The 56,531-nt window shown below is 57.4% G+C and carries 54 protein-coding genes and 2 pseudogenes; 20 read left to right on the forward strand and 36 right to left on the reverse strand.

Translation table 11 applies throughout. From position 1 onward, the window contains the following. The first annotated feature begins 424 nt into the window (after positions 1–424). Positions 425–1,363 (forward strand): hypothetical protein, encoded by a 939-nt coding sequence (locus QMZ18_RS31440; protein ID WP_282610387.1) that lies wholly within the window; start codon positions 425–427, stop codon positions 1,361–1,363. A gap of 37 nt (positions 1,364–1,400) precedes the next feature. Here QMZ18_RS31440 and QMZ18_RS31445 read toward each other — a convergent pair whose 3' ends face one another. Together QMZ18_RS31445 and QMZ18_RS31450 are read right to left on the reverse strand one after the other, a co-directional pair. Continuing rightward, positions 1,401–1,724, reverse strand: a complete 324-nt coding sequence (locus tag QMZ18_RS31445; protein ID WP_282610388.1) for a plastocyanin/azurin family copper-binding protein — start codon at positions 1,722–1,724, stop codon at positions 1,401–1,403. A 520-nt stretch (positions 1,725–2,244) separates the two neighbouring features. Beyond that, complete coding sequence (locus QMZ18_RS31450; protein ID WP_282610389.1) at positions 2,245–3,108, reverse strand: AraC family transcriptional regulator; 864 nt, start codon at positions 3,106–3,108, stop codon at positions 2,245–2,247. Positions 3,109–3,212: 104 nt separating this feature from the next. Between QMZ18_RS31450 and QMZ18_RS31455 the strand changes: the two genes are divergently transcribed. Then, on the forward strand, positions 3,213–4,079 hold the full coding sequence (locus tag QMZ18_RS31455; protein WP_282610390.1) for a DMT family transporter: 867 nt from the start codon (positions 3,213–3,215) through the stop codon (positions 4,077–4,079). A gap of 104 nt (positions 4,080–4,183) precedes the next feature. Further along, a complete protein-coding gene (locus QMZ18_RS31460) occupies positions 4,184–4,687 on the forward strand; it encodes a GNAT family N-acetyltransferase (RefSeq protein WP_282610391.1) in 504 nt (167 codons plus the stop codon). Here QMZ18_RS31460 and QMZ18_RS31465 read toward each other — a convergent pair. The 4 genes from QMZ18_RS31465 to QMZ18_RS31480 all read right to left on the reverse strand — a co-directional run bounded on the left by QMZ18_RS31465 (position 4,632) and on the right by QMZ18_RS31480 (position 8,342). Continuing rightward, the gene (locus QMZ18_RS31465; protein WP_282610392.1) at positions 4,632–5,510 is read right to left on the reverse strand and encodes a collagen-binding domain-containing protein; all 879 of its coding nucleotides are present in this window, start codon (positions 5,508–5,510) and stop codon (positions 4,632–4,634) included. The genes QMZ18_RS31460 and QMZ18_RS31465 overlap by 56 nt on opposite strands. A gap of 610 nt (positions 5,511–6,120) precedes the next feature. Further along, positions 6,121–6,618 carry a fasciclin domain-containing protein gene (locus QMZ18_RS31470; RefSeq protein WP_282610393.1) on the reverse strand — a complete coding sequence of 166 codons (498 nt, stop codon included), beginning with the start codon at positions 6,616–6,618 and terminating at the stop codon, positions 6,121–6,123. Between the two features lie 196 nt (positions 6,619–6,814). Beyond that, positions 6,815–7,621, reverse strand: a complete 807-nt coding sequence (locus tag QMZ18_RS31475) for a VOC family protein (RefSeq protein WP_282610394.1) — start codon at positions 7,619–7,621, stop codon at positions 6,815–6,817. 40 nt (positions 7,622–7,661) lie between these two features. Next, on the reverse strand, positions 7,662–8,342 hold the full coding sequence (locus QMZ18_RS31480; RefSeq protein WP_282610395.1) for a helix-turn-helix transcriptional regulator: 681 nt from the start codon (positions 8,340–8,342) through the stop codon (positions 7,662–7,664). 87 nt (positions 8,343–8,429) lie between these two features. On the opposite strand from QMZ18_RS31480, the gene QMZ18_RS31485 reads away from it, so the two are divergent. Further along, the gene (locus QMZ18_RS31485) at positions 8,430–9,071 is read left to right on the forward strand and encodes a LysE family translocator (protein ID WP_282610396.1); all 642 of its coding nucleotides are present in this window, start codon (positions 8,430–8,432) and stop codon (positions 9,069–9,071) included. Positions 9,072–9,206: 135 nt separating this feature from the next. On the opposite strand, the gene QMZ18_RS31490 is transcribed toward QMZ18_RS31485, so the two are convergent. After that, positions 9,207–9,635, reverse strand: a complete 429-nt coding sequence (locus tag QMZ18_RS31490) for a nuclear transport factor 2 family protein (RefSeq protein WP_282610397.1) — start codon at positions 9,633–9,635, stop codon at positions 9,207–9,209. A gap of 246 nt (positions 9,636–9,881) precedes the next feature. On the opposite strand from QMZ18_RS31490, the gene QMZ18_RS31495 reads away from it, so the two are divergent. Beyond that, positions 9,882–11,561 (forward strand): amidohydrolase, encoded by a 1,680-nt coding sequence (locus tag QMZ18_RS31495; RefSeq protein ID WP_282610398.1) that lies wholly within the window; start codon positions 9,882–9,884, stop codon positions 11,559–11,561. Positions 11,562–11,640: 79 nt separating this feature from the next. Here QMZ18_RS31495 and chrA read toward each other — a convergent pair whose 3' ends face one another. The 5 genes from chrA to QMZ18_RS31520 all read right to left on the reverse strand — a co-directional run bounded on the left by chrA (position 11,641) and on the right by QMZ18_RS31520 (position 16,536). After that, positions 11,641–13,029, reverse strand: a complete 1,389-nt coding sequence (gene chrA / locus QMZ18_RS31500) for a chromate efflux transporter (protein WP_282610399.1) — start codon at positions 13,027–13,029, stop codon at positions 11,641–11,643. Beyond that, the gene (locus QMZ18_RS31505) at positions 13,026–13,853 is read right to left on the reverse strand and encodes a sulfurtransferase/chromate resistance protein (protein ID WP_282610400.1); all 828 of its coding nucleotides are present in this window, start codon (positions 13,851–13,853) and stop codon (positions 13,026–13,028) included. Before QMZ18_RS31505 ends, chrA begins: the two co-directional genes overlap by 4 nt. 265 nt (positions 13,854–14,118) lie before the next feature. Further along, positions 14,119–14,598 (reverse strand): hypothetical protein, encoded by a 480-nt coding sequence (locus tag QMZ18_RS31510; RefSeq protein WP_282610401.1) that lies wholly within the window; start codon positions 14,596–14,598, stop codon positions 14,119–14,121. A 6-nt stretch (positions 14,599–14,604) separates the two neighbouring features. After that, a complete protein-coding gene (locus QMZ18_RS31515) occupies positions 14,605–15,537 on the reverse strand; it encodes a hypothetical protein (RefSeq protein WP_282610402.1) in 933 nt (310 codons plus the stop codon). Between the two features lie 3 nt (positions 15,538–15,540). After that, entirely contained in the window at positions 15,541–16,536 is a 996-nt protein-coding gene (locus QMZ18_RS31520; RefSeq protein ID WP_282610403.1) for a hypothetical protein, read from the reverse strand. 402 nt (positions 16,537–16,938) lie between these two features. On the opposite strand from QMZ18_RS31520, the gene QMZ18_RS31525 reads away from it, so the two are divergent. Further along, positions 16,939–18,123, forward strand: a complete 1,185-nt coding sequence (locus tag QMZ18_RS31525; protein ID WP_282610404.1) for a serine hydrolase — start codon at positions 16,939–16,941, stop codon at positions 18,121–18,123. Positions 18,124–18,516: 393 nt separating this feature from the next. On the opposite strand, the gene cobO is transcribed toward QMZ18_RS31525, so the two are convergent. The 4 genes from cobO to cobU form a co-directional block, all read right to left on the reverse strand. Beyond that, positions 18,517–19,158, reverse strand: a complete 642-nt coding sequence (gene cobO, locus QMZ18_RS31530) for a cob(I)yrinic acid a,c-diamide adenosyltransferase (RefSeq protein WP_322097519.1) — start codon at positions 19,156–19,158, stop codon at positions 18,517–18,519. A gap of 23 nt (positions 19,159–19,181) precedes the next feature. Then, on the reverse strand, positions 19,182–22,997 hold the full coding sequence (gene cobN, locus QMZ18_RS31535) for a cobaltochelatase subunit CobN (protein ID WP_282610406.1): 3,816 nt from the start codon (positions 22,995–22,997) through the stop codon (positions 19,182–19,184). Positions 22,998–23,079: 82 nt separating this feature from the next. Continuing rightward, positions 23,080–24,183, reverse strand: coding sequence for a cobalamin biosynthesis protein CobW (gene cobW, locus QMZ18_RS31540; protein WP_282610407.1), 1,104 nt, complete (start codon positions 24,181–24,183; stop codon positions 23,080–23,082). A gap of 47 nt (positions 24,184–24,230) precedes the next feature. Continuing rightward, complete coding sequence (gene cobU, locus QMZ18_RS31545) at positions 24,231–24,782, reverse strand: bifunctional adenosylcobinamide kinase/adenosylcobinamide-phosphate guanylyltransferase (RefSeq protein ID WP_282610408.1); 552 nt, start codon at positions 24,780–24,782, stop codon at positions 24,231–24,233. Between the two features lie 482 nt (positions 24,783–25,264). Between cobU and QMZ18_RS31550 the strand changes: the two genes are divergently transcribed. After that, positions 25,265–25,960 (forward strand): hypothetical protein, encoded by a 696-nt coding sequence (locus QMZ18_RS31550; protein ID WP_282610409.1) that lies wholly within the window; start codon positions 25,265–25,267, stop codon positions 25,958–25,960. A gap of 152 nt (positions 25,961–26,112) precedes the next feature. Here the strand turns inward: QMZ18_RS31550 and QMZ18_RS31555 are convergent, their stop codons facing one another. Beyond that, positions 26,113–27,285, reverse strand: coding sequence for a hypothetical protein (locus tag QMZ18_RS31555; RefSeq protein WP_282610410.1), 1,173 nt, complete (start codon positions 27,283–27,285; stop codon positions 26,113–26,115). A gap of 353 nt (positions 27,286–27,638) precedes the next feature. Continuing rightward, positions 27,639–28,331, reverse strand: a complete 693-nt coding sequence (locus tag QMZ18_RS31560; RefSeq protein ID WP_282610411.1) for a glutathione S-transferase family protein — start codon at positions 28,329–28,331, stop codon at positions 27,639–27,641. Between the two features lie 412 nt (positions 28,332–28,743). On the opposite strand from QMZ18_RS31560, the gene QMZ18_RS31565 reads away from it, so the two are divergent. The 7 genes from QMZ18_RS31565 (at position 28,744) to QMZ18_RS31595 (ending at position 34,988) form a co-directional block, all read left to right on the forward strand. Beyond that, complete coding sequence (locus QMZ18_RS31565; RefSeq protein ID WP_282610412.1) at positions 28,744–30,087, forward strand: hypothetical protein; 1,344 nt, start codon at positions 28,744–28,746, stop codon at positions 30,085–30,087. A gap of 584 nt (positions 30,088–30,671) precedes the next feature. After that, complete coding sequence (locus QMZ18_RS31570; protein ID WP_282610413.1) at positions 30,672–31,283, forward strand: VPLPA-CTERM sorting domain-containing protein; 612 nt, start codon at positions 30,672–30,674, stop codon at positions 31,281–31,283. Between the two features lie 141 nt (positions 31,284–31,424). Next, the gene (locus tag QMZ18_RS31575) at positions 31,425–31,847 is read left to right on the forward strand and encodes a DUF1636 domain-containing protein (protein WP_282610414.1); all 423 of its coding nucleotides are present in this window, start codon (positions 31,425–31,427) and stop codon (positions 31,845–31,847) included. Between the two features lie 59 nt (positions 31,848–31,906). Beyond that, complete coding sequence (locus QMZ18_RS31580; protein WP_282610415.1) at positions 31,907–32,446, forward strand: GNAT family N-acetyltransferase; 540 nt, start codon at positions 31,907–31,909, stop codon at positions 32,444–32,446. Positions 32,447–32,779: 333 nt separating this feature from the next. Further along, the gene (locus tag QMZ18_RS31585; protein ID WP_282610416.1) at positions 32,780–33,439 is read left to right on the forward strand and encodes a PEP-CTERM sorting domain-containing protein; all 660 of its coding nucleotides are present in this window, start codon (positions 32,780–32,782) and stop codon (positions 33,437–33,439) included. Between the two features lie 201 nt (positions 33,440–33,640). Further along, on the forward strand, positions 33,641–33,802 hold the full coding sequence (locus QMZ18_RS31590) for a GNAT family N-acetyltransferase (protein ID WP_282610417.1): 162 nt from the start codon (positions 33,641–33,643) through the stop codon (positions 33,800–33,802). A gap of 79 nt (positions 33,803–33,881) precedes the next feature. Beyond that, positions 33,882–34,988 carry an SAM-dependent methyltransferase gene (locus QMZ18_RS31595; protein WP_282610419.1) on the forward strand — a complete coding sequence of 369 codons (1,107 nt, stop codon included), beginning with the start codon at positions 33,882–33,884 and terminating at the stop codon, positions 34,986–34,988. 119 nt (positions 34,989–35,107) lie between these two features. Here QMZ18_RS31595 and QMZ18_RS31600 read toward each other — a convergent pair whose 3' ends face one another. The 5 genes and pseudogenes from QMZ18_RS31600 to QMZ18_RS37135 all read right to left on the reverse strand — a co-directional run bounded on the left by QMZ18_RS31600 (position 35,108) and on the right by QMZ18_RS37135 (position 36,761). Continuing rightward, positions 35,108–35,497, reverse strand: a complete 390-nt coding sequence (locus QMZ18_RS31600; protein ID WP_282610420.1) for a tautomerase family protein — start codon at positions 35,495–35,497, stop codon at positions 35,108–35,110. After that, positions 35,460–35,780: a hypothetical protein gene (locus QMZ18_RS31605; RefSeq protein ID WP_282610421.1), complete on the reverse strand. Its 321-nt coding sequence runs from the start codon at positions 35,778–35,780 to the stop codon at positions 35,460–35,462. The genes QMZ18_RS31600 and QMZ18_RS31605 overlap by 38 nt, the downstream gene beginning before the upstream one ends. Positions 35,781–35,872: 92 nt before the next feature. After that, the gene (locus QMZ18_RS36980) at positions 35,873–36,109 is read right to left on the reverse strand and encodes a helix-turn-helix transcriptional regulator (protein ID WP_322097521.1); all 237 of its coding nucleotides are present in this window, start codon (positions 36,107–36,109) and stop codon (positions 35,873–35,875) included. Between the two features lie 156 nt (positions 36,110–36,265). Continuing rightward, positions 36,266–36,463: pseudogene (locus tag QMZ18_RS36985) on the reverse strand (Ada metal-binding domain-containing protein); the annotation flags it as partial. Positions 36,464–36,512: 49 nt separating this feature from the next. Then, positions 36,513–36,761, reverse strand: a complete 249-nt coding sequence (locus QMZ18_RS37135) for a helix-turn-helix domain-containing protein (RefSeq protein WP_367575965.1) — start codon at positions 36,759–36,761, stop codon at positions 36,513–36,515. Positions 36,762–36,927: 166 nt separating this feature from the next. Here QMZ18_RS37135 and QMZ18_RS31615 point away from each other — a divergent pair, with 166 nt between their 5' ends. Both QMZ18_RS31615 and QMZ18_RS31620 read left to right on the forward strand, forming a co-directional pair. Next, a complete protein-coding gene (locus QMZ18_RS31615; protein ID WP_282610423.1) occupies positions 36,928–37,848 on the forward strand; it encodes a DMT family transporter in 921 nt (306 codons plus the stop codon). Between the two features lie 3 nt (positions 37,849–37,851). Then, positions 37,852–38,817 carry a threonine/serine dehydratase gene (locus tag QMZ18_RS31620; protein WP_282610424.1) on the forward strand — a complete coding sequence of 322 codons (966 nt, stop codon included), beginning with the start codon at positions 37,852–37,854 and terminating at the stop codon, positions 38,815–38,817. 35 nt (positions 38,818–38,852) lie between these two features. On the opposite strand, the pseudogene QMZ18_RS31630 reads toward QMZ18_RS31620, so the two are convergent. The 5 genes and pseudogenes from QMZ18_RS31630 to QMZ18_RS31650 all read right to left on the reverse strand — a co-directional run bounded on the left by QMZ18_RS31630 (position 38,853) and on the right by QMZ18_RS31650 (position 45,815). After that, positions 38,853–39,817 (reverse strand): annotated as a pseudogene (locus QMZ18_RS31630) (arginase family protein). Between the two features lie 151 nt (positions 39,818–39,968). After that, entirely contained in the window at positions 39,969–42,377 is a 2,409-nt protein-coding gene (locus tag QMZ18_RS31635) for a molybdopterin-dependent oxidoreductase (RefSeq protein WP_282610427.1), read from the reverse strand. Positions 42,378–42,584: 207 nt separating this feature from the next. Further along, the gene (locus QMZ18_RS31640) at positions 42,585–43,052 is read right to left on the reverse strand and encodes a DM13 domain-containing protein (protein ID WP_322097497.1); all 468 of its coding nucleotides are present in this window, start codon (positions 43,050–43,052) and stop codon (positions 42,585–42,587) included. Positions 43,053–43,175: 123 nt separating this feature from the next. After that, positions 43,176–44,006: a transposase gene (locus QMZ18_RS31645; RefSeq protein WP_282610428.1), complete on the reverse strand. Its 831-nt coding sequence runs from the start codon at positions 44,004–44,006 to the stop codon at positions 43,176–43,178. 93 nt (positions 44,007–44,099) lie between these two features. After that, entirely contained in the window at positions 44,100–45,815 is a 1,716-nt protein-coding gene (locus QMZ18_RS31650; protein ID WP_282610429.1) for a hypothetical protein, read from the reverse strand. Between the two features lie 503 nt (positions 45,816–46,318). On the opposite strand from QMZ18_RS31650, the gene QMZ18_RS31655 reads away from it, so the two are divergent. From QMZ18_RS31655 to bluB, 4 genes are all read left to right on the forward strand, one after another. Next, positions 46,319–47,065, forward strand: coding sequence for a GH25 family lysozyme (locus QMZ18_RS31655; RefSeq protein WP_282610430.1), 747 nt, complete (start codon positions 46,319–46,321; stop codon positions 47,063–47,065). Between the two features lie 206 nt (positions 47,066–47,271). Beyond that, on the forward strand, positions 47,272–47,943 hold the full coding sequence (locus QMZ18_RS31660) for a hypothetical protein (protein WP_282610431.1): 672 nt from the start codon (positions 47,272–47,274) through the stop codon (positions 47,941–47,943). A gap of 115 nt (positions 47,944–48,058) precedes the next feature. Further along, positions 48,059–48,526 carry a hypothetical protein gene (locus tag QMZ18_RS31665; RefSeq protein ID WP_282610432.1) on the forward strand — a complete coding sequence of 156 codons (468 nt, stop codon included), beginning with the start codon at positions 48,059–48,061 and terminating at the stop codon, positions 48,524–48,526. Between the two features lie 444 nt (positions 48,527–48,970). Next, the gene (bluB, locus tag QMZ18_RS31670; RefSeq protein WP_282610433.1) at positions 48,971–49,633 is read left to right on the forward strand and encodes a 5,6-dimethylbenzimidazole synthase; all 663 of its coding nucleotides are present in this window, start codon (positions 48,971–48,973) and stop codon (positions 49,631–49,633) included. Between the two features lie 68 nt (positions 49,634–49,701). On the opposite strand, the gene QMZ18_RS31675 is transcribed toward bluB, so the two are convergent. The 8 genes from QMZ18_RS31675 to QMZ18_RS31710 all read right to left on the reverse strand — a co-directional run bounded on the left by QMZ18_RS31675 (position 49,702) and on the right by QMZ18_RS31710 (position 56,457). Further along, positions 49,702–50,403, reverse strand: a complete 702-nt coding sequence (locus QMZ18_RS31675) for a PEP-CTERM sorting domain-containing protein (protein WP_282610434.1) — start codon at positions 50,401–50,403, stop codon at positions 49,702–49,704. A 95-nt stretch (positions 50,404–50,498) separates the two neighbouring features. Beyond that, positions 50,499–51,137, reverse strand: coding sequence for a PEP-CTERM sorting domain-containing protein (locus tag QMZ18_RS31680; RefSeq protein WP_282610435.1), 639 nt, complete (start codon positions 51,135–51,137; stop codon positions 50,499–50,501). Positions 51,138–51,270: 133 nt separating this feature from the next. Further along, positions 51,271–51,435: a hypothetical protein gene (locus tag QMZ18_RS31685; RefSeq protein ID WP_282610436.1), complete on the reverse strand. Its 165-nt coding sequence runs from the start codon at positions 51,433–51,435 to the stop codon at positions 51,271–51,273. Between the two features lie 133 nt (positions 51,436–51,568). Then, positions 51,569–52,111 carry a PEP-CTERM sorting domain-containing protein gene (locus QMZ18_RS31690; RefSeq protein WP_282610437.1) on the reverse strand — a complete coding sequence of 181 codons (543 nt, stop codon included), beginning with the start codon at positions 52,109–52,111 and terminating at the stop codon, positions 51,569–51,571. A gap of 580 nt (positions 52,112–52,691) precedes the next feature. Next, the gene (locus QMZ18_RS31695; RefSeq protein WP_282610438.1) at positions 52,692–53,774 is read right to left on the reverse strand and encodes a peptidoglycan-binding protein; all 1,083 of its coding nucleotides are present in this window, start codon (positions 53,772–53,774) and stop codon (positions 52,692–52,694) included. Between the two features lie 223 nt (positions 53,775–53,997). Further along, positions 53,998–55,176 carry an alpha/beta fold hydrolase gene (locus QMZ18_RS31700; RefSeq protein WP_282610439.1) on the reverse strand — a complete coding sequence of 393 codons (1,179 nt, stop codon included), beginning with the start codon at positions 55,174–55,176 and terminating at the stop codon, positions 53,998–54,000. Between the two features lie 38 nt (positions 55,177–55,214). After that, positions 55,215–55,478 (reverse strand): hypothetical protein, encoded by a 264-nt coding sequence (locus QMZ18_RS31705; RefSeq protein ID WP_282610440.1) that lies wholly within the window; start codon positions 55,476–55,478, stop codon positions 55,215–55,217. A gap of 115 nt (positions 55,479–55,593) precedes the next feature. Next, positions 55,594–56,457: a nitrilase-related carbon-nitrogen hydrolase gene (locus QMZ18_RS31710; protein WP_282610441.1), complete on the reverse strand. Its 864-nt coding sequence runs from the start codon at positions 56,455–56,457 to the stop codon at positions 55,594–55,596. Positions 56,458–56,531 lie beyond the last annotated feature (74 nt).

A 56,531-nucleotide genomic window follows, 5' to 3' on the forward strand; every position in this document is an offset into this window, starting at 1 on the left:
TAAAATTTCATATTAAACAACTTAGGGTGCGTATTTCTGGATCATCTTCGTTCAAGCAGACTTCGCGAATTCGGCTCAACCTGTGTTAGCTATTTTCTTTGGAAAAGAATTGAATCCAACTAAAATTTACTAATCCCTATCGAATCCTACTGGAATTTGGCAGATTTGAAGCACTATGCGTGAAACAAGAGCGACATATGTCGGTTTTTTTTACATTGTTTGTGTACGCCCTATGAAATTGTCAAATAATTGACATAATTCATTTTTCGCCCGGCACGAGTACGGATCAGCCTTAAGCGACTGTCGGAATTTTATACAGTCTTCACGAAATCGGTCAGATCTCCTTTCGTAAAGCATTGGAAAAACGTGCTAAAAGAGTGTTGGCCTGTAAATTGCTTAACAGAACGTTAAGACTGATCGTGGCATGATGGCAAAATTCGGTATTTTTTATACCATGCGACGAGTGGTAATACTGCTAAGGGTCGTTTTTTTGGGAGCAGTCGTGCGCTTTGCAGTGAGGAAGCTTTCTATGATCGCTACCTGCGGCACCGCAGCCCTGTCGCTTGCCTGTTTTGCGGCAAACGCTGATCCGATTACGTCACAATGGCTAAGTCAAGACCTCCACCTCGCAGACAGCCAATCTGGTTCTGCCTCCGCCCAAGCTGAAAAGGCTGACGGACAAACGGCACTAGAAAAAACCGTGAGAATTGATCCCACGGATCTGGTTACATCAGCACCACCGAAAAAAAGTCGAGCAAAAAAATCAATTTCCTTCGGCCGCCAGGCTGCGAGCCCCGCGAGCGCGGAAGAAGCAGGCGAGGTTCCGGAAATTCCCTGGGAGATGATTGAGCTTTCACTCCTGCGTCAAAATCAAACGTCCTCGGCACGGGTGGAACCCGACATTGTTGTCGGTGGCGAGTATCAGCAGCTCATTATCGACTCCCTGCCTGATCTGGCGCTGGACATAGTGTATTTGCAGGGAATAGACGATATTCCCATTTTGAATTTCCTTCGAACGCAGTCAGATTCCGTTGCAATCGAAATAGCGACCTTTACAAGCGATCTCGCGGACCCTGATCAGTCCTTCGCAATGGCAAGTAACGGGAACCTGGAATCCGATGAAGCCGTCAGCGATTCCGGCCTCGCTGGAGACGGTGTAAAACCGCCGTCTCTGCTTAAGAAGCTGTTCTTCTGGGGATTAGGCTTGCTTGTCCTCTACACCGTATTGGAAACAGTGTTTTCCAGGCTGAAACGCCAGGGTCAGGGACCTGTTGACGCCAGATCCAGAGGCGAGCCGAAAGCCGAGCGCCCTCGGCGAAGGCGAACTTTCGGCAGATCAAGAACACGGCACAGATCAGCGTAAGCCGGCCTGCTACACCAGCACTTCAAGCCATCGTCACTTAGTCCACGACAACTATCATTTTCATTCTGGAATGAATACCGCAGCGAACGACAAAGCGGCCATTCTGATCAAAAACAACAGCTGACTCTCCACCAGGCTGTTGAATTCCGCTGTTGTACCTCAGTTCCTCAACCAGGATGTTATGCTTTATGCTGTCTGTGTTCTTGAACAACACGGTATCGCCGACCGCGACGGCCAACTCTTTACTGTCAAAGGTCTTATCGGTTTGGGTAACCATATGGTTCGTCGACGCATAGGCTGCGAGGCAACCAATCGCTGCGAAGAAACTCCCGATAAAGATAAACGGCCTGACGGTTTTCATAGAGTCTTTCCGGAGCCCCACAAAAGAAATAGCTCTATTGATCGCGACCGGTTACATCGTGACGGAGTCCGGTCAATTCCACAAAACAGCCCGTTTGCGATGCTCACGCGTCGAATTTGATAGCGCGTCACCGATCCACAAAGTGCGGAAGCAAGCTCCTACAGATTAGGTATGGAGGACGTTTCACGCACTTGACAGAGTCCTTTTGGAACACTCAAACACTTCACATCCTGCGGTAACGATGAACACACACGCATTGGACGAAACAATTGAGCCAGTATTTTCTGAACATAGTGTTAATCCCCCTCTCAAATTCTGAGCAACCCACGTTCAAATGCGTGCGATCTGGTTTATTTTTTGTGCAGGATTCGTCCTGAAAAGGTCATACAGAACAATTTAGTCAAGGCCCCGCCTCGCCGTTAAGTTGAGTAAGGTATCAAATTTCTGTATAGCGGCTCAACTGGATTTAGAGTTCCAAAAGGACCTTTGTTCAATCCTTTAGTGCATATACACTGCATATTTAGCAGCGGTTACGCTGTCGAAACTGCCCCGGCGTCATTCCCGTCTCTGCTTTGAATTGGGATGTCAGGTGACTTTGAGAACTGTATCCGCAATCAAGTGCGACTTCAGCCAAATCCTGCCCTGCTATAATCAAGTCGATCGCGCGCTCGACCCGGGCCTGACGTAACATTCGTCCAGGTGTCAGCCCTGTAGAAGCTTTAAAGCAACGCGCGAAATGCCGGGGACTGATGTCCAGTTCTGCAGCGAAGCCGGCAATGGAGTGCGCCGCAGCGGGTTCACTGCGCATTAAGTCTTCAACACGCGAAAGCTGACCTGCGGTTAATCCGGCACCTGCCTCCTCTTGCAACGCTCCACCGAGCACGCGCGCCAGCAGGGATAGAATGGCATGTTCAAGTACGAGACGATCCGCCCCTGCATCCCAATCGAGCGCCAGAATCAAGTTCCGGACCGTCGCCTGGAGAATCTGATCCCGGCCAAAGATCACCGGTTCCAGCGACGCCACGCGCTGGCCCATCAGGGCCTCCAATTCGGCCTGTTCGAAGTAGACATGAAACATCGAGACGTAGGAATCATTCGTCCAGACAGTTTCGTAATCCTTAGGCAGCACACAGATAGCGTCGGGAGCACCCCGCCTCGGATCGCTCGTCGCTCTACGACCGGATCCGTTCAAACGGCGAACGCCTCGCCCGCCCTTCAGATAGACGCTCAGCGTGTGATGATTGGGCGCACCATATTCGAAATAGCCATTCCCCAGACGCTCCCACTGTGCGAGCGACTTGGTACCTGCCAGATTACTCGCACTGCGCAGAAGCCGCGCATTCCCCGAAAGGGCCTTGGGAATCTTCAGATCCAATAATGGCATGGCGCCAAGTTAACCGCAGGTCCGTTGCCTGGCAATCTTGTCCGAATCCTGAAATACAGGCAGTCAGTCTCGGGCTAATTTGCTCGGACCCATGGAGATGATGTGTGCCGATTGTTCTTTTGAGTGTTGTCGTCGTGACTTGGGGCGTTTCCTGGTATGGGATCACGCTGCAGATCGGCGAAGCTGCCGAAACCGTGTCGATCTCGTACAGGTTCGCGCTCGCCTCCGCGATTCTTTTTCTTTGGCTGATCGTCACTAAGCGCTGGAAGCCCATTCCGTTGACCGCGCATCTGCGGATCGCCACTCTCGGCTTCTGCCTGTTCAATATGAACTACCTGCTGTTCTATATCGCGACCGGCTATATCGCCAGCGGGGTCTCATCAGTGGTCTTTTCCACCGCCGCGATTTTCGGTTCCCTCAATCAGTGGATTTTCTTCGGGAAGTCCCCAGAGCGGCGCGTGCTGGCAGGTGCGGTCTGCGGCGTCGCAGGGCTCGCTTTCCTCTTTTCGCAAGGCCTGCGCGAAGTGAACGGCATGGAAACAGTTGTGGGTTTGGCCCTGGCAGTGACCGCCACCTACTTCTTTTCACTCGGCAATCTGGTATCCGTCCGTTTAAGCGCGGACTACGACCTGTCGAATATCGTCGCGCGTGCGATGGCCTATGGTGCCGCGCTATGCGCGCTCTACGCGCTGGTATTCGGCCAAAGTTTTGCGGTTCCCATGACCGCCAGTTATCTGCTTGGTTTGGCCTATCTGTCTGTCATCGCATCGGTGATCGCCTTTCTAGCGTACCTCACGCTGCTCAATCGGGTTGGTCCGGCCAGAGCCGCCTACGCCACTGTGCTTTTCCCGCTTGTCGCCCTCGCCATCTCCAGCGGACTGGAAGGTTACGAATGGACGCTCCTCTCGTTCATCGGTATCTCACTCGCCCTCTTCGGTGCCGCGCTGGTTTTCTTGAAACGCCCTGGTTGAGGCCTTCGCAGGAGACTTCGATGGAGCGGGAACAGATAGCTCGGGCTTATCCGAAGCGCCTTCGACCTATGGCATGGCTTTCAATCTCTGTATTAGACTGACTCATGATTACCGTCAGAGAAAAACCCGAAGATTTTGACGACTGGCCGGAACTCCTCGACCTTCTGCAGGAGTCTTATGCCTATATGGATAGCCGAATAGACCCACCGTCGTCGTTGCATCGGCTTGATGCTCGGTCTTTGGCGGAAAAATCAAGAGATGAGATCCTGATCTTGGCTCTGGAAGACAAGGAGCTCGCGGGCTGCTGCTTCGTGAAACCGGCCGGGGACGTTCTCTACGTCGGGAAGCTGGCCATCAACCCGGCGCGCCAGGGCCAGGGTATCGGGCGTAAGCTGATCGATTTCTCTACACGCGTGGCACAACAGAAGGGCTGTGAGGCACTGGAGCTGGAAACACGTATCGAGTTGGTCGAAAACCATCGCGCTTTTTCCGCCATGGGCTTTCGTAAAACCGCGGAGACGGCGCACAGGGGCTACAATCGTCCGACCAGCATCACGATGCGGATGGAGCTCTCCGCCAACGCCGATCGGCCCAAACCAACGACATAAGCCCCAAGAGAAAAAGCACCGATGCCGGTGGTTCTGGAACAGCGGTCGCTTCAAATCCGGCAATTGGGCCGTCGCCGCTAATCCCGGAGATCCGAGTCTGCGGACCTACGATCAAGTTGTTCGTCAGGAAACGGGCTTCGTCGAACGACGCCCCTGCGCCGATCAACAGAGTACGGTCCGCTGCCAGCAAGGTTCCGGCGAAAAGCCCACGATTCAGATTCACTGCGCCAAGACCGAGCACGTTCACCAGCAGGTCGCTCGCCAGCAGGTCATCCCCCAACAGAATACCGCTGTTCGCTGCAAAGCTGAAACTGCCGGCAACATTCAATATCACTTCGTCGCCGGCGGCACCGGTGAGGGTCAGAAATTCGCCGCTTTCCAGTGTCAGGTCGCCGATGGAGAAGACAGCGCGGCCGCGCGCATCCAAGGTCCGGCTATCGGAAATGTCGCCAAGCGATATGCCGGACAGGGAAGCAGCCTCTTGAGAAGCGGCCCGAACGTCTTCGCTAATGCCCACATCAAAGTTTCTTGTGACCGACCCTGTCGTTACTCCCCCACCGGCCAACAACGCCGGCGTCGTGACACTACCCTCAATCAAGATTTGCGGGCCCAGGGTAACGGATTGTTGTCCGCCGACGTTCCCGGTAATCACCGACTGCGGTCCGATATTCACGCTGCCGCCGGCCGCGAGACCCGAAGTCGCCAGAACCGTAAAATCGGCCGCACGCCCCAGATCTATGGGGCCAGCGTGAGCCCCAAAAGGGAAAAACACAGCGGAAGCCACCAAAAGACCCGTAAGGTGAGTTAACCGTCTACCTGACATTTGCTGCACATCCTGTCGTCGATAACCTACACAAAAGCCGAGCCTACCTAATGGCATGCCAGCGCATTCAGATACGTTTGATCTCCTTTCGAAAGATCACGCCAGGCGCGATCGGGGCGAAGCTCCACCGCCGTATCTTTTGGAGTCCAAAGAAAATTAACTAACGCCAATTCGCCTTGTCTCATATAGATCTAAATAGAGGGGATATTTTTGCCGGCAAGAGCCAATAAGGCCTACAAATAGACACGATTAATTGAGCGTTATTTCGATAAAAAAGCCGAATAATTCCGAACTTAGCCAAACAGACCTTTAATTTCCTGATATCATTAGATCTGTTGATTCGATTACAGGTAGCGCCGAGACAACTGCGATACATTGATTGGAGCTTGCAGCTGTGCTCCAGGGAAAATGTGGCGAAAGCGCTGAGCTGAATCCGGTATCGGGCTGATCGAGAATAACAGGGCTTTCGCAAGGCCTGCGAGCCTGCCCGACAGGGGTATCCAATCGGCCATATCCTGCACACACCTGTTTGAACGATGATCTGAGTTCCAAACACAGAAGAGCCCCGCCGGTCTGGCGAGGCACTCCCTGGACAGGTCTTCGCCTGGAGCTATTTTGGAAGCAGCACCGTATCGATGACGTGAATAACGCCGTTCGTCGCATCGACATCCGCCGCAACCACTGTCGCATCATTCACTTTGACGCCATCGGTGGCGTCAACATCGAGCTCTCCGCCCTGCACCGAAGCGACTTCGGCCTTCTTGCCGGCGATGTCGGACGACATGATCTTCCCGGGCACAACGTGATAGGTCAAAATCGCCGCCAGCTGATCCTTGTTTTCCGGCTTCAGCAAGTTGTCGACGGTACCAGCCGGCAGTTTTGCGAAGGCTTCATCGGTTGGCGCGAAGACCGTAAAGGGGCCTTTGCTTTTCAGCGTATCGACCAAATCAGCGGCTTGGGCGGCGGCAACCAACGTATTGAATTGACCGGCATCAACGGCCGTATCGACAATATCCTTTTTGGCACTGGTTTCCTGATGACTCGCGCAAGCAGTCAACGCGAACGGGATAATCAAGACAAAGGTTTTCAGCATGCTGATAACACGCATTTTTAGCACTCCCCGATAATGTTTAGGTAATGCTTTGCTTTACGAGGGAGCTTTCTTCTTGGATCACTGTTTTTTACTTTTGTAGCCGATCGCGTTGACTGGCAATCCGGTTCGGCACGCACGAGGACAGCATTGCCGGCATCGGCCTTCTGATTCAGAGTCTATTGGTTACAAATGTAACTGTATTGGTGCCTGGCTATTCAGGATTACGGCAGACGGCCTGTAGCTTGTTCCCGACCGCATCGCGCAGATAAGCGGCATAGTAGTGTTGCGAATACTGCGGCCTAAGGCCCGGCGCACCGTCACAGACTCCGCCGTGCGCAAGCCCCGCCGCATGAAAACGATTGACCGCAGCCCGGCTCGGCGCCGCGAAAGCGGTGTGCGTGCCGTTGCCCCAGGTTGCGGGCCGACCATCGAAGGCCGGCTGCAGGTAAAGGACCGGCAGATCAAATCCGGTCAAGCCGAAGGCAGTGGACTCATCGTCGCCTTCTTCAGGCAGTTCTGCGATTCCCAACGCCGTGAGGATGGCCGAATAGAACGCCCGCTCGCGTTCAAGATCGGCGTGGCCGATCGTGATATGCGAGACGACATCGCCCGTCGATCCTGCCCGGCGCCCGGCCGTGTAACAAACCGCCTGTAGCTTGTTGCCGTCTGGGTCACGTACGTAGGCACCATAGTAGTCCTGGTCATAGTCGGGCCTGATTCCCGGCGCGCCTTCGTCGTAACCACCCGCGGCCATCGCAGCCGTATGAAACTGGTCGACTGTTTCCTTATCTGGCGCGTTGAAGGCAATATGAAAACCGTTGCTCCAGGTCGCCGGCAAACCGTCGAACGGCCTGCAGACGAAGAGGTGCGGATAACGCTGGTCGGCCGGGGCGAACATCAGGTAGCTGTCGTTGGGGTCTCCCGCGATCAGAGTCTGACAAAGGCTCGCCATCACGGCGTCATAGAAACGCTCGGAGCGCTTGAGGTCATTGCTGCCGAGTGTGAAATGGCTGAACACAGTTGGTTTCTCCCTGCAGGTTAATCGGTAAAAGGTCTCTTCAGATTGAGTACCACTCAACGAACGCCTTCTCGCCTGGTGGCGTGAACGACACAACGCGCGACTTGTCTTTTCGCTGAGCCCAGCCGTTTGCCAGCGCAAGGCTCAGAACGGCCGCACCGATACCACCGCCCAGATGGTGCCGCCGTTCGCTCCAATCGATGCATCGGCGGCAGAGTGGGCGCCTGCTTTTTGCGAGCTGCGTCAGATCGATTCCGCGGTCTGCAAGAACGCCATACCCTCTTTCCGTCAGATCCACCCTGTCATCCAACGACTTCAAAACACCCGCCTTGCTCCACCGCGCAAAAAGGTCAACGGCCAAATGTCCGGCGAGATGGTCATAGCAGGAACGCGCATGACGCATCGCTTCGTCCCTGGGTCCGGGACGCGTGCGCATGTGACCGACCCGTGCCGCGACGGTAACAAGCGCTTCAACGGCATGAGCGACATCCGGGTCGGCCAAACGGTAAAACCGGTGCCGCCCCTGCTTTTCGCACAAGGTCAGGCCTGCGGCATCCAACTTCGAAAGGTGCCCGCTCGCCGTCGCGGGCGTCACACCCGCTTCGCGCGCCAATTCGGTCGCCGTAAGTGCCATGCCGGACATCAGCGCCAACAGCATGTTCGCGCGCGCGGGCTCGCCGAAGCTGGCAGCGACTAACGCAATATCCGGTCCTTCTTTCATAATTCGCTCGTGACCAAAGTATTTAGCTCCACCACTGTGCTAACCTGCAGCTTGACGGTCAACCTTGAGGCCCAGGAGATATCCTATATGGACCCCTATTCACTTTACCTTCCCGGAATTCTGCTCGCCTACACCGCGTTTCTGCTCTCGATCATGAGCCCGGGGCCAAACATCCTCGCCATCATGGGAACTTCGATGAGCAGCGGACGCTCCTCGGGTCTTGCCCTTGCACTAGGCGTTTCCAGCGGCTCGCTCTGCTGGGCCCTCCTCACGGCGACCGGGCTTTCCGCGATCCTCGCCTCCTATGCCATCGCCTTGACGGCGATCAAAATCGCAGGCGGACTCTATCTTCTCTGGCTAGCCTACAAATCCTTTCGGGCCGCCGGGTCGCGCCATGACATCGAAGCGAAGACGCTGGAGGGAAAGAGCCTGACACCGCGCGGATACTTCCTACGTGGTCTGACGATCCAGATGACCAATCCGAAGGCCGCACTCGCCTGGATCGCGATCATCTCCCTCGGCCTGCAAGCCAATGCTCCGCTCTGGGTTGCAGCCGCCATTGTGATCGGTACGACCTTTTTCTCGGTCACGATCCACTGTATCTACGCGGTCGCTTTTTCGACCAAACCGATGGTGCGGATTTACAGCCGGGCGCGGCGCTGGATCCAGGGCTTTCTGGGCGCGTTCTTTGCCTTTGCCGGCCTCAAGCTCCTGACGACACGGACCTAGAGAGGCTTCACATGATTGGAGTAGATTCACCGAAACGACAGTTCGTCTAGAGCAATTCCGTCTAACCCGGATCTACTCTCGAAGCGGTCCCGTAATTTTCGAATCGCAACCGGTCTTCTACCCAAAGGTCTAAGTTCAGGCTGCGATCCGGCGGCGCAGGCCGCGGAGTACGGCCCCGATCACGGGGATTTTTTCATAAATCTGGCTCGCCGCGTCGTAGTGATCGACGTGCGCAGACACCTTGCCGTCTTCGCGGAACTCAATGACGCTCATACCTTCTATCTGCCAGACATCCGATTTACCGCGCGGCGTCAGTCTGAACTCCCAGTTCAGGTAAACGCGGTTGCCGGAAATGGCATGATCGAACACCTTGAAGCTGTGACCGTCGACATCTTCGAACATTTTTTCGAACACGCGCCGAACAGCTGCGACGCCATGTGCGTCGTTGAAGGGATCGCGAAATCGGGCATCTGAGGCGAAGATCTCGTCGAATTTGCCGAGGTCATCCGGGGTCAGATTTTCGAAGAAGGCAATATAGTCGGCAACGGCAGTTTCCGAGACCATTCGCGCGAATCTCCAATATTGCGTGTTCGACGACACGCGGAACCAGGTGACAGATACTATACGCTTCGAACAGGCCGCGTGGATCTGTCATTTGGGAATGACGCAAACTTGCCAAGAGAACGACAGCTCCATAACACCGCAGCGATTTTGAAGAGTTGCAAATCTGATTGTTGGACAAAAGCGAGAAAGCTCCTCAACCTGCCGGTCGTACCAAATCGAAACAATAGCGCAGCGAGACCGCTTTCCATGAGCACAGCCAGAATCTTATCCGCTGCCGCACTGCTTTTGACATCTACCCTGACTTCAGGCCCCGTCGTGGCCGGAGACGCCATGGTGCTGACCAACGCCCGGATCTATACGGTCGATGCCGAACGCTCGCGGGCCGAAGCAATGGCCATCGACGAGAGCGGTGTTATTCTTGCCGTCGGTTCCAATGAAGAGATTGTGGGCACCTACGGCACCGGCATTGATCTTAAGGACCGCATGGTTCTGCCTGGATTTCAAGACGCCCACCTGCACGCAGTCGAGGCTGGAATTACCGCGAATTTCTGCCTCCTGCCTCAGTTCGGATCCAAGGCGGACTACGAGCAAGCTCTGACCGACTGCGCGGATGAACTGTCGGACCGGTCGTGGGTGATCGGTGCGGGGGTCAATATGGCGGCTCTCTTGGACTCGCTTGAGGATCCTCTGGGATTGATCGACTCCATTATCGAGGACCGCCCTGCCGTCATCCTGGACGACCTCGGTCACGGCGCCTGGGCCAATACACAGGCTTTGGCGGCGGCCGGTTTCGATTCCCTGACGCAGGATCCTCGTGGCGGTATCCTGGTCCGGATGGAAGACGGCTCTCTAACGGGCGTTGTACTCGAAAGTGCATCTCAAACGCTGATGGATGTATCTCAACCTCCCACGCCCGAAAACCTCGATTTCGCACTCAAAAGCCTTTCCGGCGCTATGGAAATTCTGGCGGCGAACGGCATTACCAGCGTGAGCGATGCCGGCGGATACTGGCCGCGCGGGCATGAGACGGTATGGGAGCGTGCGGAAGCAGAGGAGATCCTGACGGTCCGCGCAAGCAACGCGCTTTATCTCTACCCCAACTTTCCTCTCGACCGGCAGATCAAGGAACTCAAGAAGCGTTATTCAAACGATCCGGCGCGGCTCGTCCGCTTCAACCAGGTCAAAATCTACCTCGACGGAATTCTATCCCAGGCCACGGGTCTGCTCTACGCTCCCTACGAGGCGTCTTTAGGGCTGGCGCCTGAGGAAAACCGGGGTTTTGCTTACTTCACCCATGAAGATCTTTTCCGCTATGCCACGGAACTTTCCGCCGCCGGTTTCCAGCTTCATTTTCACGCCACGGGTGACCGCGGCACCGGGCTGGCACTGGATACGATCGAACAGGCGGACGCCACGTCCGGTCCGCACAGGATCACGCATCTTTACATGATCGCGCCAAAGGACCGACCCCGTTTCAGGGACCTCGGCGTGGTTGCGGATTTTCAATTGGCCCCGAGCTCGGTCGGTTCCTCTTACCGAGAGTCGATCGCCGAATTCATTGGCGGACGTGCCGGCGATCTCATGCCGCTGCGGGCCCTCCATGACGCTGGCGCATTGATTACCCTGAGCAGCGACTGGGACGCCGACGAACTCTCTCCTTTGGTCAAACTACAAACCGTGTTGACCCGCGACCGCGAGGGCGCGCCGAACCTCGCGGCGGCCATCGAGATGATGACCATCAACCCGGCCCGACTACTTCGTCATGCAGATCGGACCGGGTCAATCGAGCCAGGTAAGTTCGCTGACCTCGTCATCCTGGACCGCGACCTCTTTGAAGTCTCTCCCGCCGAAATGTCGGAGGTGCAGATCGAGGCGACGCTATTGCAGGGCGAAGCCGTCTTCGACCCCACCGGTCTGCTAGAGTAGATCCGGATCAGACGGAATCACTCCGGGTGATCCGTCAATCCGGCAAACCTACCCTAACCCTATGAAACAGAGCGATTTCCTACAAACCGGCGCCGACCTTCAACAGCAACCCGGCGAGCGAGCAGAGCGAAAGAGTCTTGAGCACACCGAGCTTGAAGCGAAACAAAGCAACGCTTGCTATGAGAGCAATCACCAAGGCCGGTGCGTCGAGGCTTTGAAGAACCGGAAGGTCGAGCGACAGTCGACCCAGCTCGAGCGGCTGCATCTCCTTGAAGATCACCCGCAAGCCAAACCAGAGGGCAAGATTTGCGATCACACCGACCACAGCTGCCGTGATAGCCGCCAGCGCCCCGGCAAGAGCCCGTTTTTCCTGAAGCTGCTCGATCGCAGGCGCGCCAAGAAAGACGAAGGCAAAACAGGGCGCAAAGGTAACCCAGAGAGTGAGCAGCGAGGCCACTAGCCCGCCGGCGAGCCCCGACAGGCCTGAACCCGCCCCATATCCCGCCAAAAAGCCGACGAACTGCAGCACCAGGATCAACGGCCCCGGTGTGGTCTCCGCCAGTCCCAGCCCGGTCAGCATCTCGGCCGCCGACAGCCAGGCGTAACCCTCAACCGCCTCCTGGGCCACATAGGTCAAGACAGCATAGGCGCCGCCGAAGGTCACGACGGCCATCTTCGAAAAGAACCAGGCAACATCGCTATAGACACCCGCCAGAGGCAGCAATGCCGCGACTGGAACCAGCCAGACGGCAAGCGCGATCAGGCCGGCCCGCTTCGCGCTTTTCGCCAAGCCCTTGGCATAGCCGGGATCGGCCGCCATGACGGCATCGAGGATCGCCGGCGGCCCCTCCTTGGCATCACCATGGGACGCTCCGGAAAACAACGCCGGTGCACAGGCACCGACCAAAGCCGCCAGAAGGACCACCGCCGGGAAAGGCACTGAGAAGACAAAGAGCGCCGCGAAAGCCGCCGCCGCCAACACCCAGGGAACGCGGCCTTTCAGCGCCCGCCGTGCAACCCGCAGCAATGCCTCGAAAACAATGATCAGGACCGCGCACTTCAGGCCAAAGAACAACGCGGCCACCGCCGGCACGTCGCCCGCGATTACGAAGATCGCGGAGAGAGCCAGCATCACCAAAGCGCCGGGCACGATGAACAGCATTCCGGCGATCAATCCACCCTTCGCGCCGTGCAACAACCAGCCAAGATAGGTGGCCAGTTGCTGGGCCTCCGGACCGGGCAAAAGCGAGCAGAAGTTCAGGGCATGAAGAAAACGGCGGTCGCTGATCCATCGCCGCTCGTCGACCACCTCACGATGCAGCAGGGCAATCTGCCCGGCCGGCCCGCCGAAGGAAAGGCAGCCGATGCGCAACCAGACCTTCGTCGCCTCCGACTGACTTGGCAGCTGAGCCGATGCGCATTGGGGTGAAGCCTTCAAGCCGGCTTCACCGAGAGTTTGTTCGCTCATTGTGTACCTGCCGCAGACTTGGGCGCCGGCCAGTCGTGGGTTTCCTCCGTGGCGTCGCGACACCAGCGATAAAGCGCATCGTAGAGGACCATGGAGGCCGAAAGCTGTTCGGCGTCGTCACGGTACATCCGCGACAAGCCCAGGGAGGCTGCCAGGAGCCCAGCCGCTTCAGGCGCGAGTTCGGGACGTGCCGTATCCGCACCGCGTACAATCGCGGCCAGGCGCGAAAGAGTTTCGGATTGAAGGCCGAACTCCTTCAGCATGGTGTCGAAAGAGCAGTCTTCGCCCCGATGGCTCCAGAAGGCGCCCTCGATATCGAACGGCGCAGCGCCGAACTTTTCGGCGACCTGCTCCACCTCGGCAGGCGACACGAAGAGGAAGCTTGCATCGGGATCGACAAACCGCCGGATCAGCCAGGGGCAGGCAATACGGTCGATCTTCGGCCGGGCGCGGGTGACCCAGCGAGTCCGGCCTTTGCTGTCGCGTTCCGGAAGCTTTTCCTGCGCGATCGCGAGCTGCCCGGACTCAGCCCAGGCTTCGAAACCAAGTGCCAGGTTCTCAGCCTCAATGCCTTCGTTGCGCATCAGGGAGACGACACCCTGGCTGAGTTTTTTGCCCCGGTGGCAGACGATGATCACCTTCCGCCCTGCGTAGAGACCCATCCACTGGTCGAGATCCTGATAATTGCGCCGGCGGGAGCCGGGAATCAGCCGCGGGTCGAGCGCAAAGTCCTCGTCGATACGAATATCGACAATGGCCGGCGTGCTGGGCAGACCGATCAGGCGGGAAAGTTGATTTACGGTGATTTCAGTTGGAGACGTCACAACACGCCCTCCCTTCAAATTAAGGTTAAGGACGCGACTCTTGGGCTGACGCCTCACGGGGTGATCGCTAACCCCATGGCTATTGGGTAGCAACGAGGCGCCGGGCTGTCAACGGAGAACGCGAGGGATCTTCGAAGTTTCACACTTTGAACAAGCCTGTCGAACTCAATATTCCGGCGGCTAATCAATTGTTTCAGTGAAGAAATACAAACCTATGCCGATGTACGCCTACAGCAGTTTCACTTCCCCTTCGCTCCTAAAAGGTTCAATTCCTCTTACGCGCGCGGCGTAATTCCGGTAGGGGCGTAAACTTATAATCTTCAGGATTCATTTTCGAATCATAGGACGGCCCCATGGCTGAATATACTAACACCCTAGCTTCCATGCTGTTGCCATCGATTCGAAAGAAAGACGGTTCGCCGCGTTCAACCATGTCGACAAGATTCTTGAAAACCAGCCGGCCACCGTCTGGAAACCCTAAGACCATATCTTTATCCGCCAGCAATACCTCCGCTAACTCCGGATCAAAGTCGATTGCATAGACTGTCCCGGGCTCTGGCACCAACTCAACAGTTTGGCCAGGCACGGGTCGCTCAACATTGATTTCCGTACTGGAAACAGGAGGAGCGGCATAGTCTTGCGCAGCTAAATGCGGGGAGACGGCGAAGGAGAACAGCAACCCAGCGAGCATGAAGGTCCGGGCACCGAAGTTCAATACGGTTCGAAACAGAATTGGGCTATTCATAGCCATTCATCGCCGCGCGAGCATTGGCGCGATCTCCTTGATGAGTTGCAAGGTGTTGCCAATTGGGGTTGCTGGAGCCTTCTCAAACCCCAGCGCGGGCGTCATGGCCGCAACGAATTTTGCGAGATCTTCCTGGCCTGTTTGACGCAACAAAATAAGCGCATCTGCGTGCCCTCTGTAGACCGTCCCCAGGCTAACGAAATAGCGATAGATCGGCAGCAGAATCCGGATAAAAAAGAACACCAGCAATAGTGTCCCGAAGCGCGTGATATTGGTCTGTAGAATCTGAATCGTCTCTGGCGTTAGTGGGCCGGTCTCGCCATCAACAGATTTGGGTTGCTTGAGTAAAGCCTCAACATAAGCGAGATCAGCCAAAGACTCGCTTATCTCTTCGTTCAAAATAGTCTTTTCAGTGTCATCCCTAACCCAATTCTGGAATTCCTTCAGGATTTTAAGGTCCGCGGCGAGCGTTTCTCGGGCCACAGTCAATTCCTCAGGCGTCTCGAAAGACTCGAGCTTCGAGATAAAACCCGTTTGATCGTAAATCAGAAGCTTGCCTTGCACTAACTTGTATCGCCCCTTGGCTGCGTTAAGACGGCGTTCGACCTGCATCAGTTCGAGCGGCAACTTCTCTCCCACTTCAAACTGAAATTGATAAGGCCTTTGAACTTTTTGCAGGAAACCGATTTCAGACTCCAAACTTTGATTCCTCAACTCGGCACTTAGTAGATCGCCCGATTTTTTGCCGGAAATATCTCTGGCTGCGATGCCCGAGGCATACACGAAAACGAACGCCCCAAATCCAAGCAGGGCAAAGATCACCAAAAGGATGGAACCGGCCATTGAGAAGAGCAGCAGGGCTCGGCGTGTAAAGCGTGCAACGTAGGAACTGGAAATATCCCAGCCCGGCACCTCTCTCTGCTCCTCCGGCATTGACATCTTTTAACTCTTCTTCACTGCCGCGGTCTTGATCAACTCCTTGACCATCTCCGCACTTTGATCTTCGGGAGCGCCCGTGTCTTTGTCGAACGTCACCGTCGGCGTCAAAATGGATACTAACTTTTCAATATCTCGTCCCCCCGACGCGCGAACCAGTAGAAGGGCATCGGCGCGCGCATTGTAGTAAGCTGCAAGCCGGGCGTTATAACGGAAAATCGGCTGTAGTACCGCGATGAAAAAAAACACGACCAGCAGCGTTCCAAATCGAGTGATATTGGTCTGGATGAGATGGCCGGACGCCCCCGACGTTTGCGCTTTCTCGCTGGAACTGCCTCCGGTGATGTGATCGACGAACGATACGTCTTTACTGACCTCATTCTGCGCCAGAGCTCTTTTATGATGTCTTTGCAAGGTTTTGAGCTCACGCGTGGCAGTGTCGATTGCATGTTCGGCAACCATCACATCCGTTTTGAGTCCAATACCCATTTGTAATCGTTCGTCGAGGAATTGTTTGAAAAATAACATTCGACTGGCGAGGCGTTCCTTGTGCAAAATGGCGATACCCAGTTCCTCAGGATGCGCAATCCGCCCAGTAGGCAGTCCCTCTCCTTTTTCAGTGTAGCGTTGAAGCCGCCACTCGGTGATTGCCAAGCTTTGCTGCGCTTCAATCAAATCGGTCTCAACCTGGGCGACGTCAAGTATTGTTCGCCGGCCGAATCCGAACTGTTCTATGTAGCGGTCTCTTTTTTCCTCGAGTAGAATCACTTCCTCGTCCAGCGCGATCAGGGAGGTCTCCAGTCTTCTTCCGTAATCGAAACCGGCTTCAATATCTCTGTCGGCAATCGCAGGCGCTCTTAGGAATACGTACGCGCCAACACCCAATAAGATTGCGACGGCTAACAGGATCAAAGCGGCTGTGGCGCGCAGAAACAGCGCCCGCCGCTCAAAGCTTCGGATGAAATCGTCAGTAATGCCGCCAGCGCCTTGAGTCGATTCCATTCGGCTGCCGCCCCCGCCTACGCCGGCAGCTGCTCGGACTTGGAGTGAATCCGTCGCTTTGCAGCCTCGGCAATAATCAGAGGGTACTCGTCCCAAAAATTCTTATCAAGCATCGCGCCGGAGAGGTAACGCCCCTCTTCAACTTAAAGTCAAGGACGCGAGCCTTGGGCCGGCGCCTCGCCGTCGGATTTCCAACCCCATCTCCGGTAGCCATCAATCATGCCAATTGCGATTAACTGGGAAGCGGCTGAGTCTCGTTCTTGAATGAAGAAACCAAGGACAAGAATCATCTAAACGGCTATCGTTGAAACTACCGGCGAACCCTCACCTCCACAGCAGGCTCCCCGATACCAACACGGCGCTGTTTGCCCGCTTGTCGATTTGGAACGACGAAGGAAATTTATGCTGTCCATCCGCCTCGCCATCCGTTCTGCTGCAACTTTTCTACTTTTGTCGTGCTTGGGTGTCTCTGCTTTCGCGGCGCCCATAGACTACGACCGGCTAGACCGGCGACTGAACAGGCTGGCGCAAGATGCCGGCATCGTTGGTCTATCGGTTGCCGTTATCGAAAACGGCAAAATCGCTTTCGCTCAGGGTTACGGCAAAACGCGCGACGGCGGTGGCTCGATCACTGCCGATACAGTTTTTCGCTGGGCATCTCTTTCCAAGGGTGTAGCCGCGACATTGACTGCCAAGCTTGCAATTGAAGGATCGATGTCACTGACCGACAGCATCTCGACCTTCGACACCTCACTGCGCCTGCCCGGTGGCGCCGAACGCGAGGGCACGCTGGAAAACCTTCTGTCCCACATGATCGGCATTGTTCCCAATGCCTACGATCTTGCTCTGGAAGACGGACGCGATCCCGTAGAGATCCGGCGCAGCCTTGCCAAACTCCCAGCAGTCTGCCCCGTCGGTGACTGCTACAGCTATCAGAATATCGCCTTCGACGCCGTCTCCGAAGTGGTCGAAAAGGTCACCAGAAAATCCTACGCGGAGGCGCTCGCTAATGGCCTCTTTCACCCCCTGGGTATGACCAATGCGAGCGTCGGACGGGAAGCACTTCAGAGCTCTGCATCCTGGGCCGAACCGCACAGATACAGCCGCGGCGCGGCCTCGGCAAAGCGCCGCAAGGTGAAAGACGCCTACTACCGCATCCCGGCCGCCGGTGGCGTCAACGGCTCAATCCGCGATCTTGCTCTCTTCGCCCGTGCGCAGATGGGCCTTACGCCTGAGATCCTGCCGCCCGCTCTGCTGGAAAACCTCCACAGCGCCCGCGTCTATACCCGCAGTGAGCAATCGCGCATGAGCAGCAAGTACGGCGGCCACCTGCGTGATGCCCGTTATGCTCTGGGCTGGCGCGTCTACAAATACGGCGCCGCCGGTACACGGGTCGTTGGCCACCGCGGCGCCGTGGACGGCTATCGCTCGATGATTCTGTTCGACCCTGAACGCGACACGGGCGTTGTTGCGCTCTGGAATTCCAACTCCCGCCGTCCGTCGGCGATCCAGTTGGAGGTCATGGACATGGCCTACGGTTTGCCGACACGGGACTGGTTGAGGCTTGACGGCAAAGCGGGCCAATAGATTTGAGGGAACGGATTTGATGTCTTAAACCTGAGGCCAATCTTGATTAAAGCAAACAAGCACAAACGCACTCTTACCTGCTTTGTTAGCTCATTCTTTTCGGAAAAAGGGAATCAGGAAAACCAGGCACGCCACTAGAAAAAATGTGCTACCCACCAAGGCCCAGAAGTTACCGATGCTCGCGATCAGAAATCCGATTGCGGACAGAACGAAAAGGATCCAGCCCACGAAGTTGATTTGATGATTGGTCACTTCCGTCCCCGTCTACGCAAACACCTAACCCAGGATCGCAGGTTCTCAGAAACTTGTGAAGTCAGCACTCTGGCGCCGTCGAGACGAGCAAAAAAAGGCGGCGCTTCAGTAAGGTCACGCTGTAAGTTTATTCAGTGGGCCTTAAAACTCCACGCCCTTCTGTGCCTTCACGCCCTGTTCCCGGAAGGGGTGTTTGATCTGGGTCATCTCGGTGACCAGGTCGGCGACCTCAATGAGTTCCGGCTTGGCGTTGCGGCCGGTGACGATGACGTGAAGGTCTTCGGGGCGGTTGTCGAGGAATTCGACCACTTCTTCAAGCGGCAGGTAATCGTAGCGTAAGACGATGTTAAGTTCGTCCAGTAAGACCATGTCGTACTTGGGCTTTTCACCCTTGGACTTATCGACCCGGCAGGCCTCGATCATTTCCTTCGAAACTTCCCAGGCGCGCTTCGCGGCGGCAATGTCGCGGGCACGGTCCTGGGTGTCCCAGGTGAAGCCTTCGCCCATGGTGCGGATCTCGGTCAGATCGGGAAAGCGTTCCAGCACGACACGCTCTCCAGTCTCCCACTTGCCTTTGACGTATTGAACCACGCCGGTGCGCATACCGTTGCCGATGGCACGGGCAATCAGGCCAAAGGCCGCTGTCGACTTACCCTTGCCCTTGCCGGTGTGGACGATGAGCAGGCCCTTTTCCTCAGTCTTGGTGGACAGCATGCGATCGCGGGCAGCCTTGCGCTTACGGGCCTTTTCATTGGCGCGCTCGTTCAGTTCCGCCTCGGTCATTTCGCCTTTGGGCTTGTCGCTTGTCATTGTATCACCTCTTCTTCTTTTTCATGCCCGGCCAGCTCCCGCAATCTGGCTTGCGCCGAATTGGACTTTGCCCGCCACAGTCCCCGCTCCTGAGCTTCGATCATGCGTCCGGCAATCTCGCGCGCCGCCGCCGGGTTGTTCTGTTCCATAAACTCCAGCACCTCTGCGTCGCCCAGGTAGGCATCGTATACCGCATCGAAGTGATGGTCGGCCACCACCCGCGCGGTTGCCGCGAAAGCAAAGAGATAGTCGACGGTTGCGGCCATCTCGAAGGCGCCTTTGTAGCCATGGCGCATCACCCCGGCAATCCACTTGGGATTGACCACACGGGCGCGCACCACACGGGCGACCTCTTCCTCCAGGGTACGAATCTTCGGGCTTTCTGGGCGGGAATGGTCGTTGTGATAGACCTGCGGCTGCCGGCCGGAAAGGTGACGTACGGCGGCGGTCAGACCACCCTCGAACTGGTAATAGTCGTCGGAATCCAACAGATCGTGCTCTCGGTTATCCTGGTTATGCACCACCGTGTCGACCGCACGCAGGCGGGACTCAAAGAGACCGTGTGCGGCAGTACCGCCGCTGCCCGCGCCATAGGCATAGCCGCCCCAGGCCAGATAAGCCCGCGCCAGATCGCCCTCGTCCTCCCAGCCGCGCTCGTCAATCAATGCCTGCAAGCCCGCGCCATAAGCGCCTGGCTTGGAACCGAAAACCCGGTAGCCCGAGCGTTTGTCCGCGAGCTCCGCGGCGATGCCCTTTGAGATCAGTTCATCACGTTCCCGTCGGAAAGCCTCGGCCAGCGGATTCTTATCGGCGGGTTCATCCAGAGCGGCGACAGCACGCACGGCGGAATCGAACAAATCGATCTGCGCCGGGAAGGCGTCGCGGAAGAAACCTGAGACTCTGAGAGTCACATCAACGCGTGGACGGTCCAGAACAGACAAGGGTAAAATCTCGAACCCGGTCACCCGGCGCGAGGTCACTTCCCAGGTCGGACGCACGCCCAGCAGTGCAAGGCCCTGGGCGATGTCATCGCCGCCGGTGCGCATGTTCGCGGTGCCCCAGGCGGAGAGCGCGATCCGGCGTGGCCAGGCGCCCTGCTCCTGCCTGTGACGCTCGATCAGCAAGCAGGCGGATTTCCAGCCCAGATGCCAGGCTGCGGGTGTCGGCACCGTCCGGCTATCGAGTGAGTAGAAGTTTCGGCCCGTGGGAAGTACATCCAGGCGCCCGCGGGTCGGCGCACCGGAGGGACCCGGCGGCACAAAAGTGCCGTTCAGGCCTTTAAGAACACCGGCGATTTCGGCATCACCTGAATCGATGACTGAAGGTCGGACAGCGGTTGCAATGCTTCCCAGCACCCGAATGGTTTGCTGCCATTCCGATGCGGCTTTCCGCTCGCCTGAAACCAGCCCCTGTGCCAGGAGTTCAAGCCGCTCGACCGTATCGCCCTGACTGCGCCAAGAGCCATCACCGGTTAGGACCTCGGGCCGGGGACCGCTCCAGTCGGCGCCCATTTCGCAGTCCAGAGGGTCGAAGTTCTCGAAGCCCAGATCCGATGCGAGAGCCCGGATCAGAGAGGCATCGCCCTCCTTGCCCTCGCCACGCGGCAGACGGGTCAGTGCCACCAGCAGATCGGTGAGCTGCCGCCCCTCCGGCGCTTCGCCGAAGATGTGCAGGCCATCGCGGATCTGAAGTTCCTTCAATTCGCAGAGGTAGTTATCCAGCTTGCTTAAGGCCGCATCGGCATCGTCTGCCGCAACGATCCCGCAGTCCTTGTCGAGACCGATAGAGGCGCTGAGCTCGAGGATCTGTTCACGCAGAACCTTAAGACGACGCGGGTCGACGCCCGCGGCTTCATAGTACTCGTCGACCAGAAGTTCGAGGTCCGCCAGGGGACCGTAGGATTCCGCACGGGTCAGTGGCGGGGTCAGGTGATCGATGATGACCGCCTGGGCACGGCGTTTGGCCTGGGTGCCCTCGCCCGGGTCATTGACGATAAAGGGATAAAAGTGCGGCAAGGGCCCCAGAACCGCTTCGGGGAAGCAGCTCTCCGAAAGGGCCAGAGATTTGCCGGGCAGCCATTCCAGATTGCCGTGCTTGCCCATGTGAATGACCGCATGAACCTGCTCTACAATGCGCAGCCAGGCGTAGAACGCCAGATAGCCGTGCGGCGGCACGAGATCGGGATCGTGGTAGGTCGCGGTGGGATCGATGTTGTAGCCACGGGCAGGCTGCAGGCCGACGGTGACTTTGCCGCAACGAAAGAAAGAAAGCGCGAAACTACCCGAACTGGTTTCATTCGAAACAAAGAAGGGATCGTTCTCAGGCGCGCCCCAACGCTCCGTCACTGCTGCTTGAACAACACTTGGTAAACTGCTGAAAAATTTCAGATAGCGGCCGAGACTCAAGCTCACCAGAATAACGCGCCCATCAGTTGCGGCGTTCGTTGGGCCCTTGGCCAATTGTTCGACCAGGGCGTTCCCGTCGCTGGGAATGTCTTCAACGTCATAACCCGCCGCCGCCAGTGCGCGGAGCAGCACGACCGAACCCGCCGGGGTGTCGAGGCCGACCCCGTTGCCCATGCGTCCGTCCCGGTTCGGATAGTTGGCCAGAATGAGCGCAACCCGCCGTTCGGACGCCGGCGTGCGTTTCAGATCCAGCCATTTCGCCGCCAACGCCACGACGAAGTCGATGCGGTCCGCGACCGGCGCATAGGTGACGATGGAAGATTGTGTCGCTGGATCGAAGCGGGCTTCAGACTTAAAGGAGACGGCGCGAGAGAGGATGCGTCCATCAACTTCAGGCAGGGCCACGTTCATGGCGATGTCGCGAGCCGAGAGGCCGTTGGCGGACTCCCGCCAGGCGGCTTCGTTGCCGCCGGAGAAAACCACCTGCAGGATCGGACAGTCCAGGCCGTCGAAGGGTGTCTCACGCCGCTCGGCACCGGGGCTCGAAATTGCAAAGCCGGTGGCGTTGAGCACGATCTCGCTGCCGGCGTCCTCCAGCAGCTGGCGCAGGGTCTCGGCGGAGACGGCTTCCTTGAGGCTGGCGCAATAGACCGGCAGCGGATTGACGCCCTGTTGCTTCAGACCCACGATCAGGGCATCGACCGGCGCCAGGTTCGCGGCCTGCACGAGAGCGCGGTAGAAGACGATGGCGGCGACCGGGGCACCCTCGATCCAATCGCTTTTGAGGTCTTCAAGATCTGGCTGGTCATAACCCGGCCAATAAATGCCGGCGCGCAGCAGAGGACGCGGCTCGTTCCAGACCGGAAGTTTTCCGCCCTCCTCTTGCTCAGCCTCTTCCGGGCCGCCCTCTTCCAAGAGCGTCGCGGCGTAGAGCAGAAAGTTACGGGCGTTTTCCGGTCCGCCGTGAATGCAGTACTGCCAGAGCCGGTGACAGGCTTCGCCCCCCAGGGTCGAGTGGTCGGCGAGTTCCGCATCCGGCTGGTCGTCGCCGGGCAGCAACGCCAGGGGAATGCCACGCTCCGCGCAGGTCGCGCGCAGTTGCTCAACACCATAGGGCCAGTAGCCGACCCCGCCGAGCAGACGGACAATCACCAGCCTTGCGTTGGCGATCATCTCTTCGGCGTAGAGATCCACCGATAGATTGTGGCCGAGTTGCATGAGATTGGCGAGACGCAGGCTCGGACTGTCTCCAGGCGCTGCGTCGCTGATATGTCCATAGGCCAGCGAGAGGCTGGCCAGCTCGGTATCGGCCGCCGAGAGCACGATGATATCGCCGGGAGTTTGGCCAAGATCAACGGCTTCCGAGCCATCGGAGATGCCACCTGCCTGCGCTTGCAAAAGATGCATGTCAGCTCTCGCCCTTAACGCCGGTCTCAGCGACCGACTATCTCAGTCTTAGACCGCCAGGGCCGCGCCTCGGCGCGACCTCTTAACCTGCTAAAGCGGAGGCCGATTCACGCTCGGCTTCCTGTGAAGCCGAACGATCGGACTCCAGCGCCGTGCGGATCGCGTCGCTGTCCATATCCGCCTCGCCGATCACTACCAGCCGCGTGGACTGAATTTCCTCCGGCTGCCAGTCACGGTCGTAGTAATGTTGCAGGCGTCCGCCGACCCCCTGCAGGACCAGACGCATGTCCTTGCCCGCGACCTTGGCGAAACCCTTCACCCGTAGAATGCCGTGCTGGGCGATCACCGGCAGCAGGCGGTCGACCAGACCTTGCGGGTTTTCCACCTCACCCAGATCGACCGCGAAGGACATGAAGTCGTCGTGGTCGTGCTCGTGGCCGTCGTCGTGATGGCTGGGGCGGGAGTCCAGATCGGACTCCGCCGCCGCTTCCAGGCCCAGCAGGACCTTGGCATCGACCTTGCCGTAGGAGCTGCGTACGATCTTGACCTCGGGGCGCAGCTCGGCCTGCACGTCCTTGAGCACCCGGTCCAGATCGGGCTCGTTCAGCAGGTCGGTCTTGTTGATCACCACCATGTCAGCGCAGGAGATCTGCTCCTCGAAGAGCTCCTCCAGCGGGCTTTCGTGGTCCAGGGACTCGTCGGCTTTACGCTGCGCATCCACCGCCGCAGGGTCACTGGCGAAGAGGCCTTCTGCAACGGCAGGGCCGTCGATCACGGTAATGACGCCGTCCACTGTGACCTTGGTGCGGATCTCCGGCCAGTTGAAAGCCTTGACCAGCGGCTTGGGCAGCGCGAGGCCGGAGGTCTCGATGACGATGTGATCCGGCGGCTCGGCCCGGTTCAGCAGAGTCTCGATGGTCGGGATGAAGTCATCGGCAACGGTACAGCAGATACAGCCATTGGGCAGTTCCAGCACCGCGTCTTCCTCGCAGTTCTCGATGCCACAGCCCTTGACGATCTCGCCGTCCACGCCCAGATCGCCGAATTCGTTGATCACCAGGGCCAGACGTTTACCCCCACTGGTCTCCAGCAGGTTGCGGATGGTGCTGGTCTTGCCGGCGCCGAGGAAGCCGGTGATGACGGTAGCGGGAATTTTGCCCGAGGGCGCTTTGTTATCTTGCGACATGAATTTTGCTCACCAGTGCTTTGTTATTGTTTTAATTTTTTTCGTACTTATTGCGGCGCCTTCATGATCATGGGCAAGCCCGCGACCATGAAAACCACCGAATCCGCCGCCGCCGCAACTGCCTGATGCAGACGGCCGGCATGGTCGCGAAAGTCTCGCGCCAATTGGTGCATAGGCACAATCCCAAGACCGACTTCATTTGAAACAAAGACGACCGGGCCATTCTGACCCGGCAAGTTCGAAACCAGTCTATCGATCTCCGAATCGATGTCCCGCCCCTCGGCCATGAGGTTCGAGAGCCAGAGGGTCAGGCAGTCCACCAGGATCGGCCGATCGGCGCGCACTTCGCGTTTGAGAACACCGACCAGATCCAGTGGCTCTTCAATGGTCCGCCAGCGTTCGCCCCTGCGCGCCTTATGGGCGTCGATGCGCGCAGCCATCTCGGCATCGCGTTCAGCCTGCCCCACCGCGGTCGCGATATAGAGGCAATCGCCGCCTGCGGATTCAACAAGCTCTTCCGCATGCCGGCTCTTGCCCGAACGGGCACCGCCCAGGATCAAGGAGACGGCGGGTAGCAGAGTTTGCGGATTGGCAGGCACTGGAGTCCAAAGGCCTTTAAAGATGTGAGTTGGCGGCGAGTTTCCTTAGCCCGCCCAGCGCACGCAAGAACAATCTTCGCGGCTGCGAAAATCCTGCAATGTCAGCGGGTTCGCACAAGAGATCTCACAGCGCCCGCTTACGCATATCGCGTTTGACTGTCGTCTCAAGCCGATCCAAACGCGTTGTGCTCTGCAAACGCTGCCTCGGATCTGCCTATGGCTAAACCTGTTCCAGTGAACGCGACACACGCTAAAATGTGATCGGCCCGTGTCTGGCACTATGAGCGCCCCGGTCCCAATTCATTAACCACGAGGCTGCAACCCCGAAGGCCCCAGAGTTTTGGGTCCGGACAAATCGTTTAGCGTTTAGATCGACTCAAAATTCACTGCCTCTCAATCAGCATACAGCTGATTTCGAACGCAAATTTTGGGAGCTCGCAATTCAGGAAAAATGCTAAACGACACTAACGGGAGAGTGAACCATGTTGAAACGAACCGCTTTGACCACGCTGCAGATCTTCGCGATCCTGGCCGTGATCACCCTCGTACTGACCTCCGCCGCCCGCGCGGTCGGCTTGCAAAGCACCGGCTTCCAAAGTGCAGTGCTTGAGACGGGCGCGCTATCGGACGGCAAACAGGCTCTGGACGCCGGGATCGTGAAGGCCGGCTTCAAAAAGCGCCATGGCCATCGGGGCTACCGGCATCGGGGCTTCGGGCACAAGAAGTTCGGCTTCAGAAAGTTTGGGCATAAGCGCAAGTTTGGGCACCGCAAATTTAAGCATCGCAGCTATAAGCATAGGCGTTACGGACACCGAAGCTATAAACATAGAAGTTACGGGCATCGGAGCTACGGGCACGGAAACTTTCGGTTCAAGAAATACGGTTTCAAGAAATATGGCCACAAGCACCACGGTTATAAGAAGTACTCCCACAAGGGTTATGGCTACAAAAAGCTGAGCGGCGGCAAGTTCGACTATGGTTCGAGCAGCTACAAAGCCACGGGTCCCAAACACCACGGCCATAACTTTCGCAATGGCAACAGCCAGAAAAAGTTCGCCGTCAAGGTCCTCCCGCGCCGAAAGCCTGCTGTGAAGAAATTCAATTACGGCAGCAGCCAGTTCAAGCACAAGGTCCCGAAACACCGCGGGCATGACTTTAGGAACGAGCCGACGCATTGATTAGCGGGTGGCGTTCAAAGGTCCTTAGAAGCCAAGCATCTGCTCCAAATTGCGAGCCTAAGAGAACTAAATACTTACTCCCGAGCTATTCAGTCACTGAACACGATCCTGAGCACTTGGGCCTTCCAGTATTGGTACTTCGTGAAAATTCATTACTCGACATCAAGCGTTTCAGGCTCGACAGTCTGCAGAAACGCCTTGAGCTTAATGCAGGCCGAATAGCTGGAAACCCTTGTTGCGGGCTTTACGCTTCTTATTCCTTCCACCTCAAAAACCGAATCATTCTGCCTTATATCGCGGCCACGATGAGGATAGGAACTACACGCAACGTCGCTGTCTCTAATCGCATCAGGGATGACATAACCAATCAAGTCTCTGGTAGTGGAGTTGATGTTCCGGTGCCGGATCGAATACAGCTTCAAATACGGGCCCAACTCGGTGGAAACTTCGAGGCCAGGTCCGGCATACCCATTGTGGCACATGTCGTGTCGAATCTTGTAAGCAAACAATGCTCGGTCCGCACCATCGATATAAGTGAGGTGAAGCTCCAATCCAGAAGCTTCGATGTCAAGTGCACAAGCCTTCTGGCCTTTCTGACCAGCCTTCGCTTTGCTTTTGGTTAGCGTCCGATCACCCGTTACAATGTAGTATTCAATTGGTTTTTCCAACTTGAAGCCGTCAATCTCCCCGACCACGCGATGTTTGAAACCTGCAAGCCGCTCACCTTCAAGGGTCACGGTTCGTCCGGAGATGCGTACACTGGGCTGAGAGACCGATGTAGCTCTCTTTCGTAGCGACGCTTCCATTTCCGCAGCATCGTCTGTGAATTCGCCGTCAATATACAGGTTCTGATACTCACCTAGTTTCTGAATCGTTGGTTTCTCGAGAATCTGGCGCCAGCGCGCTTCAGGAACACGCCGCGAATTTGGGTACCTGACTGCAAAAGTCTCATAGTCAAGCGTTCGGTTATCCCAATCGAATTCCGACATATAGTGATCGATCTCCTGCACGCGTTGGACGGCGGTCTCAACTCTCAATCGGTGTTTTTCGTTTGGAAGTGAGCAAGACTGAGCGCCAGGTGTTAAAATGTATCGACTTGGGTTTGAGGTTACTTCCTCAACGAGATCGCAGTCCGATTTGAACAACAACAGATATCGGACATATGCGATGCGCGTTCGTTCATGGGATGCGTAATCAAATTTCTTTAGCAAGCCGTCTTCTTTTTGCGCATCACTCCATAGATATGTGTGCCTGCTGTTCGAAGAACATCCAGTAACGACCACAAAAACAAAAAGTAAAGCCAATCGGAGAACTGAAAACGCCATAACAGAACCTCTCCATTTCGCGAGCTCTCATTTCGTTCTTTAGAAGCCTAAATTAGAGGTGTGACCCTGTCCAATTGGATGAGGCTTTGTTATGGCAGGGATATGCAATGTACCAACAGGGCCAAGATGCAATCCGTCCACGATTATCAATACCCCAGACGAATAAAAGACCTGTCCGCGACCACCTAGCTCTGCGGGTGACCACGTCACCAAAGGAAAGACCCCTGCAGATTCACTTACTAAATGCGCTATTCGGTCTATGGGATTCCGGGGGATTCGGGGCGATTCCTGGGACACAGTATCCAACTCGCCATTTCCGACTCAGGAATCAGTACAGTTTCCCCAGACTCGCATCACACCATGAAACGCGCGGCATCGGGCATGTGCGGAGGCAATGCACGCTGCAGGACCCGGGCGGCGGCAATGACGTAGTCGTCCCCCGGCTTGGGATAGCGCAGATCTGAGTCGAGATAGGAAGCGATCGAGGGTTCTGAGGTGATCCTTTCATACAAGTCCTTCAGGTTAGGCGTGCAATCGAGAAGGTCAGGAAGCCATTCCAGGTATGAACTCAGCGCTTCCGCCAGGACGACATCCGCGAAAGTCATCTTGTCCGCAGCGCAGAAGCCTGATCCCTGCGCTGTAATCCGCGCTTCGAAGCGAGGTCCGAACTTGGCGAAGCGACCCTCAAGCTCGGCGATGGCGATTTCAGGGCTCGGTTTGAAGGCGGCCTGCATCGCGGTTTCGGCGAAATCGGCGACGACACCTGCGATCATATCGGCCCACATGGCATCGGTGTCGTTGCCGCCGTAAAGCCCGCCCCGCCGCGCGAGACAACGGATCATCGCCGAGGACTGACTGAGTTGGTGGCCATCAATCTCCAGCAAGGGCATCTGGTCGAATGGAAGCTTGCCGGCCGCGCGCAGGCTCGCAAGTTCTTCCGGGGTATCGATGGGCACATTCATGAATGCGACACCCGAGGCGGCCAGCATCCATCGCGTGGTCTCGGCCCGGCCGCGCCCTCTGAAGTAAGTCAACTTTGCGACCATAACCATGTCCTTTCGATCTGATCCCGCAACACCGGGGATCCCAGGGTCGCACACGTCAGGAGGCATGATATCCAATTGCTTAGAAAGGAAAACAAACTAAGGGCTGTGTCTCATCTCCCAATAGAATTCCACATTACCCCACGCCCACAGCACACAGATTTTGTTTGAATGCGCATCGTTTCTCGACATAGAGTCGTCAGGTTATTCAAAATAAATATCGGCAAGGTGCAGTAACGGCATAAAAATCGACCGTCGAACGACTGAGCATGCGACGGCGAATCATTCCACGTTACTCACTCGGACAAACAGGTAGTTCTGTGAAGCAGGAAAGTTTGGCAGGCTTTTCTGGTGCGCCGAGCCAAATTCAGCAGGTAGCCTCAAAAAATAAGAACGAGCCTGGGAGGTACGGGGTATGGGGAACGAGGTAAGCACGACAGGCAGAGCGGCGACGGATCGGAGAACCTACGAGAGGCGCGATGGTCACGCATCCAAAGTCCTGGGTTTCTCGGCCAATGCCGCGCTTGCGGCCATGACCTTCGGCGCTTTTGCACTGGTTGTCGCCGGTTATTTCTACTGGGACAGGGTGCTCCAACCCACGACACCGGAATATGCCGACCCGGCCATCCTCTATCGGCTGATCCTGGTCGTCATTCTGATGCTCTTCATCCCCTTCACCGCCATGAGTTTTTACTTCGTCCGGCGCGATGTCCGGCGGCGCGAGCTGCGCGAACACTGCCGAACCCTGGAATTGAACTACGAACACTACTATCACATCTACAAGCGCGAGACGCGCTCGGCGCACTTTCTCTATGCGGTCTGTTTTACCTCTGTAATCACCATGCTGGGCCTGACGGCCATTCTGCTGGGCAAGGAGCTCAAGCTGGACGAAGGCGCGAACCTGCTGCTCATGGGCGTCTTCACCGGCGCCGACCCAAAAGATGTCGGAGCCTTGCAGACGGGGCCACTGCTGTTTTTCGGAACGGCCTTTCTCGGGGCCTATCTCTGGGGCCTGCAGAATATCCTGCATCGTTACTTCACCAACGACCTTGTACCGGGCGTCTACTACGGGCTGGGGACGCGGATGATCTTTTCCGCGGTCATCGCGCTGATCATCTTCCATCTCCTGCCCGATGCGGGCAGCGAAGACAGCATCGGCACCGGCATGCTGCCCGCGCTCGCCTTCCTGATCGGCATGTTCCCGCAGCGGGCGTTGCAATACATGACCGAGAAGGTCAACATTCTCTCGAGCCCGACAGACATAAAGAGCCGCGAACTTCCCCTGGAACTGATCCAGGGTATCTCGGTCAACGACAAGCTGCGCCTGAAGGAAGAGGGTGTGGAATCCAGCTATGACCTGGCCAATGCGGACTTCGTTCAGCTGCTCTTCACCACCCCTTTCCGTCCGCTGGAACTGGTCGACTGGCAACTGCAGGCGCGGCTCATCGTGTTCTTCGGGAGCTCGGTCGATGAATTGCGCGATCACGGGGTGCGCACCATTACCGAACTCAAGATGCTCGATGATGCCACGGCGCAGGAACTCGCCGAGAAGACCCACGCAACCAAGACGGCAATCGATATGGCCCGCAGGCGCGCCGCCGGGGATCACGGCATCGAATTTCTGGAGTCCCTGCGCAAGCTGCTGCTTTCCGGCAGCGGCATCAAGAAAAATGACGTGACGCAACCGAACGCAGGTACTGAGGAGCCGGCCGAAAGCAAGAGCCCGGGCAAGAAGGAGCTGCAAGAAGCCGCGGAATAGGCCTGGCACTTTAGGCCCGGGCTTTGAGAGCTGCGCAGGGTCACGTCCGGTTCTGCGCGAAAAACTCGTCACCTGTGGAGTACGGCGCGGGCTTCCCTGCGCGCCAGCACGCCCACATCTGATGAAACCTGCTCCGTGACATTGACTGATCTGCGGTTGGCAGCCCCGTCCCGTGCGGCCCCACTTAGGCAAAATCCAGGACCCGTCCCTCCCGCTCCGAGACCAATTAGAGGGAGCTCTCGAGCCAACAGACAATGCCGGCCGCCATCTCCCCGACCGACTGCATCAGTTCCTCAATGGAGGCCCCGGTTTCCGCAACGATGGGCGCATGGATCGTCTGAATATCTGGCGCATCCCGGCCTTTGCTGTTCGGACGGTAAGTGTAGCTGCCTTCATTTATATCTGCGGGCCTGAACCACTACAGACTCTGCAGTACTCCAAACTCCTGAGTATTCCTGCACTCCAAATCCGGTCAACTTGTGCGCATTGCACCACGACGGGACAGCAGAGGCTTTCCGGCCGGCGGTCCCTGCGGCGGACAGATTCATGTCAAACGCATAGCTACTGAAAAGAGGTTCTTTATTATGATTCGAAGCATTCTTCTTGCGGCAATTATCGCCGTTTCCGGTTCGCCCGCTCAAGCGGTTCCCATCAGCGCCGGAGAAACCCTGCGCGGGAGCTACACATTCGCCGGCAGCGAACTGGCGCCACAATCCTTCCTTTTGCGCCTGGCGAGCGCAGACCTCTTTGGTAACGGCGATGCCGTCGCGATCTCCTTGCTGGATTCCGGGTTGACCCGGCTCACATCGAGCATATTCGCCTCTGTCGGCACGGGCCTGGACCCAACGGTCGGGATCACGTTTGATCCAGGAGACTTTCTGCCCGGCGTGTTGCCGGCCGGCAGTCCGCCCCGCATTCCAAATGCCGGCTTCGTTGAGATTTCGGCGCTTGCAGGGTCGTTCGATGTCACTGCTATCGATCTTTTTGCCCTGGATTTTTCTTTCCCCGGGCTTGCGATCCTGCGCCAAGATCGCGTGTCAGAGTTCCAGCAAGTGCAGACCGGGCCAACGCCCGTAGGGGTGCCTGTGCCGGCGTCCGCCTGGCTCCTGCTCATGGGGCTGGTCCTGTTCGTGGCGATGCGTCGTCGGAGCCAGCAATTCCCGAAGACCCAGGGGCAGACACCGATTCGAATGTGACGATTTAAGGTGAGCACCGAAAACAGGACATGACGCTACGACCACATACGCGGCCGGCGAAGGCCAAAGCAGGCCGCGTATTCTCAAGACGCAAAAAATTCATACCCATGCCGCCGGGATTTTGTTATCAAACGCCCCGTCATGTCAGGTCCGTTGCCCACCAAACTCACAATCTGCTCAACATGTTTAGACACCAGCTGCGCCGGCGAAGCCGGAATCGGCGGCGGTGGAAAGATGTTCGCGATGCTCGAGGAGAAACACCGCGAACATCCCGATAAGGATGCGGTCGAGTTGGTGGCTCTGCGTTGCCTCATGGCCTGTACCGAAGGCTGTGTGGTCACCGTCGCAGCCGAGGGAAAGATGCAGTATCTGCTGGGGCGCCTGCCCGCCGAAGACGGCGTCGCAGAGCAACTTCTTGATTTTGCCGTATTGCATGCCCGTTCTGAAACCGGCGTCACCGAGAATCATAACTGGCCTCCGAAAATCCGGAGCAATTTTCTGGGCCGCATACCGCCGCCTGCGTCGATGGATGTCGACTGGAACGATGAAGGCTGTAATCTGTAGGCCGGATGCGGCTTCAGTTCTGACGTGACGGGCAAAGGGCACGGATTGGAGTCCTCATTGTGGCACAATGTCATGACGGTCAGATCATCGAGACCGAACGCTTGATCCTTGAACCCTTCAGCCCGTCTCACGCCGAGACCTTGAACGCCATGAACGCCGATCCAGAAATCATGCGCTATATAGGTGGCAGAAGCGTCGAAACCCTGGAGGAAACCAAGGCAGCGATCGCGCGGGTGGACGCGCGCTGGAAAAATCTCGGATATTCCTGGTGGGCCATTCTTCATCGAAAAGAAAAGGAAATCATCGGCGCCGCCTGCGTGCAAAACCTGGCCAACAACGAAGGCGCGCCTCTGGAGATCGGTTGGCGCTTGAAATCCGAGTTTCAGGGTCAGGGTTTTGCGACCGAGGCCGGGCAAGCAGCCATCGACTTTGCCTTCGAACATCTTGGCGTAGACTATCTGGTGGCCGTTGCCCATCCCGACAACAAAGCCTCCCACCGGGTGATGGAACGGCTTGGAATGACCTACGTCGGCATCGAGGAACATTATGACGCGCCCTGCGTCGTCTATGCGTTACACGAAACAGCCGTTAAGACGTAAGTGTAAACTCGCGCGTGGCCAGTTGATTAAGCGCCATCGAAATTGGCGCGCAAGCTCTCTCACTATTGAAAAACAATATTCTACAATAAGATAAGTTGTCTACGCCACCAAAATTCCCTCCACATTTACATTGCGGGAACATTATTATATCATCGACCTTCGTTTTTTGTTTGTTACACCAAAATTATTTGAAGCTACGACATATTCGCACAAAAGACTCGGCCTCTGAAATCGGCGGGTTACGGCTTGGCTTTCGACCAGCCGGATCAACAAGAACTTCGAATGTTCCTATGTGATTTCTCAGCGGGGCTTTACGACGTTAGGAAACAGGAAATGATCGACATAAAAAAATGTGCCTTTCTCTCGGCACTCGTCGCCACGCTCCTCTTCGCATCGACTGCGTCGGCGAACCTGATCACCAATGGCGATTTCGAGACAGGTGATCTTTCCGGCTGGACGGTCTTTACGACAGCCGACGGGACCAATGGTATCCCGCCCGCCGTAACCTCCTTCGACACCACCGGTGGCGGCGCGTCGAGAGCGGCCCGTTTCCGGGTTGGACGCGACACTGAGACCATAGGCACACCAGAAGGCGGCGGCATTTTCCAGAACATCAACGTTTTGGCCGCCGGTATTTTGAATATAGGCCTGGATATTGCTTCTGATAACGACTCTGTTTTCTTCAATGCCGATGGCGGGCTTTTCGCACTGCTGTTCGACAATGTGGTGGTCGACAGCTTCGGTTTTGGCGAGATAGACGACAACTCGACCGAACGCGCAGCGCTTGCCGCAGCCGTCAATGCAACGGCGGGTCTGCACGAGATCCGCATCGTGATGACGCGGGGCTTTGGACAGTCCAGCAGTACGCCGGACCAGTATATCGATAATGTGGTGGCCACGACGGCTTCACAGATTTCGGAGCCCGGCACGCTGGCCATCTTGGGTCTCGGCCTTACCGGCCTCGGCTTCATGCGCCGCAGGAAAGCGGCGTAACCTCGCTGCGCAGACATTGTCTTGCGTGACAAAAGACGGTGGGTCTTCGGAGCCGCCGTTTTCATTTGGGGTTCAAGGCCGGAGCCATAGTCCTGAAGCGCACCCACGAAATAAAGCGTAGGTTACGGCGGTGTGCCCGCCATCTATCTGAAACCAGGGTCAAACAAGGCGGGCTTTTAGCGATTCGAAAGGCTCGTCTCGGTGTCTCTGGTGGCCGTTGTCGATCCCGGTAACGAGGCTTCGCACCGATTGATGGAACGGCTCGGAATGACCTACATCGGTATTGAGGAACACTATGACGCGCCCTGCGTCGTCTATGCGCTACACAAAGCGGCCACGGAAAAGACCGGCCCGGAGAAGTAAATTCCCTCTCCCCCTAAAAACATTTCCGCCCGATCCTTGATTTGCCTGTAGCATGGCGGACCAAACCGGAGAGGAAGACATGAGCCAAGCGCTGCAGACCGATGATTTCATGGCCATGAAGGGGGCGGGCTATTATTCCAAGGCGACCATCGGTGCCAAACATGTGATGGACAATGCCGCCGGCCTGATTCTCGACGCCCTCGAACGCATGGACCCGCCGGACAATGGCGCGACCTTCACCATGACCGACATGGGATGCGCCGATGGCGGCACCTCGATCGACATGGTCGGCAGAGTTCTCAAGGAGGTGCGCGGGCGCTGCCCCTCGCGGCCGATCCAGATGATCTATACAGATCTGCCGCGTAACGATTTTTCGCAGCTATTCCAGATCGTGCACGGCCTGACCGACATCGAGAGCTATTTCACCGATATCGACGATCTCTACGTCTACGGCTGCGCGACGTCGTTTCACCAGAAGATGGTGCCGCCGGGCAGTCTGCATCTGGGACATTCGGCGACCGCCTCGCACTACATCACGGAGGTCCCCTGCTCTCTACAGAACCATGTGCACATGGTCGGCACGGCCGGAGCGGAACGTGATGCCTTTGAAGCCAAGGGCGCCGTCGACTGGCAAAACATGCTCTTGAACCGCACAGAAGAACTCGCGCCCGGCGGCCGGTTGGCCCTGTTCAATTTCGGCATCGACGAAGAAGGGCGTTACCTGGGCCATACCGGCGGGGTCTCCATGTTCGATACCTTCAATGAACTCTGGCGTGGCATGGTCGACGACGGCAGCATTACCCAAGACGAATACCTCGCCACCAACTTCCCGCAGTGCTATCGCACGGTCGATCAATTCGCCGCACCGCTGCGCGACGAAGCAAACCCGGTCCGACAGGCCGGACTGCGGCTCGAACACATCGAGACCCGTGTGGTCCGGTGCCCCTTTGCCGAGGATTTCGAGCGCCACAGGGATGCCGAAAGGTTCGCCGCCGAATACATCCCAACGCTTCGATCCTGGTCGGAGCCGGTCTTTCTCGCCGGTTTGTCCGGCGGACGACCCGGCAGCGAGAGGGCGGCGATCGTCAATGACTTCTATCAGCGCTACCAGCGCCGCGTGGCCGATGCGCCCCGGGGACACGCGATGGATTATGTGCACTGCTACATGATTTGCGAAAAAATCTGACAGCTAATGACAAGCATGCCGCCACCATTGAGGGAATGGTAAAACACCGGGAGGGTGGTTCGCAGTAGCGACCTAAATGACCGTAATCTTCGCTACCTCCGCCTCCACCTATTTCAGGTCTACACGCCCAGCGCGGTTTTCACCGACCCTACGTTGCTGAACGACCAATCGACCGCGTTGTTCTCTGTCAGGAACATGATCGAGTTATTTGGCTGAAAACCGATCTCTTCGAGCCGTTTTCGAAAATCCTTGTACAACGCTTCCTTCTGATCATCGGAGCGTCCGGCCAGCAGCGTGATCTCTACGATGATTGTGCAACTTGGATCCCGGTTTCCGAGAAAGGTGGGGTGAATCAACATGTCCTCTGCTGCGTAGCGCGAGATCAGGCAAAAGTTGTCGTCTTGATTCACAGCACAGGTGTCAACGAGACTGGTATGGATCATCTCACTGATCAATCGGCAAGTTGCCGGTTCAAGCGAGTGGGGTACGTGAATTTTGGTAAAAGGCATCTAACGCTCCAGATTCGGCTTTCTCGTCAGGTTTTGAGTGACGGAGATGTGTCGGAAGATCGGCGCCAAACGGTTGCAGGTCAAACTTTTCCCGCTCATTGGCCATCTTCCATAACGCCTCGGCGGGGTCTTTCCATAGAGGTATTTTGTTCGCAGTTATGACCTCATCTCGCGTCACACCGACATCCTTCAAGAGATGATCATTGAGGGACAGCATATCATTAAAGGCAATCCTGCTTGTCAGGTGCTGCCAGAGACCTCGCATGAATTTCAACAAAAACATTCCGTTTTCTCCAAGGCTATTCTCCCTTGCGAAAAGCACATTCCCTCAGCTGTGTGGTACGTGAAATTAAGTTTCAGACTGGTCAGGACCGGTCATTCGGGCGGTGATCTTCGTGATCTCTTCTGACGCAATTTGAGTCGATACTGCGACGGTGATTGCTTGTATGCCTCAGCGAACGAAGCATTGAACTGCCGGATACTTCCGAAACCTGATTGGAGCGCGATCTCAGACACGTTCAAGTCGGATTCGTCCAGGAGGCGCTTGGCGCGCTGAATGCGAGCCGTTCTCGCAGTCTGAATCGGGCTGGCCCCTACATGACGCTTAAACAATCGGGAAAGATGGCGCGTTCCGATGCCCAGACGCTCTGCCAACTGGTCAACGTTTCCGTCATCCAATGCACCTTCACCGATTAGCCTCAATGCACGTTTCACAGTGGTCAGAGTTCCGTTCCAAGCGGGAGACATCGGCGCCGCCTCAGGTCGGCAACGAAGACAGGGCCGGAAGCCAGCTGCCTCGGCAGCGGGTGCGGTCGGAAAGTAAGTGACGTTTTTAGCCAAAGGCTGCCGCACGGGACACACTGTCCGGCAATAGATTTTCGAGGTCGTGACCGCGACAAAAAATACGCCGTCGAAGGCGGGATCACGACGCAACCTTGCCGCATCACATTCGCTAAAATTCAGCATGCGAACAGTCTATCTCACCGGCAATGCGGAATTAACAGCAATTCGATTTTCACGTCCGAAAACCGCTATGACGCCGGCGGTATTCGTTTGGACTTATGCCGTGTCGGAGGGTGAAGGCGCGTCTAAATTTTGCTGCACTTTCGAAACCCCATATCCGCGCGATTTCCTCGTCACTCAATTCTGTGGCTTTCAATAAACTTCCGCTATCCTGAAGGCGGGCACCATCTGAGGAAAAGACTCTCCGACAGGCAGTGAGCAACATCTCAGCGGCAGGATGAAGAGGCTTTTGCCGGCTCATTACTTTCTCCCAACAACCATCGACTAACCTTCGTCGGATATATGACGACAAGCCAATCCAGTCTCGACCTTTCACATATTCAGGTCTGAATCCCGCCAGCGTTTTCGTCGCGTCCTGTACATGAATCCTCACATCGATATTTCCGATTGATGAAGGGTTCTCCGCGGTGACACACAGAAGTAACGAGAACGCAGCGGTGATTGCCGTTGTTGCTTCAGCGATGGCGTGGGGCGTGCTTTGGATCCCTTTGCGCGCCACAAGTGAAGCAGGCGTTTCAGAGGTATGGGCAATCGTCCTTTTCTACGCCTTGTCCGTATGTTTGCTGGCACCGCTCTACCACCGGCGGCGAAGGCAAATTGTCAAAGGCGGCTGGAAGCTGCAGCTTGCAGGACTACTTTCCGGTACGTCGATGGTTCTCTATTCAGGCGCGCTTCTGTTCACCAGCGTCGTCAATGCCATGCTGCTGTATTATCTGACGCCGATCTGGAGCACTCTGCTCGCGCGCGCTTTCCTGGGTGAAGCCATAACCCTGCAGCGTTGGGTCACGATTGCACTCGGCCTCGGCGGCCTCCTTGTGGTCTTGCGGATTGAGTCAAGTCTACCCTGGCCCGACAATTTGGGGGACTGGATGGGGGTCTTCGCCGGATTGATGTGGGCCCTCGCCTCCGTTCAAATAAACAGCGACGAACGTAACCAGGTCCCTGAGTTCACGCTCGTTTACTTCATCTGGGGAACTCTTGCCGCCTTGACCTTAACCCTGCTGCCGTTGAGTGTAGATCAAACTGCCCCGTCACTGGACGTGGTAATCGCGGTTTTGCCAATGGCGATTCCGGTCACCATAATTCTGGTCGTGCCGCCGGCCGTTGCTATATTTTGGGGAGCTAAAATCCTCAGCCCAGGGTTCCTCGGCATTATCTTTATGACCGAGATCAGCGTTGGTGCAGTTACCGCTGCGCTGTGGGCAAATGAGCCCTTTGGGACACGCGAAGTGCTCGGCGTCGTTCTGATCACCACCGCCGGGCTGTGGGAACCCCTCTATCGCGTCCTTTCCCATCGAACGGGGATCGGCATTTTACGGAAAGAGTAGCAGATGGTTCGCTTGGATATTGAAAGGATCAAGAACGCATTTGCCAATATTGACAGCACCTTTCTAAACACGCCGCAGTACATTTGCCCCACCCTCAGCGGGGCCTTGGGATGCAGCATCGTTTTGAAGGTCGAAACCCTCAACCCGATTCGTTGTTTTAAGGGGCGCGGCATTGAAACCGTGTTGTCCCGATTGAAAGCCGACACGGGCCCGAAAGCAGCCGTGTGCGCAAGTGCAGGGAATTTAGGTCAAGCCCTCGCCTACAGCGGGCGACAAAGGGGATTTGACATAACCGTCACGGCCTCTGCCGCAGCTAACCCATTAAAAATCGAGCGCATGAAGGCTCTTGGCGCAAAAGTCATTTTGGTTGACGGTCAGATTGAGGAAGCGCTCAACGCAGCCCAAGAATTTTCTCAAGCGCATGGCGCTTTTCTTGTCGAAGACAGCAAAAATCTGGATACATGTGAAGGTGCCGGGACGATTGGAATGGAATTACTCGACCTGCCTTTCCCTCTGGATGCAATCGTCGTTTCCCTTGGCGGTGGCGCCATGGCAAGCGGGATCGGATGTGTAATGAAATCCCGCAGTCCGGACACCACAGTTATCAACGTTCAACCAGAAAATGCACCTGCAATGACGAACAGCTTCCGCGCAGGCCGCGTCGTTGAAGCGGATGCGCCACACACGATCGCCGATGGCGTGGCGGGACGTTACTGTTCTCCCGAAGCGCTTGCCGACTTACTGGCCGTTACAGACGAAGCGCTGTTGGTATCGGAGCAGAGCATTATCGAGGCAATGCGGCTGCTCTATCACTACTCAGGATTGGTCGTAGAGCCCGCCGCCGCCTTGGGAGTGGCCTGCATCCTGGAAAACCCAGAGCGGTTCAAAGATAAGTGTGTGGCGACTATTCTCTGTGGCAGCAACGTCGCCCCAATGGACTTCAAAGACTGGGTGCTTGGAAGAGCTTGAAGCGACCGCAGAGGATGAACACGTATTCCACAGTATCATGTGAGGTGAGGTGAGGTGCGCTGCCTGCTGATGAGCCCCATTGCCACCGCGATGATACGCGCCGCGACCAGCGCGCCGCGTCCACCGATATCATTCGAAGGCATCAGTTCAACCAGGTTGAAGCCGACGATTTTGGACCGTTTGGCTATACCCTTCAGCAAGTTCACCACCTGCCAGTAATCGAACCGCCGGGTGCGGGGCCGATAACCGATGGCACGATAGCTGGATCCATGGCGTCGATATCAAGTGTCACGAAGACATTTCGGTCGGCGGGTACGGCTTCTATCACCTTGCCGAAATCCATGTTTACGATGTCCTGCATCGGGAAAAATTGTACCCCCCATTCCGTCGCGTCGCGAAAGTCCTGGGGCCGGGCGCTGCCTAATCCTCGTGCGCCCAGTTGAATGATGCCGTCAACCCACGCCATTTCCGAGGCGCGCCGCATGTTGCTTGATAGCCCCAGGCGTTCTCCAGACACCTCATCCCGCCAATCGATATGCGCATCCAGTTGTACGATGGTGAGTGGCCCGTGTGCTTCGAAGGCCTGGAACACCGGGATCGGTATGGAATCGTCACCACCCATGACAATGGGCACGGCGCCTTGATCCAGCACGGTTTTGACACTGCGCAAAATGGTGTTTCGATTAAAGGCGTAATCCTTGTCACTGTAGTCCAAATTCCCCCAATCCACTGCTTTGGTGCCATCGGCAAAGACCTTTCCTCCGAGGTCGAAGTCATGGTGGTTCAAAACACCCGGCCACCCAAACGCCGATCGAATGGCATCCGGGGCATCAGCACAGTAAGCGCCAACAGACTCGTACGGCGTCGCACTTGGTGCACCCATCACAACGATATCAGCATCTTCGGCTTCACCAGGTTGTGCGAGCGGAATGTCGAATAATCCGCCACTTGCCTGCCCCCCGAACATAGAGCCCATTTTAGGATGTTTTGTTTCGACCATAGCGTGCCCCAGCTGATTGATGCGGAATCATGAACCGATACGAAGACGTCGCCATGCGGTGGCGTATATAGACGAGGTGCAGACTGATGGGTATCTCCCGTCACTTCTCCATACGCTAACTCTTGCGATGCATCCTGTCCGCCTCGCGCGCCTATTCTCTCTCAGCTTCCAGGCGCTTAATCTCACAGACGTAGGCTCGGAGCGGCACGGAGCCGCTCACCGGGTCGATGTGATCGTGGCCGATGACAAGATTGAAATTGGCGCTGTCCGGACCGAAAGGCGCAAAGCCGGGCGCATCGATTTCAGGGCAGGCCTGCCACCATCCGTGCTGCCCGCAGACAACATCGGGGTCCAACGCCTCGTCGAAGCGGGCCCGGGCACGTACCCTGCCATTGGGCGTTTCGATGAGGACCCAGTCTCCCGCTTCGATCGCGCGCGCCGCCGCCGCCGCGGGGTGAAGATCCACCTGGGGATCCGGCGCCCGGCGCCGCAGGCTCGGCAGGCCGCGATGCTGGCTTTCGCAATAGAGCGAATCCTTCGCGCAGGTCAGGATCAAGGGATAACGTGCTGCAAGGTCCGGCCTGGAATGCGGGCCGACCAGAGGCTCTTCATAGTCAGGTAGCGGCGGATAGCCCTGCTCCAGAAAAACCTCCGAATAGAACTCGACCTTGCGCGACGGTGTGGCGAAACCGCGGGCTACATTCTCCGTGCGCTCGGTATATTTCTTATGGCGGGTCTGTAGCGGCACCCGCACCCCGGCCGGGTTTTCGCGCAAGGACTCGAGTGACACGCCACTGGGCGCCAGCTGATGCCGGTAGGCGGCATCGATGTCGCCATCCCAAAATGCCGAACCGAAGCCGAGGCGGCAGGCGAGATCGAATACAATCTGAACATCGGAGCGGGCTTCGCCACGGGGTTCGACAAGCTTTTTGCGCAGCTGAATGAGGGAATTGGCCGTTTCGCTGGTCTCGAAGCCAATTTTTAATCCTTCGGATTCGAACGGACTGGTCGCCGGCAGGACAATATCGGCGGTTTCGGCGCTCGGGTTCATGAAGAGATCGACATGAACATGAAACTCCAGGGCGCGTAGCGCTTCACGCCCGCGTTCGCCGTCCGCGTGGGCCACGAGCAGGTTCGAACCAAAACTGACGAGGCCGCGAACCGCGTAGGGCTGGTGGTCCAAAATCGCCCGGTAAGTGTCAGCGGAGGTGACATGATCGAAGCGTGAGGGGCCGAGCGGCCGGTCGGCAAGCCCGAGGGTTTTGGCGCGCTGCTCTCCCGACAACATCTCATCGCCTTGGATGTTGGCGCTGAGCGCGGCCGGGAACAGAACGTTGCCGCCCTTGGCATCGAAATCGCCGGTCAGGGCATAGACCAGACCGATTGCCCGAGCGATCTGGGTTGCGTTGGATTGCTGTTCGAGACCACTCCAGGCCATGTAAGCGACTGGCCGCGATTCCCACAGCATGTTTGCGGTCTCGACGACTTTGTCAACTTCGACGCCGGTGAGCCGTTCGACCTCCTGCGGATCATAGCGGCCGCAAAGTTCGGCGGTGAGCTGGAAAGCCGGCCTGCAAGTGACAGGTCCTTGTGCGGTTTCCACTTCGAAGCTGCCGAACAGCGCAAGCTCCGCGTTGTCCGCCGCATAGCTGCCAAGATCAGGGGTATAGGCGACCGCCCGCCCCGCGGTTTCGTCCCAGGCCAGATAACTGTCTGGCGATCCGGAAGGATCAAGGTCCTGTCCGCGGAGAAACCGTCCGCTGTCCGAACGGATCAGCAACGGGCCGTTGGTCCAGTCGCGGACGAAGCTTTCATCGTACCAGCCCCTGTCGATCATCACATGGGCCAGGCCGAGAGCAAGCGCGCCGTCACTGCCGGGACGGACCCGCAACCAGTGGTCGGCCCGGCGCGCCAGACCAGCGAAGCGAGGATCTATCACGATGAGGCGGGCGCCGGATTTCTGCGCAGCCACGGTCGCCGTGGCATGGGCGATGCGGGACACGGTCGGGTTGTAGCCCCAGAACAGAATGCAGCCGGCATTCTCCAGATCGGGCATACAGTCGGCGGGAAGACCGGCGCCGAAACTATAGATGTTGGCGAGATAACGGCCCCAACCGCACAGCTCCATCGAAACGGATTGATTGGGACTGCCGAACGCCTTTCTCAAGCGGCGGACCCAGGCCATCGAGTCCGACAGAGCAGAGGTCGAGGGAGAGGCGGTATTGAAGACCACGGTTTCGGGCCCGTGCCGATCCGACAAGGCCGTCAGTTTTTTCGCAACTGTGTCAAGCGCTTCATCCCAGGAGATCCGCTGCCAGCCCGGATCGGCATCGCCTTTCGGGCGAGTCCGTTTCATCGGGTAAAGCAGCCGGTCCGGATGATAAACAAGCTCCGGCGCAACCTTTCCCTTAATGCAGAGGGCCTGGCCAGTTGGATGAGATGGGTCAGGTTTCAATGCGGTAAAGCGGCCATCTTCGACGCTGGCGATCGCGCCGCAGCGTGAGACGCAGAGAGCGCAAAAACTGGGAACCTGTTCAGCTTGTTGAGTATCAGCAGACATTACAATTCACCTCGAACCTGAACACAGCGCGGACCGGTCGGATTGCTGTGGAAAACGAGCTTAGCACAGCATTGATTCGAGATAACCTGAATGTCCGGAGTGTGGATGTTTTATGCAAATCTCACCGGTGCTTACCCATCAACTAACTCTGGGCTTGAGGTCAGGCGAACCGACAACCGGTATAAAGCGGTTCGCTGATCAGTAAGCTTACTGGTACTTCGCCGCGGTAATGAACTCGCCAAAGGTCTCGCACCAGACAATGACAGTCGAATAGGCCCCAACGTCCACGCCCGTGGGCACATCTAGCAGAAAACCGTCGAAGGTCTTGACGTCTCCGATCAGCTGCGCGCCACTCTTAACCTTGAGAAACTGCGCCTCGTCTTCGACGAAGTCTTTCACGAGGTAGAGTTTGTAGTCGGGGCCCGGCGCCAGACTGCCTTGATGCACAATCTTGCCCGCCGTAACACTCACGCTGCCCTCCCCCCAATGAAGAAAGTCGCTGCCCTTGAGTTCACGGGTGAAACCGGCTTCAAAGAGAGCACCTTCAGCACTCGCGGCCAGCATTCCCCGGTCCAGACTCTCAGGCGCCGTGAGAACGGGCAAAAAATACACACCAAGCGCGAAGCCAATGGCAAGCACGGCAAGATGGGTAACAGACAGGATAAGCCAGCGCATAATCGTCTCTCAAATGGGCATTAGGAACAGCGGACAAACGCTATCACCCCACCTTGGGGGCCGCAATGGCAGCGCTACGTGACCGGAAACAACAGCCGGTCGGGTACACATACGAGAAAGGCGTCAGGTGTTATTCTGGGCGTCGAACTTCTGCACAACGCGGCTCACGGTGCTTGGATAGACATCGTAATAGCGTGCGACGTCCGAACGGCTATGCTGGCCCTCAAGGCAAGCCCGTGCCATGGCTTCCGTGCGTTGCGGATAGCGGCCGTCGTACCAGGCAATGTCAGGGGACAGAGCGGCACGGGTCCGTCGTGAATGCTGCGCACTGAGTTTGCCCGCCTTCTTCGCCAGCTTGGCCGCGAAGGCGTCGCCGCCATAGCAGAGCTGGCCGCGCGCTTGAAGTGCCGGCTGGTTCTTGCGCGCCAATGTGGCGACGGCGACTGTTGCTTTGGAGCGTTTGGCGCCCAATTCATCCCAAAGCGGAGCCGGATCGAACCAGGCCGCCTGTTCGGTCCCGCCGTTCAAGCGGTAGGATGACCAGGGCCATTGCTTCGCCCCCTTAACCAGCCCGTCAGCCACCGGACTGCGCAGCACGTAGGCACAGAGCTGCGCCAGATAGACCGAAGTCTCCACCAGAATGGACTTATAGCGGCCCTGGAAAAGATGGCCGTGACGGCCGTGACGCCGGTTGAAGGCCTGGCTGTAGACGCCGAACAACTGGCGCATGCCGCGTGACAGCGTCGCCCGGTCGGTTGCGATCACCAGATGGAGGTGATCGTCCAGCAGGCAGTAACACAGAACCCGCCAGTCGGCCTCGGCGCAGACCTCTCCGAGGACAGACAGAAACGCCATCCGATCCTCGTCATCGTAGAAAACCGCGTCGCCGCCGTTGCCGTGAGCCGTCACGTGATAGACAGCACCCGCGAATTCGATCCTGAGTGGACGTGCCACAATCGCTCCAGTTTTTGCTTCAGCCTAAACTCAAGCTATCGCCAATAGGTGCACCGAACAAGACCTGACCCTTCGTCCGCTTAAACTGTCTCATCAGATATAATCGGTGACCTTGTCTGCAAACTCCCAATGAAGGCCGACCCGGACAATTCCCCCCAGTCCGGCACCGTCCGGGCCGCCGGGTGCGATCAGTTGGACCTCAATTTCGCGAGTCTCGAAGCGGTTGCCGACTTCCTGCCCCTGGAAACCGCCGGAATAGAGCGGAGCATCAAGCGTGGCGCCCGTACCGCCCTCCCATTGCGAAACGTCATTGGTCATCAACCCCAGGGTCACGACCTCGACTCCATAGAAATCGTCGCTCGCACCCGCTCCGGCAAAAGTCGCGATCAGGGAGATGATGTAGGTAATGACCGCGATGACCGCCCCGATGGCCGACGCGCCGATTAATGCGATCACGTAAGCTGCGAATTCGGAGGTAAGAGCCGCGTTAAACTCTTCCGTTGCATCGTCCAGTTCATCTTGCATGTCGCGCAGATAATCCCGGACCTCGTCCATCAGATCACCTTCCAGCGCCTCGGAGGCCAGCTCGGCCATCGCCGCCAGCCAGTCGTCGACGCCATCGCCTGAATCTTCTTCATGCACCGATATCACAGCGAATTGCGTGCGGGGCCAGACGTTGCTGGTGGGCGTCCAAAGTTTGACCCAGGCCGATGTCCAGTCCAGCGCGTGGCGGCTGGTATCACCTTCCTCAACCGGCAGATAGGTCAACCACTTGCCCATCGGCGTAGCCTCAAGGGGTGAGATATCAACGGCGAAAGCGCTGATGCGATATTCCTCATCCCCCGGCCCCGGCTGATCGGCGGCGACCTTGAACCAGTTTATGTGGAGGCGGGACTTTCGATAGTAGTTCACCCTTTGCAGATCAAAATGAGTACCGGGCTGCTTGTATTCCCCGCCATAATCGATAACGGCGGGACCCGACCAGGGCCCAACGCCGGCCGGTGGTTCAGGCTCTCCCCGGGTAAGAATACTGGAGATCGAATGGCCGTGGTGCCGTTCCAGCTTTAGCCCCGTATCAGGAGCCCCAAGCGGCAGCACGGTCATGTGATAGCGCTGTGCCGGGTTCGGCGCCGCCGGCGGCAGGTATTGGTTCAGATGGAGCGTGTATTCACCGCCGACGGTCCCGTCTTTATTTGTGGATTCAGCAAAACCTCGAGTGATCAGTGGACCCGGATCGCTGCCGGTTACCGGTCCGCGGAGCTCCCAATAGGCGCGGGCAGCCTCCGGCTCATCGGTGCCCCAGTGGAAGGTCAGCGAGGGCGGCTCGTCGGTCTGCAGATAGCGGTGCGGCGTGACGACAACCTCACCCGCCGGGCGCATCTTGACCCAGGTCTTGGTAACCAGAAGCGCCTGTCCGCGTGCCTGTCCCTGAAGGTCGGTAATCGCGGTTTTGCTTTGCTCGCGGATGCTGTCGAACTGCCTTCGCGCAAAACGGCGGACAGCCTTGAGAAGGTCTGGATCCATCTCCTCACGATCCGAGTCTCCACCGGCTCCGGCGGCGAGAGTTTGACTGTATCGCAGTGCGAGCGCACGTTCCTTTTCCGACATTGCGTTGAAGCGGCGGCGCGCAGAATCCGCCAGGCTGCAGGGGCGCAACCGGTCGTCCTCGCCTGAATTTGCCAACACCGCGATACGCGCAATTTCGGCGGCCAGTTTCTTGGCTAGATCCTGATCCTGTTTTGTCCGCTTGAAGGGGGGCAACTGAATTTTAGGGCGCTTGAAATGCACACCGCAGTCATGCTTGGCCATAGGATGCTCCTTTTAAATCACTGTTTTTGAGGCGGGAGCCTCATGAAATTCAATGAGCAAAATGACGGTTCGACATAGAATAATTCGAACCCTTCCCAAACCGAGTTTAACACGAAACCATCGATCAGGGTGGTTAATCAGATCGCATGAACCGATAGGGTGTTCAAACGGCGGCTTTGGTCGTAGAGGACAACCGTTTGAGCGAAGTCAGATCGAACGCTGGTCAGTGCCACGCGGGACGCAGATAAAAATAGAAAGTATCTGGCCAAAGTATCTGTGCTCGCCCTTGTGCTTCGCGCGAGCCCCGCTCATTCATCCAAAACAAGAGTCATGGATTGTAGCCGTTGCCTTCAAGTACGCAAAAGCCTGCCCTGGAAAGGCCTTGGTCGGACCACAATTTTTGCAACTGCCACAACAATCTTATCCTCACCCTGCGCCGTAAAAATTTGGCAGGCGACATGAGACCGAACTTAGATACAGATTGAAACTCGACCCCCAAGACCATGACACACTGGCGCCCTTTTGTTTGGATCAACCGAAGCCTGACGCGACGGCTGATCTTCATCCTCGTTCTGGCCCTAGGAGGCGTGACGACTCTGGTCGCCTGCGCATACTATTACTTCATCACCTTTCACCCAGATGCCGGCAGATATCCGGTGCGGGGCATCGATGTTTCCCACCACCAGGGCGCAATCGACTGGCCCAAGGTGGCCACCTCCGGCATCGCGTTCGCCTACATCAAGGCGACCGAAGGCGGTGACTTCAGTGACCGGCGATTTCGGCAGAACTGGCGCGGGGCTGCCGCGGCAGGACTACGGCGCGGTGCCTATCATTTCTTCACCTTCTGTCGCCCGGGCATCGAACAGGCCGCGCATTTCATCCGGACCGTTCCGGCGGACCCTGACATGCTGCCGCCGGCCGTCGATCTGGAGTTCGGCGGCAATTGCAGTGTAAGTGCAAGCCGTCTGAACCCGGACAGGGAACTGCCCGCGTTTCTGGAGGCCGTCGAAGCGCACTATGGCCACAGAGCCCTGCTGTATGCGACACGGGAGTTCTATCAGGCGCACATGGCAAGCAAGAACATCGTCAACCCGCTGTGGCTGCGCAGCATCCTGTTCGAGCCGGACTACAACCGGCATCCCTGGACGCTCTGGCAGTATCATAACCGCGGCCGGGTCGCGGGTGTCCAAGGGCCGGTGGACTACAATGTCTTTGCCGGATCGATGCAGGACTTTGAGCGGCCCTGGTAAACAGCACTTGCAAACACACCCAGCATCGACGCCGTCCCTAAAGGTTTGATGCATCAACGTCACTGAAACTTCTGTAGCCGTCCAGCAAGAGCGAGTACGAGGCTGGCAGCCGATGCCTCGGTGACCGAAAAACTTGGGCTGCTCGTTTATCAGGACTATATTCTCGCCGGATACTGGTAGACACGCCGTGAGGGGGATTCGGGGCGATGAGGAAAGTTCTTGTTTTACGGCTGTGTTCGATGGCCGCGCTGTTTGTACTCTCGGCCTGCGTCACCGGACACAAGGTTGATGTACCGCCAACCTATAACTTCGGCACGACAGCACCGGACCAACCGCCCGAAGGAATCGTCGCCTTTTCGCTGCAGATCAATATTGACGATCTCCCCTGTTCGAGCGACCTCGACTTCGGCTTCGCGGTGTGCCGTTCCGGCATCTACATCTTGCGCCGGGACGCGCAAACCGAAGACGGCAGGGACGGATTGGCAGCGGTGAACCCTTTCCAGGTGGATGCCACCCCGGAAGGCCTTTACGGCCCCGCGAGCTATATTGCCGGACCGCTGCAACCGCGTAAGGACATGGTGATCTGGAAGCTGCCCGAAGGCAAATACACGATCTGGCAATGGTATGTGAGTTCAGGCAACAGCACCCTTTCTCCCAAGGATTATCCGGAACTCTACGATTTTGAAGTGACTGCGGGGAAAGCCACCTATCTGGGACGGCTCAGCCTCACCCTCGATGTGACGGACCGGGACAATCTCACGTTCATATCCAAAATCAGCGATCAGAGTGACAGCGAGCTGCCGAAGCTGCTGGAAGCCTTTCCGCAGTTTCGTGATGCGACGGAAACCAACCTCTTGAGACGCATTCCATTGAACTGATACTCCCGCCCGGAAACACCCTGTGCCCCACCCCTCCCTCTTGCAGGGGCGTCTACAGACGGTTCCGTGGGTCCCGGCATTCTGCAAACCAGGTATATTAAGATAAGGAAGACTTATGAAATCCTTTGCTTTGTTTCTCATGGTCGCTGTCTTTTTCGCCACCGCGCAGCTCGCCGGCGCCGATCCTGCAATGAACGGCAAATGGATGGGGAAGCTGGAGTACAAGAACGTTCTGGGATACAGCACTGTGGAGAAGTTTGCTTATGAGTTTTCCGGCGACGGCACCTATAAAAGCCTCGAAGAGTATGCGCAACACACGCGAACCGGTGTCCATAAACACTCTCACAAAGTCCGCTATGCCGGGACCTGGAAAGTTCAGGGAAAGCAGTTCCGGTTCACACCTTCCAACAGCCAGGTTCTTGAAATGGAGTCTTCCTTTTTCAATAGAGAGGGCTTCGAAGATCAGATGCAGAACATGCTGAACATGACTTTTGAGTATGAAATCGTTTCGCGTAATGACCGCCAGATAAAGCTACACGACAGGGATAGCGACAAAAAATTTACACTCGAGAAGCAAGAGTAGCGGCGTGTCGGATAGGGAGCACGATGCCCGTCCCGTCTGCAGCCGCCCTTTCGAGGGCCTCATTCTTGAAGATGAGCCGAGCGCAGTCTTCATCAAAAGCGCAGGCTGACTAGGCCGCCCAAGGAAAGCACGCCGCCGCCATCATTCGCGGATCAGCCGCCCTCTTCAATCTGGGCAGGCGCTTGTCGCCGCCCGCTATCGTCTGCGCCGGACCATTTTCCGGATGGGTGCAGCGCCGCTCCCTCGCATGAGCATTTCTCGTTTCATCTGGTCCAAGTTTCACTGTCTCTCAATCAGCATAGCGCTGATTTCGAACACAAATTTAGGGGCCGTCTGGTTCGAGAAAAACGCGAACTGCCCTGGATACCGTCATCTGCGGGATTGACGTCTTCCTCACCGCGGCTTAAGCCGGAAGGAATATACAAACCTCCGGAAGCTTTGGCCGTGGCGCCTCTCAGAGAAAACAGCGAAACCCCGCCGCTTTTTACCGAGCTGTTCCGCGACGAGCTCACGCAGCTACTGCGCTGGCGGCGGGACGTGCGGCGTTTTAAGCCTGATCCGGTACCGGCCGAGATGATCGAAGAGCTGTTGGACCTCGCCTGCCTCGCACCCTCGGTCGGCAACAGCCAGCCCTGGCGTTTCGTGGCGGTGGAGAGCGCGAAAGCCCGGGCTGCCATCCGCGCCAACTTCGAAGCCGCCAATGCCCAGGCCCTGGATGGCTATCAGGGCGAACAGGCGGAACTTTACGCAGGGCTCAAGCTCTCAGGTCTCGATATGGCGCCGGTACAGCTCGCTGTCTTCTGCGACGAACAGACTTTGCAGGGCCACGGCCTGGGCCGCCAAACCATGCCAGAGACCCTGCGCTATTCTGCGATCCTGGCCGTCCACACGCTTTGGTTGACCGCGCGCACCTGCGGCATCGGGGTCGGCTGGGTCTCGATCCTGGACCCTGTGCAGGCGACCAAGGATCTTGCGGTGGCTGAAGACTGGAGCCTGGTCGCCTACCTCTGCATCGGCTGGCCGGAGGAGGAGCACCACGACCCGGAACTGATCCGCCACGGCTGGCAGGACCGCTCAGCGGATTGCCGGAAGCTCGAGAAGCGATAGGGCCACGCCCCCCAAAAAAAGGCAGCGGCCCCTGTAGTAGGAGCCGCTGCAGATATCAGCGAGGCCCCTCAGGCCACTCGCTGGGCACGCGTTCTTCGGGCAAAGATGAAACCGGCAAGGCCGAGACTGAACAGGACAAGAGAGCCGGGCTCCGGGACGGCCATCGATGGGTCGGCGCGAGAGAAAACCGCCCAAACTTGGGCCGGGTCATCCGCAGTATTGCGGCGTAGATCCAAATCGTCGGAACCTGCTTGATCACCTGAACCCGATCCGCTGCCTCCGTTGATTGCAAATCCGATCTCTATGTCTGATTCCAAACCGAAAGGGATGAACGTGACGCACAAAGCGGAAGATGTGCAGCCGGAAATCAACGCCGGATTTGAGTCGAACAGGCCCACAGGGCCGTCAAGGAACACCCGATCTAATAAGGCTTGGGCTGCCGCTTCGGCGGACATCGCATCCGTGATGGCGAAGTCTTCCGACGCGTTATTACAACCGGTGAAAGTAGCACTGCAAGTGCCATCCTGGAATCTGACGTCGAAGAGTGTCCCGTTGACATCAACATTGTCCGCGCCAAGCAGCTCTCCATTCTCGATAATCAGCATGGGCATGGCCTTGGCAATACCGGGAAGTATTACGAAAAGGGCTGCAGCCACGGAAAAGGCCAGTCCCTGGAACGATTTCATCATGTTCTGATCTCCCCAAAATTCTCTGCGGGAAGAAACCCATTCGTATGCGCAAGAACAAGGGGTGCCGTCCTTTTTGTCCATTACGGACGCAAGTTTGTCCATTTTGGAACAGTGTAGATCGAATTCGCATAACTCGATCAGAGAACCATGGGCTTCATTTACGTGGTTGGTCGGACTTACCCCTTCCGCCACATCCCCTTACGACGGGCAAAGCCGAGGCCTGCGAGACCGAGGCCGAGCAGTGCCAGGCTGCTGGGTTCAGGAACGGTCACCGATACGCCAGTGCCGGCAGGGGTGAAAACGGCGAATGTTTCAGTTATGTCGGGCGTATAATCAAAATCCCTGGGAATAGGAACATCGGTCACGATTTCATCTGGCTGGATATTATCGTTAAAATTCTTGAATGTTTGATGGAAAAAGCTATCCACCGCACTTGAGAAGGTCAGCTCATAAGGAATCGCGAAATCGCAAAATACGAATGAACATCCCGAAGAAAGCGCCGGGCTCGTATCGAAATTGCCCTCAACACCGTCAAAGAACACCTGATCCCTTAGTGCCCGGGCCGCAGCTTGGGCAGAAGCGGAATCCGTGAAGGCGAAGTCTTCCGTTGCGTTATCACAACCGGAGAACAGGGTGATGCAAGAGCCGTCCCGGAATCTGACGTCGAAGAGTGTCCCGTTGACATCGACATTGTTTGCGCCGAGCAACTGGCCATTCTCGACGATCAGTATAGGTACGGCCTTGGCAGTGCCGGGAAGTGTTACAAAAAGGGCACCGGCCACGGCAAAGGCCAGTCCCTGGAATGATTTCATCATGTTTTGATCTCCCCAAAATTTTCTACGGGGAAGAAACCGGTTCCAGCGAGAGAAGTGAAGTCCGGCAGGGCGTTTTGTCCCAAACGCGGGCAATTTTGTCCAAGATGCAGCAGTGTCAGCGAAATTCGCCTCTTCATCGGGATGTCCGACGCCCGAGACTTGTCTGGATGGCATCCGTCAGCTGAAGCTGGCAGATCACCCCAACCGCGCGTGGGTTGATGTGGGAGGAGCCGTCAATCAGGAAGAGCTCGTTCTCCGAAATGGCCTGGCTCAAGGCGTGGCTTTTGTTGAATGGCACCAGAGGGTGCTCACGGTCATGGCTGGCAGGACCGCACGGCGGATTGCCGGACGGTCGAGAGAAGTTAGATTGGGAAAAAACGGCGCCCCCTGTGATGGGAACCACTGCGTTTAACACCGAAGTCCGTTGAACCTCACGCCGCGCACTGCATCCTTCTGCGTCTGGCGAAACCCAGACCCAAAAGGCTCAGGCCGAGAAGTGCGAATGTGCCGGGTTCCGGGACGCTCGCATGTCGCGTGATGATTTCGATCGAAGCAATAGCCCCAGGGATCGCTCTGTCGTTTGTGAAAACGGAGAAGGTCACACTATCCTCGGTAAAACTGACACTGCCAATTCCCTGGATAGCGTCCAGAACGACATCGACAATCACACCGGCCTCGCCGACCCAGTCCAGGTCGGTAAAGACAAAATCGACATTGGTTGAAAAACGAGCAGGACCGATGATACTCGCGAGCTCAATACTCGAAGCGCCGACGTCGAAAGTGAGTCTATTTCGCGGGTTGAACTCAACGCCGTTGCCCACGGTCTCGGTCAAGAGACCGGAAAAGCTGACACCATTTCTGAAGATTTCCAGGTTTACCTCGTCGCCGATCAGTGTTGCCTTAGCGGTACCCGGAAGTGTTGCGATAACGGCCATGGCCACGGCAAAGGCCAGCGCCTGTAACGATTTCATCATATTCTGCTCTCCCCAAAAATCTCTGTGGGGAAGAAACCGGTTTGAGCGTGAAAAGTGAAGCCCGGGACAGCGTTTTGTCCCAAACGCGGGCAATTTTGTCCAATACGTTACAGGATTTAATGGTTCCGAAACCGCCGACGTCACCCTTGGTGTCATCTGATCGAAGGCTCGGGGAGTCGAAGTCCGCCACGGCTGGCAGGATCGCACGGCGGATTGCCGGAAGCTGGAGAGCCGGTAGGATGTCGTAAAACAGTAGCGCCTCCTTAAAGCGACTTGCGTTTAAGCAGATACAAAATTCGCTGCCTCTCAGAGCGGTTTGCGTTTTAACCAGCTCAAAACTCGCTGCCTCTCGATCAGCAAGCCGCTGATTTCAAACGCAGATTTTGTGATGCCGTGATTTAAGAAAAACGCAATTCACCATAGAAAGGAACCACCGTAGAGGTCAGCGCAACCCCGCTCAGGCCGCTCGTCGGGCTCTCCTCTTCCGGGCGATGGCAAGTCCGGCGAGTCTCAATCCCAGGATCGCGATGATCGCCGGCTCCGGAGGCATTGCTACTGGTTCAAATGACTGGTAGCCCCTTCACCCCAGGCCCGTCGTCGCTCTCCGCTTCGCCTCCAGCAACAGAACCTCGCGCGCCAGGCGCAGGCGGAAGCTTGGCTCCTCCGCACTCAGGCCCGGTAGGCCCCAAGCCTTGGCGGCGGCCTCTTCGGCAGTACGGGTTTTGGATCCGCGTTTTCCGTCAACGCCGCCGGGCTCAAAACCAAGGCGGGTGAGCGCGGACTGCAAGTCACGGATGCCGCCCTCCGCCGGGTCGTAGAGCGGCGCGCGTTCCTGGGAGAGCTGTTCAAGCAGCAGGGCATTGGCGGCCTCCTGCAGGGGCAGGTTGAGGGCGATCTGGTAGCTGCCGGCCGGCTGCTCGACGGTTTGTGAGTCCCCGGCCTTTTGCCCCTGCACCTCGGGCTCGCTCAACCACCAGTGCAGCCCCATTGCCGCCGCCTGTATCATGATCGTGACGCTGGCCAGGATGGTGGCCTGCTCCTTCAGGCGGGCGCCTGTGAATTCCTTCCACTTGCTGCTGAGCGTGGTCTGCCAGCTCCCAGCGCCGGCAGACAGGATCTCCATCTCCATGAAATCATCAAAGCGGATCGGATTGTTGCGGGACAGATGGACACGAAAAGTCTCCGCTTCGACAAAGGCGCCGGAATCAATCAAGTCCATGGCCTGATCCAAAGCCGAAAGATCGGCCAGTAGTTGCCGGTGCCAGACGAAGTCGCGCTGCGCCTCTTCCAGATGGCTGAAACGATCCTCCAGGCCGTGCGCGATCATCTGCAAAAGAAAGATCTTCGCGGCGGCAACGTGAAACTCGAGGGTCGCCATCTGACGGGAGGCCAGGGGTGTCTGCACCGAGGTCACGGTGACGGCGAGTGGTCCTGCCGCGTGGGCCGGTTGAACTTGAGGGACCGGCGCAACGGCAACACCTTCGCCAGACGTATCAGGGCCCGTTGTGGAAACACCTGGGACCGGAACGCCCGTGACAGGCAAGCCAGCGACGGGAGCACCCGTGTAGAATGGCGGCTGCGTTGTTGTCGTACTATTGAGTTGGCTGAAGCGCGGCGGCACCTGCCGGAGCAGGTCGGACTTAACCTCGATCAATATTTCCATAGCGGCTCCCCCCGAAACAGCGAAGAAGCCATGCTAGAATGGATCATGTTGAGTTGGAATCACTTAATGGCCTAATTTCAATATGTGAATCCGCTCAATCTTCAAACGATTAGATCAGTTTCCCCTGGCCAATGGATCACCAATGGCGATGCCATCTCACCCGGATCTGATCTGTCAACTTATTGGCGTCCGTTGGAAACTTTACCGTGCAAGTAACAGTGGCTCACCTTCGCCGCGCCAGAACCGCCTGGATGGCATCCGCCAACTGTAACTGCCCGATCACACCGACCGCGCGCGGGTTGATGTGGGAGAAGCCATCGATCAGGAAGAGCTCGGTGTCAGGCACCGTGTTGCTCAGGGCGAGACTTTCGCTGAAGGGCACTAAAGGGTCTTCTCGACCATGGATCAGGATCAGGCGGCCGGCAAGGTGCGAGAGATCGAGCGCCCTCAAACTCAGAGCGTCAAGTTGCCTGCGCAGAGCCTCTGGCAAGGCCGCAAGAAGAGGCTCGACCTGCGCAGGGTCCTCATTGATCATGAGAGCATAGAGACTGCGCCCTTCAGGACCGAGTTGGGCGATGAGGTCCCTGCCCTCGCCGTCAACCAGAGCTTCCCGGCCACTGCGCTGGCGTATCTCCGCGATGGCGGTGAGCGCCGCGCGGTCGTCAGGGTCGATGAGCGCGTCGATGTTGCTGGAGAGAAAATACCATTTGGCGGCGCGCAGGGGTTTCAGGTTGCGCCATTTGTGCTCACCCGGCAAGCGGAAGGCGCCGGTGGTGGTAAAGCGCACGACCTCAGTGGTGTCATAATAACCGCCCAGACCGACCAGGAAGCCGGTCCGCTCCTTTGCATCCGTTTCAGTGGTGGCAAGGACCGCCAGACCGACTGCATAGGAGATAGCGACAAGGCCGATCTCGGAGCTTCCCTCGTCCCCGGTCAGGTTTTCGAGCTCCGAACGCCCGGAAAGATGCACCACGGCATCCGCAATCCGCCGTGCATCGCCCAGGCGCACCCGGGTCTCGCGGGAGCCGCGCAGGTCCGGCACCAGCACCAGAAAGCCGCTGCGTGCGAAGGACTTCGCCAGCGCCACCAGCCGGCGGTCGTTCTTGCCGCTGGGCGTGAAGCCCGGCACGAGGACCAGGGCGCCGTCAAGGTCGTCAGGATCGGTGCGGTTGGGGTGATAAAGATCGGCAGTCTGTGGAAAACCGGGTTGGCCGGTTTCGGGTTGGATGACGCTGTAGGTAATTTCGCGCCGGCTCGGCGTGGGCGTCGACTCCTTCAGCGCTGTGGGCGCCTCACCCGCATCGATGTCCTTGAGCACCCGCACCGCCTCCCAGCTTTGCGGCGAAACGCAGGCAGCGAGGAACAGCGGTAGAAGCAAGCCTAGAAGGCGGCGGAAAAACACGACCGTGTCCTCAGGTGACTGGTTATGCCGCCGTGCCATCAGCCGCCGAGGAACAGCCGGAGCATGCCCGGTACCACGATCAGCAACACGACCGGCAGGCAGACCAGGACAAAGCTCAGGATCGCCAGCAGCAGGTTGCTTCTGTTGCCGGCCGCAAAGAACTGCTCCGCGCCGAAACCATTTGCAGAGGAAGCAAGTGCATAACGAACCATACGGAAAAGGAACAGCTTGAAGAGGTAACCGAAGAGTGTGAGATATGCGAATAGCAACAGCATATTCACGATATTGATGTTGTCGGTCATGGCGACGCGCCTTCGGTGTTTCCTCTCAATGTGACCTCTACCACCACTCACCATGTCATGACCGAGGTCTCGACCCATAGCGCTTCACGGAATCGGCCGCGAAACCTCAACGGCCTCAGATATCGGTCAGGCGGCCGTAGGTCTCCGGACGGCGGTCGCGGAAGAACTGCCAGGTGTTGCGCACCTCGCGGACCAGCTCCATGTCCATGTCGGCGGTGACCAACTCGTCCTTGTCCTCGCTGGCCTCGACCAGGAATTCCCCACGTGGATTGACCACGTAGGAGCTGCCGTAGAAGCGACCGATGTTCCAGGGATCTTCCGTGCCCGGGCGGTTGATGGCGCCGATGTAGACGCCGTTCGCCACTGCCGAGGCCGGCTGTTCCAGCTTCCAAAGATACTGGCTGAGGCCGGCGACGGTAGCAGAAGGATTGACAATGTATTCGGCGCCGTTGAGTGCCAGGGCGCGCCAGCCTTCCGGGAAGTGACGGTCGTAGCAGATGTAGACACCGAGCTTGCAGAAGGCGGTCTCGAACACCGGCCAGTCGGAGCTGCCCGGCTTGAAGAAGAACTTCTCGTAAAAGCCGGCCACCTGGGGGATGTGGGTCTTGCGGTACTTGCCCAGGTACTTGCCGTCGGCATCGATCACGGCGGCCGTGTTGTAGTAGACGCCTGTGATCTCCTCCTCGTAGATCGGGACCACAATCACCATGGAATGCTTCTTGGCGTATTCCTGCATCAGCTTGACCGTCGGGCCGTCAGGGATCTTCTCGGCGGCGGCATACCACTTGGCATCCTGACTCGGGCAGAAGTAGGGCTGGGTGAAAACCTCCTGGAAGCAGAGTACATTGACGCCCGCCGCTCCGGCCTGATCGATGTAGGGGATATGCGCCTCCAGCATCTGCTCGCGGATGCGCGCGGGGGTCGCCGAGGTATCGCCCTTCAGTCCGACCTGAATCAAACCTGCCTTTACCGTTGCCATGGTACGTCTCCTGTCTTTACGGGACTCATTTCATGAGTCCCTATTTTGCATTCATGCGCCATGCGGGCTGCGCG

The sequence above is a fragment of the Pelagibius sp. Alg239-R121 genome, assembly GCF_947331435.1.
Taxonomy (GTDB): Bacteria; Pseudomonadota; Alphaproteobacteria; order Kiloniellales; family Kiloniellaceae; genus Denitrobaculum.

What these genes read in the sequence shown, in the direction of transcription:
- QMZ18_RS31440 (WP_282610387.1), top strand. Translation starts at nt 425, where the DNA reads ATGATGGCAAAATTCGGTATTTTTTATACCATGCGACGAGTGGTAATA.
- QMZ18_RS31445 (WP_282610388.1), bottom strand. Translation starts at nt 1,724, where the DNA reads ATGAAAACCGTCAGGCCGTTTATCTTTATCGGGAGTTTCTTCGCAGCG.
- QMZ18_RS31450 (WP_282610389.1), bottom strand. Translation starts at nt 3,108, where the DNA reads ATGCCATTATTGGATCTGAAGATTCCCAAGGCCCTTTCGGGGAATGCG.
- QMZ18_RS31460 (WP_282610391.1), top strand. Translation starts at nt 4,184, where the DNA reads ATGATTACCGTCAGAGAAAAACCCGAAGATTTTGACGACTGGCCGGAA.
- QMZ18_RS31465 (WP_282610392.1), bottom strand. Translation starts at nt 5,510, where the DNA reads ATGTCAGGTAGACGGTTAACTCACCTTACGGGTCTTTTGGTGGCTTCC.
- QMZ18_RS31470 (WP_282610393.1), bottom strand. Translation starts at nt 6,618, where the DNA reads ATGCGTGTTATCAGCATGCTGAAAACCTTTGTCTTGATTATCCCGTTC.
- QMZ18_RS31480 (WP_282610395.1), bottom strand. Translation starts at nt 8,342, where the DNA reads ATGAAAGAAGGACCGGATATTGCGTTAGTCGCTGCCAGCTTCGGCGAG.
- QMZ18_RS31485 (WP_282610396.1), top strand. Translation starts at nt 8,430, where the DNA reads ATGGACCCCTATTCACTTTACCTTCCCGGAATTCTGCTCGCCTACACC.
- QMZ18_RS31490 (WP_282610397.1), bottom strand. Translation starts at nt 9,635, where the DNA reads ATGGTCTCGGAAACTGCCGTTGCCGACTATATTGCCTTCTTCGAAAAT.
- QMZ18_RS31495 (WP_282610398.1), top strand. Translation starts at nt 9,882, where the DNA reads ATGAGCACAGCCAGAATCTTATCCGCTGCCGCACTGCTTTTGACATCT.
- chrA (WP_282610399.1), bottom strand. Translation starts at nt 13,029, where the DNA reads ATGAGCGAACAAACTCTCGGTGAAGCCGGCTTGAAGGCTTCACCCCAA.
- QMZ18_RS31510 (WP_282610401.1), bottom strand. Translation starts at nt 14,598, where the DNA reads ATGAATAGCCCAATTCTGTTTCGAACCGTATTGAACTTCGGTGCCCGG.
- QMZ18_RS31515 (WP_282610402.1), bottom strand. Translation starts at nt 15,537, where the DNA reads ATGTCAATGCCGGAGGAGCAGAGAGAGGTGCCGGGCTGGGATATTTCC.
- QMZ18_RS31520 (WP_282610403.1), bottom strand. Translation starts at nt 16,536, where the DNA reads ATGGAATCGACTCAAGGCGCTGGCGGCATTACTGACGATTTCATCCGA.
- QMZ18_RS31525 (WP_282610404.1), top strand. Translation starts at nt 16,939, where the DNA reads ATGCTGTCCATCCGCCTCGCCATCCGTTCTGCTGCAACTTTTCTACTT.
- cobO (WP_322097519.1), bottom strand. Translation starts at nt 19,158, where the DNA reads ATGACCGAGGCGGAACTGAACGAGCGCGCCAATGAAAAGGCCCGTAAG.
- cobN (WP_282610406.1), bottom strand. Translation starts at nt 22,997, where the DNA reads ATGCATCTTTTGCAAGCGCAGGCAGGTGGCATCTCCGATGGCTCGGAA.
- cobW (WP_282610407.1), bottom strand. Translation starts at nt 24,183, where the DNA reads ATGTCGCAAGATAACAAAGCGCCCTCGGGCAAAATTCCCGCTACCGTC.
- QMZ18_RS31550 (WP_282610409.1), top strand. Translation starts at nt 25,265, where the DNA reads ATGTTGAAACGAACCGCTTTGACCACGCTGCAGATCTTCGCGATCCTG.
- QMZ18_RS31555 (WP_282610410.1), bottom strand. Translation starts at nt 27,285, where the DNA reads ATGGCGTTTTCAGTTCTCCGATTGGCTTTACTTTTTGTTTTTGTGGTC.
- QMZ18_RS31560 (WP_282610411.1), bottom strand. Translation starts at nt 28,331, where the DNA reads ATGGTCGCAAAGTTGACTTACTTCAGAGGGCGCGGCCGGGCCGAGACC.
- QMZ18_RS31565 (WP_282610412.1), top strand. Translation starts at nt 28,744, where the DNA reads ATGGGGAACGAGGTAAGCACGACAGGCAGAGCGGCGACGGATCGGAGA.
- QMZ18_RS31570 (WP_282610413.1), top strand. Translation starts at nt 30,672, where the DNA reads ATGATTCGAAGCATTCTTCTTGCGGCAATTATCGCCGTTTCCGGTTCG.
- QMZ18_RS31575 (WP_282610414.1), top strand. Translation starts at nt 31,425, where the DNA reads ATGTCAGGTCCGTTGCCCACCAAACTCACAATCTGCTCAACATGTTTA.
- QMZ18_RS31585 (WP_282610416.1), top strand. Translation starts at nt 32,780, where the DNA reads ATGATCGACATAAAAAAATGTGCCTTTCTCTCGGCACTCGTCGCCACG.
- QMZ18_RS31595 (WP_282610419.1), top strand. Translation starts at nt 33,882, where the DNA reads ATGAGCCAAGCGCTGCAGACCGATGATTTCATGGCCATGAAGGGGGCG.
- QMZ18_RS31600 (WP_282610420.1), bottom strand. Translation starts at nt 35,497, where the DNA reads ATGCCTTTTACCAAAATTCACGTACCCCACTCGCTTGAACCGGCAACT.
- QMZ18_RS31605 (WP_282610421.1), bottom strand. Translation starts at nt 35,780, where the DNA reads ATGTTTTTGTTGAAATTCATGCGAGGTCTCTGGCAGCACCTGACAAGC.
- QMZ18_RS37135 (WP_367575965.1), bottom strand. Translation starts at nt 36,761, where the DNA reads ATGAGCCGGCAAAAGCCTCTTCATCCTGCCGCTGAGATGTTGCTCACT.
- QMZ18_RS31620 (WP_282610424.1), top strand. Translation starts at nt 37,852, where the DNA reads ATGGTTCGCTTGGATATTGAAAGGATCAAGAACGCATTTGCCAATATT.
- QMZ18_RS31635 (WP_282610427.1), bottom strand. Translation starts at nt 42,377, where the DNA reads ATGTCTGCTGATACTCAACAAGCTGAACAGGTTCCCAGTTTTTGCGCT.
- QMZ18_RS31640 (WP_322097497.1), bottom strand. Translation starts at nt 43,052, where the DNA reads ATGCGCTGGCTTATCCTGTCTGTTACCCATCTTGCCGTGCTTGCCATT.
- QMZ18_RS31650 (WP_282610429.1), bottom strand. Translation starts at nt 45,815, where the DNA reads ATGGCCAAGCATGACTGCGGTGTGCATTTCAAGCGCCCTAAAATTCAG.
- QMZ18_RS31655 (WP_282610430.1), top strand. Translation starts at nt 46,319, where the DNA reads ATGACACACTGGCGCCCTTTTGTTTGGATCAACCGAAGCCTGACGCGA.
- QMZ18_RS31660 (WP_282610431.1), top strand. Translation starts at nt 47,272, where the DNA reads ATGAGGAAAGTTCTTGTTTTACGGCTGTGTTCGATGGCCGCGCTGTTT.
- QMZ18_RS31665 (WP_282610432.1), top strand. Translation starts at nt 48,059, where the DNA reads ATGAAATCCTTTGCTTTGTTTCTCATGGTCGCTGTCTTTTTCGCCACC.
- QMZ18_RS31675 (WP_282610434.1), bottom strand. Translation starts at nt 50,403, where the DNA reads ATGGACAAAAAGGACGGCACCCCTTGTTCTTGCGCATACGAATGGGTT.
- QMZ18_RS31680 (WP_282610435.1), bottom strand. Translation starts at nt 51,137, where the DNA reads ATGATGAAATCATTCCAGGGACTGGCCTTTGCCGTGGCCGGTGCCCTT.
- QMZ18_RS31690 (WP_282610437.1), bottom strand. Translation starts at nt 52,111, where the DNA reads ATGATGAAATCGTTACAGGCGCTGGCCTTTGCCGTGGCCATGGCCGTT.
- QMZ18_RS31695 (WP_282610438.1), bottom strand. Translation starts at nt 53,774, where the DNA reads ATGGAAATATTGATCGAGGTTAAGTCCGACCTGCTCCGGCAGGTGCCG.
- QMZ18_RS31705 (WP_282610440.1), bottom strand. Translation starts at nt 55,478, where the DNA reads ATGACCGACAACATCAATATCGTGAATATGCTGTTGCTATTCGCATAT.
- QMZ18_RS31710 (WP_282610441.1), bottom strand. Translation starts at nt 56,457, where the DNA reads ATGGCAACGGTAAAGGCAGGTTTGATTCAGGTCGGACTGAAGGGCGAT.